General features: G+C 61.6%; 55 protein-coding genes, 1 tRNA gene and 1 pseudogene (2 of these 57 only partly in view). 26 read left to right on the top strand and 31 right to left on the bottom strand.

The genetic code is table 11. The features are described from left to right. The 3 genes from HX898_RS13750 to HX898_RS13740 form a co-directional block, all read left to right on the top strand. Window positions 1–40, top strand: partial view of an iron ABC transporter substrate-binding protein gene (locus tag HX898_RS13750; RefSeq protein WP_138331873.1) — the final stretch only. Its footprint begins 977 nt before the window's first position; the window shows 40 of its 1017 coding nt (coding positions 978–1017); its start codon lies off the left edge, out of view; it ends in the stop codon at window positions 38–40. Window positions 41–189: 149 nt separating this feature from the next. Next, window positions 190–1857: an iron ABC transporter permease gene (locus tag HX898_RS13745; RefSeq protein WP_138331872.1), complete on the top strand. Its 1668-nt coding sequence runs from the start codon at window positions 190–192 to the stop codon at window positions 1855–1857. Continuing rightward, complete coding sequence (locus HX898_RS13740) at window positions 1854–2891, top strand: ABC transporter ATP-binding protein (RefSeq protein WP_180194889.1); 1038 nt, start codon at window positions 1854–1856, stop codon at window positions 2889–2891. The genes HX898_RS13745 and HX898_RS13740 overlap by 4 nt, the downstream gene beginning before the upstream one ends. Window positions 2892–2912: 21 nt before the next feature. Here HX898_RS13740 and HX898_RS13735 read toward each other — a convergent pair whose 3' ends face one another. The 9 genes from HX898_RS13735 to HX898_RS13695 form a co-directional block, all read right to left on the bottom strand. Beyond that, window positions 2913–4247 carry a glucoamylase family protein gene (locus HX898_RS13735; protein WP_180194888.1) on the bottom strand — a complete coding sequence of 445 codons (1335 nt, stop codon included), beginning with the start codon at window positions 4245–4247 and terminating at the stop codon, window positions 2913–2915. Between the two features lie 255 nt (window positions 4248–4502). Then, window positions 4503–6341 carry an ABC transporter ATP-binding protein gene (locus HX898_RS13730; protein ID WP_180194887.1) on the bottom strand — a complete coding sequence of 613 codons (1839 nt, stop codon included), beginning with the start codon at window positions 6339–6341 and terminating at the stop codon, window positions 4503–4505. A 24-nt stretch (window positions 6342–6365) separates the two neighbouring features. Beyond that, the gene (locus tag HX898_RS13725) at window positions 6366–7121 is read right to left on the bottom strand and encodes a DUF1028 domain-containing protein (RefSeq protein ID WP_180194886.1); all 756 of its coding nucleotides are present in this window, start codon (window positions 7119–7121) and stop codon (window positions 6366–6368) included. Between the two features lie 2 nt (window positions 7122–7123). After that, window positions 7124–8908: a gamma-glutamyltransferase family protein gene (locus HX898_RS13720; RefSeq protein ID WP_180194885.1), complete on the bottom strand. Its 1785-nt coding sequence runs from the start codon at window positions 8906–8908 to the stop codon at window positions 7124–7126. A gap of 21 nt (window positions 8909–8929) precedes the next feature. Beyond that, complete coding sequence (locus HX898_RS13715; RefSeq protein ID WP_138389418.1) at window positions 8930–9805, bottom strand: ABC transporter permease; 876 nt, start codon at window positions 9803–9805, stop codon at window positions 8930–8932. Beyond that, on the bottom strand, window positions 9802–10749 hold the full coding sequence (locus tag HX898_RS13710; RefSeq protein WP_171600231.1) for an ABC transporter permease: 948 nt from the start codon (window positions 10747–10749) through the stop codon (window positions 9802–9804). The genes HX898_RS13715 and HX898_RS13710 overlap by 4 nt, the downstream gene beginning before the upstream one ends. 125 nt (window positions 10750–10874) lie before the next feature. After that, window positions 10875–12383 (bottom strand): ABC transporter substrate-binding protein, encoded by a 1509-nt coding sequence (locus tag HX898_RS13705; RefSeq protein ID WP_171600230.1) that lies wholly within the window; start codon window positions 12381–12383, stop codon window positions 10875–10877. Window positions 12384–12476: 93 nt separating this feature from the next. Then, the gene (locus HX898_RS13700) at window positions 12477–13208 is read right to left on the bottom strand and encodes a FadR/GntR family transcriptional regulator (protein ID WP_180194884.1); all 732 of its coding nucleotides are present in this window, start codon (window positions 13206–13208) and stop codon (window positions 12477–12479) included. Window positions 13209–13419: 211 nt separating this feature from the next. Further along, the gene (locus tag HX898_RS13695; RefSeq protein WP_180194883.1) at window positions 13420–14862 is read right to left on the bottom strand and encodes a M81 family metallopeptidase; all 1443 of its coding nucleotides are present in this window, start codon (window positions 14860–14862) and stop codon (window positions 13420–13422) included. A 473-nt stretch (window positions 14863–15335) separates the two neighbouring features. On the opposite strand from HX898_RS13695, the pseudogene HX898_RS13690 reads away from it, so the two are divergent. Beyond that, window positions 15336–15440: pseudogene (locus tag HX898_RS13690) on the top strand (LuxR C-terminal-related transcriptional regulator); the annotation flags it as partial. Here HX898_RS13690 and HX898_RS13685 read toward each other — a convergent pair. Beyond that, the gene (locus HX898_RS13685) at window positions 15439–16335 is read right to left on the bottom strand and encodes a LysR family transcriptional regulator (RefSeq protein WP_138389423.1); all 897 of its coding nucleotides are present in this window, start codon (window positions 16333–16335) and stop codon (window positions 15439–15441) included. The pseudogene HX898_RS13690 and the gene HX898_RS13685 sit on opposite strands and share 2 nt — an antisense overlap. A gap of 94 nt (window positions 16336–16429) precedes the next feature. Between HX898_RS13685 and HX898_RS13680 the strand changes: the two genes are divergently transcribed. After that, window positions 16430–17179, top strand: a complete 750-nt coding sequence (locus tag HX898_RS13680; protein ID WP_138389424.1) for a glucose 1-dehydrogenase — start codon at window positions 16430–16432, stop codon at window positions 17177–17179. Between the two features lie 404 nt (window positions 17180–17583). Here HX898_RS13680 and HX898_RS13675 read toward each other — a convergent pair. Then, a tRNA-Gly gene (locus tag HX898_RS13675) sits at window positions 17584–17658 on the bottom strand. Window positions 17659–17914: 256 nt separating this feature from the next. Here HX898_RS13675 and HX898_RS13670 point away from each other — a divergent pair. The 4 genes from HX898_RS13670 to HX898_RS13655 all read left to right on the top strand — a co-directional run bounded on the left by HX898_RS13670 (window position 17915) and on the right by HX898_RS13655 (window position 20706). Further along, entirely contained in the window at window positions 17915–18424 is a 510-nt protein-coding gene (locus HX898_RS13670) for a prolyl-tRNA synthetase associated domain-containing protein (RefSeq protein ID WP_138389425.1), read from the top strand. A 160-nt stretch (window positions 18425–18584) separates the two neighbouring features. Continuing rightward, window positions 18585–19559, top strand: a complete 975-nt coding sequence (trxA, locus tag HX898_RS13665) for a thioredoxin (RefSeq protein ID WP_138389426.1) — start codon at window positions 18585–18587, stop codon at window positions 19557–19559. A gap of 262 nt (window positions 19560–19821) precedes the next feature. After that, window positions 19822–20508, top strand: a complete 687-nt coding sequence (locus tag HX898_RS13660) for an LON peptidase substrate-binding domain-containing protein (RefSeq protein WP_171600225.1) — start codon at window positions 19822–19824, stop codon at window positions 20506–20508. A gap of 9 nt (window positions 20509–20517) precedes the next feature. Next, complete coding sequence (locus HX898_RS13655) at window positions 20518–20706, top strand: Trm112 family protein (RefSeq protein WP_017962471.1); 189 nt, start codon at window positions 20518–20520, stop codon at window positions 20704–20706. A 43-nt stretch (window positions 20707–20749) separates the two neighbouring features. On the opposite strand, the gene HX898_RS13650 is transcribed toward HX898_RS13655, so the two are convergent. Beyond that, a complete protein-coding gene (locus HX898_RS13650) occupies window positions 20750–21964 on the bottom strand; it encodes a ubiquinone biosynthesis hydroxylase (RefSeq protein WP_138389427.1) in 1215 nt (404 codons plus the stop codon). Window positions 21965–22047: 83 nt separating this feature from the next. On the opposite strand from HX898_RS13650, the gene tesB reads away from it, so the two are divergent. The 6 genes from tesB (at window position 22048) to HX898_RS13620 (ending at window position 29819) form a co-directional block, all read left to right on the top strand. Further along, on the top strand, window positions 22048–22932 hold the full coding sequence (gene tesB / locus HX898_RS13645; protein WP_138331857.1) for an acyl-CoA thioesterase II: 885 nt from the start codon (window positions 22048–22050) through the stop codon (window positions 22930–22932). Between the two features lie 211 nt (window positions 22933–23143). Further along, on the top strand, window positions 23144–23494 hold the full coding sequence (locus HX898_RS13640; protein ID WP_003543684.1) for a P-II family nitrogen regulator: 351 nt from the start codon (window positions 23144–23146) through the stop codon (window positions 23492–23494). Between the two features lie 27 nt (window positions 23495–23521). Then, window positions 23522–24952 (top strand): ammonium transporter, encoded by a 1431-nt coding sequence (locus HX898_RS13635; RefSeq protein WP_138331856.1) that lies wholly within the window; start codon window positions 23522–23524, stop codon window positions 24950–24952. Window positions 24953–25202: 250 nt separating this feature from the next. Then, window positions 25203–27890, top strand: coding sequence for a DNA translocase FtsK (locus HX898_RS13630; protein WP_171600223.1), 2688 nt, complete (start codon window positions 25203–25205; stop codon window positions 27888–27890). Between the two features lie 139 nt (window positions 27891–28029). Then, the gene (locus HX898_RS13625) at window positions 28030–28698 is read left to right on the top strand and encodes an outer membrane lipoprotein carrier protein LolA (RefSeq protein WP_138331854.1); all 669 of its coding nucleotides are present in this window, start codon (window positions 28030–28032) and stop codon (window positions 28696–28698) included. Window positions 28699–29015: 317 nt separating this feature from the next. Next, window positions 29016–29819 carry an exodeoxyribonuclease III gene (locus HX898_RS13620; RefSeq protein ID WP_180194882.1) on the top strand — a complete coding sequence of 268 codons (804 nt, stop codon included), beginning with the start codon at window positions 29016–29018 and terminating at the stop codon, window positions 29817–29819. A gap of 49 nt (window positions 29820–29868) precedes the next feature. Here HX898_RS13620 and HX898_RS13615 read toward each other — a convergent pair whose 3' ends face one another. Both HX898_RS13615 and HX898_RS13610 read right to left on the bottom strand, forming a co-directional pair. Beyond that, window positions 29869–30324: a cyclic nucleotide-binding domain-containing protein gene (locus HX898_RS13615; protein ID WP_029870886.1), complete on the bottom strand. Its 456-nt coding sequence runs from the start codon at window positions 30322–30324 to the stop codon at window positions 29869–29871. 137 nt (window positions 30325–30461) lie between these two features. Next, a complete protein-coding gene (locus HX898_RS13610) occupies window positions 30462–31145 on the bottom strand; it encodes a response regulator transcription factor (RefSeq protein ID WP_017995455.1) in 684 nt (227 codons plus the stop codon). A 167-nt stretch (window positions 31146–31312) separates the two neighbouring features. Between HX898_RS13610 and HX898_RS13605 the strand changes: the two genes are divergently transcribed. Together HX898_RS13605 and HX898_RS13600 are read left to right on the top strand one after the other, a co-directional pair. Next, complete coding sequence (locus tag HX898_RS13605) at window positions 31313–31834, top strand: L,D-transpeptidase family protein (protein WP_138331853.1); 522 nt, start codon at window positions 31313–31315, stop codon at window positions 31832–31834. 131 nt (window positions 31835–31965) lie between these two features. After that, on the top strand, window positions 31966–32796 hold the full coding sequence (locus HX898_RS13600; protein ID WP_180194881.1) for an aldo/keto reductase: 831 nt from the start codon (window positions 31966–31968) through the stop codon (window positions 32794–32796). 86 nt (window positions 32797–32882) lie between these two features. Here the strand turns inward: HX898_RS13600 and HX898_RS13595 are convergent, their stop codons facing one another. From HX898_RS13595 to ffh, 11 genes are all read right to left on the bottom strand, one after another. Next, entirely contained in the window at window positions 32883–33236 is a 354-nt protein-coding gene (locus tag HX898_RS13595; RefSeq protein ID WP_180194880.1) for a cell surface protein, read from the bottom strand. Between the two features lie 423 nt (window positions 33237–33659). Then, on the bottom strand, window positions 33660–35069 hold the full coding sequence (gene leuC, locus HX898_RS13590; protein ID WP_138331850.1) for a 3-isopropylmalate dehydratase large subunit: 1410 nt from the start codon (window positions 35067–35069) through the stop codon (window positions 33660–33662). Window positions 35070–35135: 66 nt separating this feature from the next. After that, window positions 35136–35372, bottom strand: a complete 237-nt coding sequence (locus tag HX898_RS13585) for a hypothetical protein (RefSeq protein WP_180194879.1) — start codon at window positions 35370–35372, stop codon at window positions 35136–35138. Then, the gene (locus tag HX898_RS13580) at window positions 35354–36166 is read right to left on the bottom strand and encodes an amino acid ABC transporter permease (protein ID WP_180194878.1); all 813 of its coding nucleotides are present in this window, start codon (window positions 36164–36166) and stop codon (window positions 35354–35356) included. The genes HX898_RS13585 and HX898_RS13580 overlap by 19 nt, the downstream gene beginning before the upstream one ends. A 16-nt stretch (window positions 36167–36182) precedes the next feature. Then, window positions 36183–36980 (bottom strand): transporter substrate-binding domain-containing protein, encoded by a 798-nt coding sequence (locus HX898_RS13575; protein ID WP_180194877.1) that lies wholly within the window; start codon window positions 36978–36980, stop codon window positions 36183–36185. Window positions 36981–37125: 145 nt separating this feature from the next. After that, window positions 37126–37680: a 50S ribosomal protein L19 gene (rplS, locus tag HX898_RS13570; RefSeq protein WP_180194876.1), complete on the bottom strand. Its 555-nt coding sequence runs from the start codon at window positions 37678–37680 to the stop codon at window positions 37126–37128. Window positions 37681–37966: 286 nt separating this feature from the next. Further along, the gene (trmD, locus tag HX898_RS13565; RefSeq protein ID WP_180194875.1) at window positions 37967–38698 is read right to left on the bottom strand and encodes a tRNA (guanosine(37)-N1)-methyltransferase TrmD; all 732 of its coding nucleotides are present in this window, start codon (window positions 38696–38698) and stop codon (window positions 37967–37969) included. Next, on the bottom strand, window positions 38698–39267 hold the full coding sequence (gene rimM, locus HX898_RS13560; RefSeq protein ID WP_012759372.1) for a ribosome maturation factor RimM: 570 nt from the start codon (window positions 39265–39267) through the stop codon (window positions 38698–38700). The genes trmD and rimM overlap by 1 nt, the downstream gene beginning before the upstream one ends. A 113-nt stretch (window positions 39268–39380) precedes the next feature. Further along, window positions 39381–39752: a 30S ribosomal protein S16 gene (gene rpsP / locus HX898_RS13555; protein ID WP_180194874.1), complete on the bottom strand. Its 372-nt coding sequence runs from the start codon at window positions 39750–39752 to the stop codon at window positions 39381–39383. Window positions 39753–39800: 48 nt separating this feature from the next. Beyond that, a complete protein-coding gene (locus tag HX898_RS13550; RefSeq protein ID WP_129422020.1) occupies window positions 39801–40121 on the bottom strand; it encodes a chorismate mutase in 321 nt (106 codons plus the stop codon). A gap of 16 nt (window positions 40122–40137) precedes the next feature. Continuing rightward, window positions 40138–41724, bottom strand: coding sequence for a signal recognition particle protein (ffh, locus tag HX898_RS13545; RefSeq protein ID WP_138331848.1), 1587 nt, complete (start codon window positions 41722–41724; stop codon window positions 40138–40140). Window positions 41725–42194: 470 nt separating this feature from the next. On the opposite strand from ffh, the gene HX898_RS13540 reads away from it, so the two are divergent. The 6 genes from HX898_RS13540 (at window position 42195) to HX898_RS13515 (ending at window position 47631) form a co-directional block, all read left to right on the top strand. Continuing rightward, entirely contained in the window at window positions 42195–42419 is a 225-nt protein-coding gene (locus HX898_RS13540) for a hypothetical protein (RefSeq protein ID WP_180194873.1), read from the top strand. Between the two features lie 118 nt (window positions 42420–42537). Beyond that, window positions 42538–43443 carry a diaminopimelate epimerase gene (gene dapF, locus HX898_RS13535; RefSeq protein WP_180194872.1) on the top strand — a complete coding sequence of 302 codons (906 nt, stop codon included), beginning with the start codon at window positions 42538–42540 and terminating at the stop codon, window positions 43441–43443. Then, a complete protein-coding gene (mtaB, locus tag HX898_RS13530; RefSeq protein WP_180194871.1) occupies window positions 43440–44714 on the top strand; it encodes a tRNA (N(6)-L-threonylcarbamoyladenosine(37)-C(2))-methylthiotransferase MtaB in 1275 nt (424 codons plus the stop codon). The genes dapF and mtaB overlap by 4 nt, the downstream gene beginning before the upstream one ends. A gap of 16 nt (window positions 44715–44730) precedes the next feature. Next, window positions 44731–46326: a signal recognition particle-docking protein FtsY gene (gene ftsY / locus HX898_RS13525; protein ID WP_180194870.1), complete on the top strand. Its 1596-nt coding sequence runs from the start codon at window positions 44731–44733 to the stop codon at window positions 46324–46326. Window positions 46327–46402: 76 nt separating this feature from the next. Then, window positions 46403–47047, top strand: coding sequence for a septation protein A (locus HX898_RS13520; protein ID WP_003543660.1), 645 nt, complete (start codon window positions 46403–46405; stop codon window positions 47045–47047). Then, entirely contained in the window at window positions 47044–47631 is a 588-nt protein-coding gene (locus HX898_RS13515) for a DUF2585 domain-containing protein (protein WP_180194869.1), read from the top strand. Before HX898_RS13520 ends, HX898_RS13515 begins: the two co-directional genes overlap by 4 nt. A gap of 146 nt (window positions 47632–47777) precedes the next feature. On the opposite strand, the gene HX898_RS13510 is transcribed toward HX898_RS13515, so the two are convergent. The 5 genes from HX898_RS13510 to ccmA all read right to left on the bottom strand — a co-directional run bounded on the left by HX898_RS13510 (window position 47778) and on the right by ccmA (window position 50905). Further along, window positions 47778–48386, bottom strand: coding sequence for a DsbE family thiol:disulfide interchange protein (locus HX898_RS13510; RefSeq protein WP_180194868.1), 609 nt, complete (start codon window positions 48384–48386; stop codon window positions 47778–47780). Beyond that, window positions 48383–48562 (bottom strand): heme exporter protein CcmD, encoded by a 180-nt coding sequence (gene ccmD, locus HX898_RS33200; RefSeq protein WP_012759361.1) that lies wholly within the window; start codon window positions 48560–48562, stop codon window positions 48383–48385. The genes HX898_RS13510 and ccmD overlap by 4 nt, the downstream gene beginning before the upstream one ends. Before the next feature lie 2 nt (window positions 48563–48564). Beyond that, window positions 48565–49326, bottom strand: a complete 762-nt coding sequence (locus tag HX898_RS13500; protein ID WP_138389440.1) for a heme ABC transporter permease — start codon at window positions 49324–49326, stop codon at window positions 48565–48567. Between the two features lie 48 nt (window positions 49327–49374). Continuing rightward, the gene (gene ccmB, locus HX898_RS13495; protein WP_171600215.1) at window positions 49375–50034 is read right to left on the bottom strand and encodes a heme exporter protein CcmB; all 660 of its coding nucleotides are present in this window, start codon (window positions 50032–50034) and stop codon (window positions 49375–49377) included. 226 nt (window positions 50035–50260) lie between these two features. Next, entirely contained in the window at window positions 50261–50905 is a 645-nt protein-coding gene (gene ccmA, locus HX898_RS13490; RefSeq protein WP_180194867.1) for a heme ABC exporter ATP-binding protein CcmA, read from the bottom strand. 262 nt (window positions 50906–51167) lie between these two features. On the opposite strand from ccmA, the gene acnA reads away from it, so the two are divergent. The 3 genes from acnA to HX898_RS13475 all read left to right on the top strand — a co-directional run bounded on the left by acnA (window position 51168) and on the right by HX898_RS13475 (window position 55607). After that, entirely contained in the window at window positions 51168–53858 is a 2691-nt protein-coding gene (gene acnA, locus HX898_RS13485) for an aconitate hydratase AcnA (protein WP_180194866.1), read from the top strand. Window positions 53859–54094: 236 nt separating this feature from the next. Further along, entirely contained in the window at window positions 54095–54835 is a 741-nt protein-coding gene (locus HX898_RS13480; protein ID WP_003543652.1) for a thioredoxin family protein, read from the top strand. 370 nt (window positions 54836–55205) lie between these two features. Further along, a complete protein-coding gene (locus tag HX898_RS13475; protein WP_129422205.1) occupies window positions 55206–55607 on the top strand; it encodes a DUF2794 domain-containing protein in 402 nt (133 codons plus the stop codon). A gap of 6 nt (window positions 55608–55613) precedes the next feature. Here the strand turns inward: HX898_RS13475 and HX898_RS13470 are convergent, their stop codons facing one another. Next, window positions 55614–55745, bottom strand: the end of a protein-coding gene (locus tag HX898_RS13470) for a GNAT family N-acetyltransferase (RefSeq protein WP_180194865.1). It continues 426 nt past the right edge of the window; only the last 132 of its 558 coding nucleotides appear in the window; the start codon falls outside the window, past its right edge; it ends in the stop codon at window positions 55614–55616.

The following is a 55745-nucleotide window of genomic DNA, read 5'->3' as shown; positions in this document are numbered from 1 at the left end:
GAAGGTCGTCGAGCTGATGACGGCCGCCGGCCTGATCTAAAGCGTGGCGCGCCACACTTTAGATCTTTGGTTTTCCGCATGTCGTCGTCGCAAAACCGCGGCACACTTTTGCGCGACATGCTTTGACCTTTCTGCCGCAGGCGTCTTCCGGCCAAAACTATTGCATTTGGCTCAAGAAAACCTTAGGGCATGACGACATCCGGCAACCGCCTTTCAAAGGCGGTTGCCTTCCTTTTTCAGCGTGTAAAGGCATCGGCCTTGCTGCAGGACAACAGATTGCTCGCATCCGGCAACCAGGCGCCGGTCGCGCCGAGGGCCACGCGAATGGTTTTGCCGCGCGGACGCATGCCGCACGCTTCGGTGATCCTGCTTGCAACCGTCGTCGCGATCTTCAGTCTCGTGCCGCTCGGCTTCATCGGCTGGGTAACCTACGATGTCGGCTGGGAAACGGTGAAGACCCTGGTCTTCCGGCCACGCGTCGGTGAACTTCTCGTCAATACGGTTCTGCTGGAATCGATCACCATCCCGGTGTCGATCGCACTCGCCGTGACGCTCGCCTGGCTGACCGAGCGGACGGACATTCCTTTCGGCCGGCTCTGGGCCTGGCTGGCGATCGCTCCGCTCGCCGTGCCTGCCTTCGTGCACAGCTATGCCTGGGTCAGCCTCGTTCCCGGCATGCGCGGCCTGCAGAGCGGCGTCTTCGTCTCGGTCATCGCCTACTATCCGTTCCTCTACCTGCCGGTCGCCGCAGCGCTGCGCCGTCTCGATCCGGCTATCGAGGATGCCGCGGCCTCGCTGGGCCTTAATCCCTGGCGCGTCTTCTTCCGCGCCGTGCTGCCGCAGCTCAGGCTCGCCATCTGCGGCGGTTCTCTGCTGATCGCGCTGCATCTGCTTTCGGAGTACGGCCTGTTCGTGATGATCCGGTTCGACACGTTCGCGACGGCGATCGTCGACCAGTTCCAGTCCTCCTACAACAGCCCGGCCTCCAACATGCTCGGCGGCGTGCTCGTCGCCTGCTGTCTTTTTCTGCTCGGCTTCGAGGTGCTGGTGCGCGGCAACGAACGTTATGCCCGCGTCGGCTCCGGCTCGCCACGCCCCACAGACCGCCGCCGGCTGGGCTGGTTCATGGTGCCCGCCGTTTTGCTGCCTGTCATCCTGGCGGTATTGACGCTCGGCGTGCCGCTGGTGACGCTTGGCCGCTGGCTCTATCTCGGCGGCATCGATATCTGGCGCATCGAAGTCGGCAGCGCCTTCCTGCAGACCATCGTGCTTGCCGTTGTCGGCGGCGTGCTGGCGACGATTGCCGCAGCACCGATGGCCTGGCTTTCCGTGCGTGCGCCCGGCCGTTTCCAGCGGGTGCTCGAAGCCTGCCATTATTATGTCGGCTCGCTGCCGGGCGTCGTCGTGGCGCTAGCGTTGGTGACGATCACCGTGCGTCTCGTGTTGCCGCTCTATCAGACCTTCGCAACGCTGCTCGTCGCCTATGTGATGCTTTTCCTGCCGCGCGCCATGGTCGGGCTGCGCGCCAGCATCGCCCAGGCGCCGGTGGAGCTGGAGCGCGCCGCGATGGGCCTCGGCCGCACTCCGGGTCAGGCAGTGCGGCAGATCACCATGCGGCTTGCAGCACCGGGAGCGGCTGCCAGCGTCGCGCTGGCCGCACTCGGCATCACCAATGAACTCACGGCGACACTGATGCTGTCGCCCAACGGCGTCGATACGCTGGCGACGAAATTCTGGTCGCTGACCAGCGAGATCGACTATGTCTCGGCCGCCCCCTACGCCTTCATGATGGTCGTGCTGTCGCTGCCGCTGACCCTGATGCTCTATACCCAATCGAAACGGACCGCCGGCCAATGACGCTGCTTACGATCGAGAACATCAGCAAGCGCTATGGCCCCGTCCAGGCGTTGAAGGATATTTCGCTCGACGTCGCGGCGGGCAGCCGCACGGCGGTCGTCGGCCCGTCCGGTTCGGGCAAGACGACGCTGCTGCGCATCATTGCCGGCTTCGAGCAACCCGATGTCGGCCGGGTGACGCTGGATGGCGACCTGCTCGCGGACGGTCCGGCGACAGTACCGGCACACAAGCGCGGCATCGGCATCGTCTCGCAGGACGGTGCGCTGTTTCCGCATCTGAGCGTTGCCGAGAATATCGGCTTCGGCTTTGAACGAGGCGCACCCGATCGCGAGAAGCGCATCGTCGAGTTGCTCGACATGGTCGAGCTCGACCGCGGCATGCTGGTCCGGCGTCCGCATCAGCTTTCCGGCGGGCAGCAGCAGCGTGTGGCGCTGGCCCGCGCGCTCGGCCGTAAGCCGCGGCTGATGCTGCTCGACGAACCTTTCTCGGCACTCGATACCGGCCTGCGTGAAAACATGCGCAAGGCGGTTGCGCGTGTGCTGCAGGCGGCCGGCATTACCACCATTCTCGTCACCCATGACCAGGAAGAGGCTCTGACCTTTGCGGATCAGGTGGCGGTGCTCAGGGAGGGACGGCTGATCCAGGCCGGGTCGCCGCAATCATTGTATCTGCATCCGCGCGATCGCGAGACGGCGCTGTTCCTCGGCGATGCCGTGCTGCTTCCCGCCATCATCCGAAACGGCCTCGCAGACTGTGCCCTCGGCCGTGTAGCCGTCGAGGGCAGTCGTCAGGGGAAAGCGGAAATCATGCTGCGGCCCGAGCAGATCCGTGTCGTCGCCGATGAAAGCGATCGCGACTATGGCGGGCGTGTCGTCGAGGTGGAATTCGGCGGCGCGGTCTGCACGGTCGCCGTCTCGCTCGACGGCGTGGCGCTGCCGCCGATCCTGATCAAGACCTCGAGCGTCGCGCTTCCAGCGCGGGGAGACCTCGTTCGCCTCGATATCGCCGGCAAGGCGCATGTCTTCGAGAACTGATACCGCGCGACAGCTCTAGACCTAGCCGACCTTGCGTACCAGTTCTTCCGGCTCGATGCCTTCGAGCCAGCCACCGGTAAAGCCGGCGCGCTCGAGCCCGAGGCGGATGACCGGCGATTGCCGCATCAGTTTCCAGATGAAATCCGAACGGTCGTTCTCGATGGTCATGACGACAAGCCCCTGGTCGATGCCGACGGTGCGGTCGTCCACCCAGCCTTCCGGCCGCTTGGTCTTGACCGTCGGGTTGAAGCCGCCGGGGAAGCCGCCTTCCAAGAGCAGGTTCGGATAGGTGGTCAGAAGCGCCTTGGTGCCGTCGAGAGCCGCCTGCCGGTCGTAGGGCAGGCAGGCAAGTGCAGCCCAGGGTGCGATCGTGCCGTCATCGGGGCCGAGCGGTGCGCCGCGGGCGGCATAACCCAGAACCTTCGGCTGGCGGCCGCCGCGCATGCGCCGTGTCGGCGGCGGGCCGTCACAGGCGGAGAAACCCCAGATATTCCTGTTATAGCCGACGAACTGGCCGGGATTGCGCTCGGCATAGTCACGCTGGACGTTGATCATCACCTGCGTATTGCGGAAATAGTCCCAGTTCCGCTCGGCCATCGGCTTGTCCTGAATGGTGCGGAAATCGATCCAGGCATGCGAGAAGAGGTGGATGAACAGCGGCCCCGCATAGAGATAGGACTGCTCGCCATGCAGCATCCAGGAATAGCTTGACGTAAAGGCGTCGTAGCTCGATTGCGGGATCGGGTGCGTCGGCGAGGCGAGCGCCAGCGTATAGAGGATGATCGCCTCGTCGAAGCCGTGATAGCGCCAGCGCAGGAAGCCGGAAGAGGGCTTCCAACCCATGGCAATAGTGTCGCCCTTGTTCAGCGCCCAGCGCCAGTCGACGCGTTCGTAGATGAAGGTGGCGAGTTCGCGGATTTCGGTTTCCGTCTCGTCGTCTTCGCGATTGAAATATTGCGCGGCCGTGAGGATGCCGGCGACAAGCAGCGCCGTGTCGATGGTCGAAAGCTCGCTGTTCCAGGCGCGATGGCCGGTATCCATGTGCAGGAAATGATAGAAGAAGCCGCGGTGGCCGGTGGCGTGGCGTTCCTCGCCCTGGCGCGCCTCGGCGAAGAACCGCAGCGTATTGACCGTGCGTTCGGCTGCCTCCTCGCGGCTGATCCATAAACGCTCGACACCAACAGGATAGGAGGAAAGCGCAAAGCCGACGGCTGCGATGCTGCACGGGACCCCGCCGATCGAGGTATCCGCCACAAGGCCGTTTTCGGGATTGGTATATTTCAGGAAGTACTTGAATGCCGAATGCTGCAGCCTGTCGACGAGCGCTGCATCAATGTCTTCAATCCGTTGCAGCATAGGCTCCTACCCAACTGTTGCATCGCCCCATGCTTCAACATGGGGGCCGTCCCCGGGCAAATCAAACCTTTTTGATTCGCAAGGATAAGAGAACACAAAAGGGTGGAATCGGTCGTTAATAATTATCGGTAAAATAATATCTAGCAGAAGTCATATAAGCGGTGCAGCAAAAAAGACGGTCCGCGCGCCACCGGCGCGGGTTATTTTCCCGCAATACTTGTTTTTCTGATGCTTTGGAGAGTGGTTTTTTCGCGTTCAGGCGGCTTCATCGACCCGCACCAGATGGCCTGCCGTCACTTCCCGGTATCGGCGTGGCGGCGCGACGTAGCCGACCGGGCGGACAGGGCTCTTGAGCTCGTCGGTTCCGAGGTTGCGCTTGATGCCGCGCCGTGAGGGGTCGGGAACCGGCACAGCTGCCATCAGCTTCTTCGTGTAGGCGTGCTGCGGGTTGCTGAACAGTTCCGCGCGCGGGCCGATCTCGACGACTTCGCCGAGATACATCACCGCGACACGGTGGCTGACGCGCTCGACCACCGCCATATCGTGAGAAATGAATAGGAAGGCGAGGTTGAGGCTTTGCTGCAGGTCCATCAGCAGATTGCAGACCTGCGCCTTGATCGAGACATCGAGGGCCGAAACGCTTTCGTCGGCGACGATCACCTTCGGATCGAGTGCGAGCGCGCGGGCGATGCAGATGCGCTGGCGCTGACCGCCGGAGAATTCGTGCGGATAGCGTTTCATCATGTCGGATTTCAGCCCGACGCGTTCGAGAAGATCGGCCGCCTTGTCGCGAGCCTGGGCGCCAGTGCCGAGGCCGTGCTCCGTAATCGGTTCGGCGACGGCGGCGCCGACGGTCATGCGCGGGTTGAGGCTGGCGAAGGGATCCTGAAAGATCATCTGGATGCTGCGGCGCATCCGTCTGAGACTGACTGCGTCAAGGCTCAGCACGTCATAACCGTCGAGGCTGACACTGCCGCCGTTCGGCTGGACGAGGCGGGTGATCGAGCGGCCGGTGGTCGATTTGCCGCAGCCGGATTCGCCGACGAGCGACAGCGTCTCGCCCTGGAAGAGATCGAAGGAGACGTCCTCGACCGCATGGATCGCGCCCGTCTTGCGGCCAAGCAGCCCGCCGCGGATATCGAAACGGGTAACGAGGTTCTTGACTTCGAGGATCGGCGTCCGGCGGCGGTCGACGGTATCGGCCACCTCGACCGGCTCGCGCCGTTCACCAGTCGTGGTATCGACGACGGGGAAACGCAGCGGCCATTTCCGGTCGGCCATCGAGCCGAGGCGTGGCACGGCCGAGAGCAAAGCGCGGGTATAGGGATGCCTGCCGCGATGGAAGATGTCGTCGGTCGTGCCGGTTTCCACCGCTTCGCCGCGATACATGACGATGGTGCGGTCGGCGATTTCGGCGACGACGCCCATGTCGTGAGTGATGAAGAGCACGGACATGCCCTCTTCTTCCTGCAGCATCTTGATCAGGTCGAGGATCTGGCCCTGGATCGTCACGTCGAGCGCCGTCGTCGGCTCATCGGCGATCAGCAATTTCGGCCGGCTGGCGAGCGCCATGGCGATCATCACGCGCTGACGCATGCCGCCTGAGAACTGGTGCGGATATTCGTCGAAGCGCGAGGCGGCGTTGGGAATGCGGACCTTTTCCAGCAGGCGCACGGTCTCGGCCCGCGCCTCGGCCTTGCCGATCTCGCCGTGGCAGGTGAGCGCTTCGGAGATCTGGCGGCCGATGGTGAAGATCGGGTTGAGGGATGTCATCGGCTCCTGGAAGATCATGGCGGCGTCGTTGCCGCGCACCCGGCGCATCTCCCTTTCCGAAAGGCTGAGAACATCCTTGCCGTTCAAGGTGATGGCGCCATCGATGCGGCTCGATCCCTTGGCGAGCAATCGCATGATCGAGAGGGAGGTGACGCTCTTGCCCGAGCCGCTTTCGCCGACGATTGCAACCGTCTCGCCAGGCAGGACGTCGAAGGAGACGTCACGCACCACCCGCTTCCAGTCGCCATCGACGAGGAAGGAGGTCGTCAGGTTCCGGACGGAGAGAACCGGAGAGGCGGGGGCCGAAGAAACATCACTCATGCCATTCCCTTAGTTTTATCTGCTTCACGTCTTCAAAGGCGTGGTGAAGGAGGCGGAAGGCCTGCCTTCAGCGATGCGGGCCGCTTCCAGCGCCGCGATCTTTTCATCGATCTCGCGCCTGTCGGTCATGCCGTTCGGATTTTGCCGCGTCGCCATCGTCTCGGCGACATGCAGGTAGCGTTCACCCGCCACCGCATGGAGGCGGACAAGTTCGGCGAGCGGATCGGGATGATCGTCGGCGCGGATACTCAGCCAGGGATAATCCTGATCGCGGTGGATGACGAGGGCGGCGGACTGCCTGCCGCGCTTGTCACCACCGGCATCTTCGCCTGCCTGCATCGCCAACAGCAGGCGTTCGGCCAGCGGCTTGTCCATTGCCTTGTTGTAGGTGGCAAGCGTCTCAGTGATGACGTCGGGACCAGCGAGCATGTTGCCGGCGACCGAGACGTTTTCGTCGATCAGGTGCCCTGCCCAGTCGATGCATGCTGCGCCGGTGAAGGTGGCGTTGCGCCCCTTCGCGTCAATGAGGTGCAACTGCCGCTGATTGCGGCCGGCGTCACGCGCGGTCAGCTCGGCGATGATCTCCTCCGGTGCCCTGCCGGCGGCAAGCAGCGACAGGCCGTCGACGCCGTAAAGCGGGCTGACGAAGGCCTGGGTGGCGACGGCGCCGATGCCGCCGCGAATATGCGGCACAAGGGCGCCGACGGCGAAGAAGCGGCTGGCGACGGCGATGCCGAGATGACCGGTCAAGGGATCACGGGCGACGATGGACCAGGTCATGACTATCTCCCGATCGCGTAGGCCTGCATCAGGCGCGGGGTGGCTGCGGCGCGCAACAGCCCGTCGGCATCGCGTCTCGCGGCGGTCAGCCGGCCGATCGTCCAGGGATCGGCGACCGTCAGCTTGTGGCCCTTGCGGCGCAGGGCATCAAGGACATCGGGGCCGAAATTCGCTTCCGCCATCAGGCTGCCGGGCTCGCGGGTGCGCGGATAGAAGGAGCCCGGAAAATGCGAGGTATGGAACAGCGGCTGGTCGATCGCCGCCTGCAGGTTCAGCTTGTGATTGATATAACGCAGGAAGAAGGAGAGCTGCCATTGTTCCTGCTGGTCGCCGCCCGGTGTGCCGAAGGCAAGCGTCGGGCGGCCCTCATAGAGGCCGAGCGAAGGCGTCAGTGTCGTGCGCGGCCGTTTGCCCGGCGCAAGCGACGTCGGCAGGCCTGGTTTCAGCCAGAACATCTGCGCGCGGGAATTGAGGCAGAAGCCGAGGCCGGGCACCGTGGGCGAGGATTGCAGCCAGCCGCCTGATGGGGTGACGGAGACCATGTTGCCGTCGCGGTCGATGACGTCGATATGCACGGTGTCGCCGCGCTTTTCGGAAAGATGCGCCATGGTCGGCTCGTAGACGGCGCCGGTCTTCGAATCCGCGCCGAGCATCTTCATCGTCAGATCATGCTGCGCTTCGAAGCCAGGCACGATGCCGGGGCGAAGATCAAAGGAGGCGTCCGCGCCGACCAGCTTTCGGCGCTCGGCGGCATAGGTCTCCGACAGCAGATGCGCGATGGGAATCTCCGAAAAATTCGGATCGCCGTAATAGATTTCGCGGTCGGCGAAGGCGAGCTTCATCGCTTCGACGACGGTATGGACGAAATCGGCGCCAGCGGGATCCATCGCGGCGAGATCGAAGCCTTTGAGGATCGACAGGGTCTGCAGGAAGACCGGGCCCTGGCCCCAGGGGCCGATCTTGGCGATCGTCCAGCCATGATAATCATAGGTCAGCGGCTCCTCGATCGTCGCCGCCCAGTTGGCCATGTCGTTGGCGGTCAAAACGCCCTTGTGGCGGTTGCCGCTTGCATCCATCACCTCTGCGGTCTTGAGATAATCGTCGATCTTCTCGGCGACGAAGCCGCGATAGAAGGCGTCGCGGGCCGCCTGCACCTGCGCTTCTCGGCCGCTTTTCACTTCCGCCTCGGCGATGACGCGCTTCCAGGTTTCGGCAAGCACCGGATTGCTGAAATTCGCATGCGCTTGGGGGGCGCTGCCGCCTGGCAGCCATGTCTCGTAGGAGGTCGGCCATTCCTTCTCGAAGAAGGCGGCGAGCCCCTTAATGGTGGCGGAGACGCGCGGCAGCATCGGATGGCCGTGCTCGGCGTAATAGATCGCCGGTTCCAGCACATCGCGCACGCTCATCGAGCCATAGTCGCGCAGCATCAGCATCCAGCCATCGAAGGAGCCGGGGATGACGGTCGCAAGCAGCCCGTCGCCGGGGATCAGGCTCAGGCCTTCCGACGTATAGTGTTCGATCGTCGCGCCGGCGGGGGCGGGGCCCTGCGCGCAGATGACCTCGACCTTGTCCTTTTTCTTCGAATAGATCACCGCCGGCATATCGCCGCCCGGACCGCAAAGATGCGGCTCGACGATCTGCAGCACGAAGCCCGTCGCCACTGCCGCGTCGAAGGCATTGCCGCCCTTTTCGAGAATGCTCATGCCGACGGCCGAGGCGATCCAGTGCGTCGAGGTGACGACACCGAAGGTGCCGAGGATCTCGGGACGGGTCGTGAATGCGGTCATGTCAAATGTCCTTTCGAGAAATCATGCTTCGCGCGGATCAAGTGCATCGCGCAGGCCGTCGCCTAGGAGATTGAAACCGATGACGACGAGGAAGATTGCGGCACCCGGCCACATCGCCATCCATGGCGCCTGGGAGAGGAAATTCTTGGCGACGTTCAGCATCGAGCCCCAGCTCGGCGCCGGCGGCTGCTGGCCGAGGCCGAGAAAGGAGAGGCTCGCCTCGGCGATGATCGCAGTGGCGATCGTCAGCGTCGCCTGGACGAGGATCGGTGCAAAGACGTTCGGCAGGATATACCGGGTGATGATGCTTGAGGACCGGAGGCCGATCGAGCGGGCGCCCTCGACATATTCCTCGGTCTTGACCGAGAGCACCTGGCCGCGCGTCAGCCGCACGAAGACCGGCATGGCCGAAAGACCGATCGCGATCATCGCATTGGTCAGGCTCGGGCCGAGAAAGGCTGCAAGCGCGATGGCGGTGATCAGGAAAGGCATGGCCAGAAAGGCTTCGGTGATGCGGGAGATCACCATGTCGATCCAGCCGCCGAAATAACCGGAGATCAGGCCGAAGGGCACGCCGATGACGACGGCGATCGCGACCGAAAAGACGCCGGCCATCAGCGAGGCCTGCGCACCCCAGATCATCCGGGAAAGAATGTCGCGGCCGATGTCGTCGGTGCCGAGCCAATGGGCGGCGGAGGGCGCCTTGCGGATCGCCGACCAGCTTGTGGCGTTCGGATCGGGAATCGGAAGGAGGGGGGCGGCAATGGCGAGAATGGCGAAGAAGGCGATGATCGCAAGGCCGACGAGGGCGCCCTTGTTGGCCTTCAGCTTGCGCCAGGCGCGGCTCGGCGTGCGGTCGATCGCAGAGGGAATGACGGTCTCTCCGATCGCGGTCATAGGGCGGCCCTCATGCGTGGATTAAGCAGGACATAGAGAATATCGGCCAAGAGGTTCATCAGGATGAAGCCGATCGCCGTGCAAATCACCACACCCTGGACGACGGCGTAGTCACGGTTGAAGACGGCGTCGACGATGAGCTTTCCGAAACCCGGAATGGTGAAGATCTGCTCGGTTAGCACGGCACCGGCAAGCAGTTCGCCGAAGAGCAAGGCAGTCAGCGTCACGATCGGCAGCATCGCGTTGCGGAAGCCGTGTTCGAGCACGACCGAGCTTTCAGCAAGCCCCTTGGCGCGGGCGGTGCGGATGTAATCGGTGCTGAGGACGCTCAGCATCGCCGAGCGTGTATGCCGCATCAGGGTCGCTGCCAGCGCATTGCCGAGCACGAAGGAGGGCATCAGCATGGTCTCCAGCGAACGCAACGGGTTGCTGAAGAATGGTTCGTAGCCGGATGCCGGCAGCCAGCCGAGATTGACCGAAACCAGTAGGATCAGCATGATGCCGAGCCAGAAATTCGGGATCGACAGGCCGGTCAGCGCGATGATGTTGGCGAGATAGTCGATCATCGTGTTCTTCTTGACGGCCGCCAGGATGCCCATCGGCACGCCGATGACAAAGGCGAAGATCATCGACATGATGGCAAGCTGGATGGTGACCGGCAGCTTTTCGCCGATGAGATGCAGAACCGGCTGGTTGGTGCGCAGCGAGATGCCGAGGTCGCCCTGCAGTGCCGCACCCAGCCAGCGGACATATTGATAAGGCACGGGATCGTTCAACCGGTATTTCTCGCGCAGGAATTCGAGAACCTGCGGGTCGCGTTCCTCACCTGCCATGGCAAGGATCGGGTCGCCGGGCAGCAGCTTCTGCAGCGAGAAGACGAAGACCGAAATGATCAAAAGCGTCGGTATGGCGACCAAGAGCCGTTTGGCGATGTAGGTGTACATGGGCGATCCTGACACGACTGGGATCATGCGGCGGAGGATTTCCGCCGCGTGATTTGCTGGATCAAAAAGTAGAGCATGATGCCGTCCGAAAACCGCTCACACTTTTCGGCATCATGCTCTAGGGATCAGCCGGCTTTCTTGACGCCGACGAGGCGGATCATGCCATCCGGCGAGGGAACGAAGCCGGTGATGTTCTTGTGCAGCGCCCAGATCCAGGACTGATGGCCGAGATAGATGATCGGCAGATCATCGTTGAGGATGACGGCGGCGGCATCGTATTTCTGCTTGCGCACGGCGTCGTCGGTCGACGCACGGGCTTCGTTCAGCAGCTTGTCCACCTCGGGATTGCAGTATTTCGTGTCGTTGATGCCGCCCTTACAGGTGATGAACTGATGGATGTTGCCATCGGGATCGACGCGGCCGGACCAGTCGGAACGGCTGAGCTGATAGTTGCCAGCCGTCTGTTCGCTCAGCAGCGTGGCGAACTCCGTCGATTTCAGGCTGACGTCAAAGCCGGCTTCGCCGACCATCGACTGGATGATCTGCATCATCTGCATGGCAACGGGATTGTTCGGGATCTGCAGCTCGATCGGCACGCGGTCGAAACCGGCTTCCTTGATCAGCGCCTTGGCCTTGTCGAGATCGCGGGCGGGCACGGGAATATCCTTGTCGAACCACGGGCTGCTCGGCGGGAAGGGCTGGTTGCCGGCAACCGCCGTACCCTCATAGACGATCTGGTTGACGGCATCGCGGTCGATCGCCAGCGAGAAGGCCTGGCGCAGGCGCTTGTCCTTGCCGAACGGATTGTCGGCGCGCGCACCATTGCCGATATTGGTGTAGAGCGCCATGTAGCCGGTGCCGACGGCGTCGGCATAGACGAGGCTCGAATCGGACTTCACGGCTTCAGCATCGGTCGCGGCCAGACGCTCGATCATGTCGAGATCGCCGGAACGCAGATTGGCGAGGCGCACCGTCGTATCCGGGATCGGCAGATAGGTGAGCTTGTCGATGAAGATCTTGTCCTTGTTCCAGTAGTCCTGGAACTTTTCGAGCACGATGCGGTCCTGCTGGACACGCTCGACGAACTTGAACGGACCGGCGCAGACCGGGTGATCGCCGAACTTGGCGCCGAGTTCCTTGGCGGCCTTCGGCGAGACGATCATGCCGGCGCGGTCGGAAAGCTGGGCAAGAAGGGTGACGTCGGGCGCCTTTAGAGTGAACTTGACCTCGTATTCGCTTGTCGCCTCGACTTTTGCGACCGAGGTCAGTTCGCTCTTACGGCGTGATTCCGGCAGGGTGATGTTGCGCTCGATGGTGGCGACGACGGCTTCGGCGTTGAACGGAGTCTCGTCATGGAACTTGACGCCCTGGCGCAGTTTCATGGTGAGCTCTTTGCCATCGGCCGACCAGCTCCATTCGGTGGCAAGCTGCGGCACAATCTTCAGATCCGGTGAGACGTCGACCAGCTTGTCGCACATCGCGGTATAGACGATGCGGCCGACGAAGGTGCGCGACTGCGCGGGATCGAGCACGTCGGCATCGTCCTGCAGGCCGATCTTCAGGTCGACGGCGAAGGCAGGAAGTGCAAACAGTGCGCCGGCAACGGCGGTGGTCAGCAATTTGGCGATCTTCATTCCATTCTCCTCTGTCTATTTTTGTTTGGTTTTTGCTTCCATTCCGGCGGTTATGGCCCGCCTGTGTTTTTTCTCCCGGCTCACCTGCCCTGTTCAGGCGAGGGTCTTGTCGGCCTCCGTTTCGCTGTGATCGAGCGAGGTGATGCGGACGAGGCTTTCCAGTAGCGTCAGCAGATGCTGGCGCATCGCTTCGCCCGCCCTGGCCGGATCGCGGGCGGCGATCGCATCGACGATCGCCGTGTGCTGGTTAAAGGTGACGGGCCGCGTCCGGCTGGCGCTGCGGGCGCGCTCGCGGATCGTCTGCCAGGCCTCGTCCTGGCGCACGCGGTTGATCACGTCGAAGATGGTGAGGAAGAAACCGTTGCCGGCACATTGGGCGATCTGGCGGTGCAGCGCCCCGTCCCAGAGCTCTCGCCCGTCGGCATCGGTGCTTTCGTAGATCTTCTTCACCAGATCATACATGCGCTCGATATCGGCGGCTTTGGCGCGCATGGCGGCAAGCTGGGCGAGCTGCGGCTCGATGCGCAGGCGCACTTCCATGACTTCCATGAGATCGGTGCCGGCAACGATCGAGCCGACATGATCGCTCCAGCCGTCGGGGCGCGGCCCGGCATAGGTGCCGGAGCCTTGGCGGCGCCAGATGCGGCCCTCGGCCTCCAGCACTTCGAGGGCGCGACGGACGGCACGGCGGCCGACGCCAAGCATTTCCGAAAGGGTGCGCTCGGTCGGCAGCTTACCGTCGGTGTCGAGACTGTCGGACCGCAGGAGAGCTCTCAGCCTCTCCAGCGCATAATTCGAATTGCCCTGCGTCTCATCTATCGGCATTCGCTTAAATGGTCCGTACCAATTTTCTATTGGTTCAGTGCAAACCAAATCGCGCCGACCGTCAAGCGCTTTTTTGTGCAAATGGAAATCTGCCCGTTTTTTGCCCAATTGCTGCTATTGTCGCGATACGGGAAAGCAGTCGATCGCGGCGACAGGGCGGCGGCGCGATCGACAATGTCATCCAGAAAAACGCAATTGGTTCAGGTGAAACTCAGGCCGGCGTCCAGCGTGCGGAGAGAAAGACCTGCGGCTCGAAGGCAAAATCCTTGTCGAAGGGGTAGGTCGGATGCTGCTTGCGCAGTCGCGGCAAGCGCTCGACGAACTGATCGACGACACCTGTCGACAGCGCCATCAGGTTCGGATTGGCGATCGGTGCCAGTTCCGGCGAGAGATAGCCGGATTTGACGACGATGATTTTCGCCTGGTGCGGGTCGAGGCCGAGCCGTGTGAAATCGGCGATATTGTGATAGGGCCGGCGCTTGGCGGAGAGCACCAGATCGATACCACTGACCGAAACCACCGCCTGGCGGTCAGAGGGATCTGATGTGTCATGCAGGAACTTGACCGCGAAGCGGGCGATGACCGGCTTGCTGCCCTTGGTGTCGAGCGAGGCGCCGACGCTGAGCTCCAGTTCCGCGCCGATGCCGGCAGCATAACAGGCCTCGGTCGCCGCCTTGTCGGCCATGCCGGCAAAGACCACGCCGGTGGCATCCCTGGCGATCAGTTCCGCCAGCACGTCGGCCCGATCCCCGACGCCGCCGCCGGTCGGATTGTCGCCGGATTCGGCGAGCACAACAGGGGCGGTCGGGCTTGCGATCGCCCTTTCGACGCATTCCTCGAGCGAGCCGGTCTCGCAGCCGAAGACAAAGTCTTCGCGCGCATCCCAATAAGCCCTCGCGAGACGTTTGGCCTCGCGCTCCAGCACGGCGCGGTCGGTGCCGGTCATGATGGCGGCGGCCGTGGCGCGCGGCTCGTCGGCCCAGACGTAGCCGACCATCAGCGATGCATCCCAGACGCCATCGATCGCATCGATCCCAGGCAGCAGGTCATAGAGGCTCTTTGCCGGCTCATCGACGGTGCTGGTGCGCTCGCCGGGCAGCACGACGGGGATCGGCGCCCAGAGAACGACCGGCCGCTCGCCGGTTTTGAGGCTCTTCACCAGCATGGAGACGGAGCGGCGCATCGTCTCCTCGACATCGATATGCGGCGCAGTGCGATAGGTGGAATAGATGTCGAGCGCATCAATGATGCGCTGGGTGACGTTGCCGTGCAGGTCATAGCTGGCCGAAACCGTGCAATCTTCGCCGACCAGCGCACGGGCCGCACTGATCCAGTCGCCTTCGGCATCCTCCATGCCCTCGACATACATGGCGCCGTGCATGGCGAGATAGAGACCGTCGAGCGGCAGCATCGGCTTCAACCGCTCGAGGAATTCACCCTTGAAGGCTTCGTAGGTGGCGCGCGAAACCGGACCGCCGGCAATGGCCCGGGCATGGATCGTCGGCAGGAACTCGGCATCATAATCCCTGAGGAAAGCGAAATACGGCGCGTCCAGCAGCGCCTCGCCGCGCAGCACGCGAAAATCCTTCTCCTCGTTCAGGACGGGATTGTATGTGCTGCACTCGATATGAATGCCACCGACGGCGATGCGCATGGAAAACCTCAGTTGATATTGGGAGCAATCAGGACGTTATGAGCGGCGATGCGTTGGATACGGACCGGTATCGCCCGAAGGAGTTCGTGCTGCGATAAACTGAACATTCAGGGTCCGATCCGAAGACGCGTCCTTTTGCCTCGACAATAAGTTTACAAACGAACCAATCAACCAAAATAAATTACAAACTTGATCTTCTAAGCCGGTGTGGACGTGGACGTGCCATAATCAGTAAGCCTCCGACCTGCTCAGTTTCTTCCGTCGGATGCCGCGGGCCGATTGCTGCCGACAAACATCAGCGTCGCCATAAAGAAAAAATCCCACTTCGGGATCCCGAAATCCCCCCGCTTCGGGATTCCGAAATTCGTCGCGTTTTGGGCGGTGTCGCCACGGGGAAACATCCAATGATTTCAACACCGCAACCAATTTCGGGATTCCGAAGTGCTATATAGATTATGGTGGGGGTCTGGCTGCTGACGCATCGCGAGCGCGAGATCCTACGCGAGGTGGTGACGCGCGGACGCCTCAACAAACAGATCGCTTTCGACCTCCGCATCAGCGACGTCACGGTCAAGCTCAGATGGCTTCGAGGGCTTTTGCTTCCCCGGCGATGAAATCGCAGACCAGTTTTACGCGCAACGGCACAGTGCGACCAAAGGCGTGCAGTGCATTAAAGGGAGCGCTCGGGAACGCAAACCCCGCCGCGAGTGTAACAAGCGTGCCGCCTGCCAGGTCTTTCGCGACCAGACATCGCAGAAGATAGGCTGCTCCCAGCCCACTGAGGGCAGCCTGAATGAGTGCGGCCCCTGAGTCGCAATCGACGCGCCCGAAGGGAATGAAGCTCGTCCCGTCCGGCAGGCGCAGAGGCTGCGTGATACCACCCAGTGCATAGCGGGCAAAGGGCAGAGCGGCCAGCGCTTCGGCAGTTGCGGGATTGCCCCAGGTCTTCAGAAAGGTCGGAGACCCGACGATCGCCATCGGCAGGTCGGCCAGGTGACGAACCATGAGGTCCCCCGGTGCGGGATTTCCAACGCGCAGCACAACGTCGTAGTCCTCCCTGATCAGATCGACGAACCGATCCGTAAGCCCGACTTCGAGATGCAGGTTCGGATAGTCGGCTGCAAAGCTTCCGAAGAGGCGCGGCAGCAATAGAGGCGCCATTTCGCTAGGCATGCTGATGCGCAAGCGACCCGAGGGCGCAACGTCGGACCTGATAGCCTCTTCACTTGCATCCAGGTCCCGCAACAGCGGCGCAACGCGGTCGAAGAAAAGTTGCCCGTCCTGGGTAAGCATCAGGGCGCGCGTGGAGCGCAGGAACAGCCGGGCGCCAATCTTCTTTTCCAGCCGCGCCACGCTCTTCGACACCGCTGACGGTGTCGTCGCCAGATCGCGGGCCGCGGCGCTGAACGATCCGGCCTCTACCGTCCGCACAAAAGCCATCAATCCGGGCATCTCGTTGAGCAGATTCGGCATTTGCACCTCCGCGGCACAGATCATGTGCCCGCCCAGGATCTAATGACGAAGGGTGGCAGCGTTTATCTAATTTCTCGTTGAAAGGAGATAAACAATGCAACACCTCAAAGACAAGGTCGCCGTCATCACCGGCGGCAATAGCGGCATCGGCAAGGCGACCGCTCGGCTGTTCGCGGAAGAAGGAGCGCAGGTCATCATTTCCGGGCGCCGGCAGGATGCTGTCGACCGCGCCGTGCAAGAAATCGGTCCGTCGGCTATCGGCTTCGTGGGTGATGCCGCCGACCTGGAAGATCATCGCAGGCTGGCGGACACCGTGAGGAGCCGCTTCGGCGGGATCGACATCTACATGGCCAATGCTGGGATCATCAATCTCACCACCTCCGCCGAGGTGACTCCGGCAGACTATGACCGGCATTTCGCAATCAATACGCGCGGCGTGTTCTTCGGCGTGCAGACGATCGCCCCTCTGATCCGCGACGGCGGAAACATCATCGTTACGAGCTCGCTTGCGGCCACGAAGGTCCTCCCGGACCATGCCGTCTATGCCGGTTCAAAGGCAGCAACCGCCGCCTTTGCGAAAAACTGGGCGATCGAATTCAAGTCGCGGCGGATCCGCGTCAACATCCTGAGCCCGGGACCGGTCGAGACGGAAATCCTCGCCAAGCTGGGCGTATCGGAGGCCGAGCGGCCGGCATTCGAAGATTACATGGCTTCCCTGATCCCCGCCGGCCGTCTCGGCCGACCGGAAGAGTTGGCGCGCGCCGCACTCTTCCTCGCCTCCGATGCAGGAAGCTTTGTCAACGGGGTCGAGCTTCATGTCGATGGCGGTATGACCCTGGCTTAAAAGGCCTGCCCTTTGCCAGCCCCAACGGCTCTACAACCTGCGAAGCTGTCGGTCCAGTGGCCGAGGCTCGGCAGGTATCGAACGTATCAAGCCCGGCCATCGGCAGCAGAACGGTCCCCACTGGCCGAGATCGACTATCCCTTCCATGATCGCGAGGTGCTGTGACTAATTGCGGACGCATCTGCGTGCATCGCAAGAAGATCAAAATCTGGCCGGACAAAAACTGGGAATCAAGGAGGTCGATGATGATATTTGGCTTGTCAGCTTCATGCACTATGATCTGGGATACATCGATCTGGAGCAGAGGGCTTGCAAACCATAGAAAACCCGTTCGGCACGAGGTTGTCACCCATGTCTTAGGAACAATCCGTTACCTATGTCTTCGGTATGGGAAATTGGAAAACTGGAGCGGGCGAAGGGATTCGAACCCTCGACCCCAACCTTGGCAAGGTTGTGCTCTACCCCTGAGCTACACCCGCTCAATCCGCATCGGTCCGGGGTAGTTGTTGGACCGTGGGCGCCGCCTCGCGGCGACCGGCGCTATATGGCCTAACGGGTTTTCAAATGCAACAGGGAAATGACGGAGAGGCGAAGAAAAATTCTGGTGTTCGCAGACGCCCGGCGGAAAGGCCGCAAATGCGGGGCAAAGCGTCGGTCGCAAAGATTGCCAAACGATGTGGACCGACTTAATCAGGACGCCTCGCTTTTTTCCCTTCCTGCCCAATGGATTGCCCCATGTCAGAAAATGCCCCGAAGACAAGAGAAGAATTGTTTGCCTTTCTCGATGGGCTCGGCATTGCCCATAAGACGATCGACCATGCGCCGGTCTTCACCGTGGCGGAATCGGTCGCCTTGCGCGACGAGATCCCCGGCGGCCACACCAAGAACCTCTTCATCAAGGACAAGAAGGACAGGTATTTTCTGCTGACCGTGGAGGAAAATGCCGAAGTCGATCTCAAGCAGGTGCATAATTTGATCGGCGGGTCCGGCCGGGTCTCCTTCGGCAGGGCGGAAAAGCTGATGGAATATCTCGGCGTCATCCCTGGGGCGGTCACCGCTTTCGGCGCGATCAACGATACCGCGGAGAATGTCACCTTCGTGCTCGACGCGGAGCTGATGGCGCACGAGATCGTCAACTGCCATCCGCTATCCAATGATGCGACGACCTCGATTGCGAGCAGCGACCTTATCCGCTTCATGGAAGCGACGGGACATAAGCCGCTTGTCTTGAAAGTGACGTCCTGACATACGATTTTAGCGCTAAAGCGCGTCGCGATCTTTTAGATTCGCTTGCCGCGCTTTAGTCTTTGGTTTTGCGCATGTCTTTATCGCAAAACCGCCACACAGTTTTGCGCGACATGCTTTAGCAAAGACGCCGGCAGGATCGGCGCGGCGGGAGATACCTATGAGCGGCAGCGACAACCCCTATAACGGTTCCTTCGGAAATCAGATGACGGCGACGACAAGCTTTAGTGCTGCGCCGGAACCCGCGGCTGCGGCCGGCAGCTATATCACGGATACGACGACCGCGAGTTTCGCCAAGGACGTCATCGAGGAATCGCGCAAGCAGCCGGTGCTGGTCGATTTCTGGGCGCCCTGGTGCGGTCCGTGCAAGCAGCTGACGCCGGTCTTGGAAAAGGTAGTCAACGAAGCCAAGGGCCGCGTTCGGCTCGTCAAGATGAATATCGACGATCATCCCTCGATCGCCGGCCAGCTCGGCATCCAGTCGATCCCCGCTGTCATCGCCTTCGTCAACGGCCGTCCTGCCGACGGTTTCATGGGCGCGGTGCCGGAAAGCCAGATCCAGCAGTTCATCGACCGGATCGCCGGTCCGGCCGGCGCCGACGAGGCGGCCGAAATCGAAGCGGTGCTTGCGGAAGCGGCGGAACTGCTTGCCGCCGGCAATATCAACGAGGCCGCTCAGCTCTACGGCGCCGTCATGCAGGCCGATCCCGAGAACGCCAAGGCGCTTGCCGGCATGGCCGAATGCATGATCGCCGCCAACCAGCATCAGCGGGCACGCGAAATCCTGACGGAATTGCCGGAAGAGCTGGCGAAAGACGCCGGCATCCAGGCTGTGCTGATGAAGCTTGAGCAGATCGAGGAGGCCCGCAAGCTCGGCGATCCTGTTGCGCTCGAGCGCGAACTGGCCGCCAATCCCGACGATCACGAGGCACGGATCAAGCTTGCCAAGATTCGCAATGTCGAAGGCCGGCGCGACGAGGCGGCCGACCATCTGCTGCTGATCATGCGCAAGGACCGCGCTTTCGACGATGATGGCGCCCGCCGCCAGCTGCTGCAGTTCTTCGAGGTCTGGGGCTTCAAGGATCCGGCGACGGTTGCAGCGCGTCGCAAGCTTTCGGCGATGCTGTTCTCGTAGGGCGCACCACGGACGGTCTATCGCATTGAATCCGTGCATGATCTTTTCCGAAAGTCGATTCCGATTTTCGGGGTATTCGCAACTGCATAATTCCTTAAATCGGAATCGATTTAAGGTTTAAATTATGCAGTGATTCAAAGTGTTACAGCGTCCTTTGCGCGTCTAAAAAGACGCGCGGCGCTGTAAGTTCGAGCATCTGCCCTTGCGTTTTCGGGCGAGGGCACCACATTCTCGTCAAGACGGGCATGCCCGTTTTACAAGAATGCGGGACGGTTTCATGCAAGTCGGGAATGCCAGATACCTGAAGCCGGGCGATCTGCCTGATGCGATCGCTGTCTTCCCCCTGACCGGCGCCCTTCTCCTGCCGGCCGGGCAGCTTCCTCTCAACATTTTCGAGCCGCGCTATCTGGCGATGCTGGATGCCGCACTGACCGGAAACCGACTGATCGGCATGGTGCAGCCGGCACTCGGCGAACACGAGGACAAGGGCAGCGAGCCCAACCTTGCCGCTGTCGGCTGCCTCGGTCGGATCACCTCCTTCGCAGAGACCGGCGACGGGCGCTACATCGTATCGCTGACCGGCGTCTGCCGCTTCCGGCTGCTGGAGGAAAAAGCGACCAGTGATCCCTTCCGCATCTTCCGTATCGCCCCGTTCATCGCCGATCTCTCGGCCGCAAACGAGGAGGAGGCGGTCGACCGCGCAGCGCTTCTGACCGCCTTCAAGGCCTATCTTGATGCCAACAAGCTGGAGGCAGACTGGGAGAGCGTCGAGCGGGCGAGCAATCTGACGCTCGTCAATTCGCTGGCGATGATGTCGCCCTTCGGGCCGGCGGAAAAGCAAGCGCTGCTAGAGGCGCCCGACCTGAAGACGCGGGCCGAGACGCTGATCGCCATTACCGAAATCGTGCTGGCGCGCGTCTTCGGTGACTCCGACACGGTTCTGCAGTAGACTTCAGCCATGGACGAAAAACTCAGCCGCGTCGATCCAAAGTTGCTCGATCTCCTGGTCTGCCCGCTCTCCAAGGGCCGGCTTTCCTATGATCGCGAACACAATGAGCTTGTCTCGGAAAAGGCACGACTTGCCTATCCGATCCGCGACGGCATTCCGATCATGCTGGTGTCCGAGGCCCGCCGCCTCGACGACTAAAACGCGTCGCGGTTTTCCGTCCGGAATTTCGTAAGAACAAAGGTTAAATCGTCTGGCCGGCAAGCAGCCGCGGATTGTCCTTTGCCGTCGTTCCGGCCGCCTGGCCGATGAAGAAGGATTTGAGACGCGGCAGCCGGTCGACGATGCCGAGGCCGACATCGCGGGCGATGCGGATCGGCGTCGCGTCGTTGGAGAAGAGCCGGTTCAGGACGTCGGTCGTCACCCCCATGCGGAAAGTGTCGAAGCGCCGCCAGGTCTGGTAGCGCTCGAGAATATTGATCGAGCCGATATCGAGGCCGAGGCGGTCGGCCTCCACCACGGTTTCGGCGAGTGCCGCCACATCCTTGAAGCCGAGATTGAGGCCCTGACCCGAAATCGGGTGGATGCCGTGGGCGGCGTCGCCGGCAAGCGCGAAACGCGGCGCGACGAAGGAGCGGGCGAGCGTCAGGCCGAGCGGGAAGGCGCGCTTGTCGCCGATCACTTTCAGGCTCCCAAGCTTGTGGCCGAAGCGGCGTTCGAGTTCTTCCTCGAAGATCAGGTCGTCGGCGGCGACCAGCCGGTTGGCATCCTGCGTGCGCTCCGTCCAGACGAGCGAGGAGCGGTTGTTCTTGAGCGGCAGGATGGCGAAGGGGCCGGCCGGCAGAAAATGTTCCTCGGCGCAGCCGTCATGCGGCCGCTCGTGTTCGACGGTTGCAACGATGCCGGACTGGCCGTAGTCCCAGGTGACGGTCCTGATGCCGGCGAGATCGCGCAGCGTCGAGCGCACGCCGTCGCAGGCAACCAGCAGCCGGGTTTCCAGCGCGCTGCCGTCCGAAAGCGTGACGGTGACATGGGTGTCATGGGTCTTCAGCTCCGTGGCGCCGAGCCCGTGGCGGATGTCGATGCCGAGCCGGTCGCAGGCGCCGCGCAGGGCGGCGACCATCGCGACATTCGGTATCATGTGGGCGAAAGGCCGGCCGTCGGCCACTTCTCCGTCGAAGGTCAGAAAAACCGGACGCACCGGATCGGAGGTCTTGGAATCGGTGACGATCATTTTGGTGATCGGCTGGGCTTCCGGTTCGATTTCGTTCCAGATGCCGAAGATCTCGAGCATCTTCGCCGCCGCCGCGATGATGGCGGAAGCGCGCGTATCGTTTTTCCAGACATGTTCGGGCGCCGCCTCGACGACGGCGACATTCAGATGCGGCGCGGCCTGTTTGACCGCGACAGCGGCGGAAAGGCCGACATAACCCCCGCCCACAACCAGCATGTCCAGCATCGCGCCGCTCCCGTACCTTATGCCTCAGATGTGCTCTATATAGATCATCGCAACCTCACTTCCTACCGCTGGGAGACATAGAAATGACGGGCGAGACATCATGGCCTTCGGCGATGGAGACGCTGCTTTCGACGCTCGACCTCGAGCCGATCGAGGTCGATATCTTCCGCGGCCGCAGCCCCAAGGTCGGCTGGCAGCGGGTCTTCGGCGGCCAGGTGATCGGCCAGGCGCTGATGGCGGCGCAGCGCACCATCGAGGGCGAGCGTTTCGTCCATTCGCTGCATGCTTATTTCATGCGTCCCGGCGATCCCACGGTGCCGATCATCTATCAGGCGGAGCGCATCCGCGACGGATCGAGCTTCAACACGCGGCGTGTCGTCGCCATCCAGCACGGCAAGGCGATCTTCGCGCTGTCGGCCTCCTTCCAGGTGGAGGAGCCGGGCTTCGAGCACCAGATCGCGATGCCCGAGGTCGAGATGCCGGAGGCGCTGCTCGGCGAGCAGCAGATCAAGGAACAGTATCTGGCCCACGCGCCGGAAGCGATCCGAAAATACTGGCAGCGTGAGCGGCCGATCGAGATCCGTCCGGTCTCGCTGACGCATTATTTTTCCGACAGGAAACTCGATCCGAAGCAGGATGTCTGGGTGCGCGCCACCGGTCCGGTTCCCGACGACCGGCTCTATCAGGCGGCGGTGCTTGCCTATCTTTCGGACATGACGCTGCTCGATACGTCGCTCTATGCGCACGGAACGTCCATCTTCGACCAGAGCCTGCAGGTGGCGAGCCTCGATCACTCCATGTGGTTCCACAGGCCCTGCAAGCTCGACGACTGGCTGCTTTATACGCAGGACAGTCCGTCGGCTTCAGGCGCCAGGGGATTAACCCGGGGTAGCCTGTTTACACGATCCGGTAGCCTGATCGCATCGGTCGCGCAGGAAGGCCTGATTCGGAAAAAGGCAAATGAATAAAAATTGTGCAACTTTATAAATTTGCGCGTTATTTGTGCGCTTATTGGCCAATCATTTGCCTGTTTATTGGCACTATTTATTATAACCTTTACTTTTCAATAACTTACCACCCGCCTCGAATCTGGCACGTCCCTTGAATGTGTATTGGCCGGTCGCTGTTCAGGAACGTCAGCGGCAAGGAGAGTCGGCTCCGCGCCGAGGATAACGAAGGATGGGAAACCAGATGAAAATTGTGATGGCCATTATCAAGCCGTTCAAGCTCGATGAGGTCCGCGAAGCCCTTACGGCGATCGGTATTCAGGGGCTGACAGTAACCGAGGTGAAGGGCTACGGGCGCCAGAAGGGGCACACCGAAATCTATCGCGGCACCGAATATGCAGTCAGCTTCCTGCCGAAGCTCAAGATCGAAATCGCGGTTGCATCAGAACTCGTCGACAGGGCGGTCGAGGCCATTGCGGCATCGGCCAAGACCGGCCAGATCGGCGACGGCAAGATCTTCGTCTATTCGATCGACCATGCCGTGCGCATCCGTACGGGCGAAACCGATTCAGAAGCGCTGTAAGAACGGCAGATCAAGGAGCTTTTTCCAATGTCAATTTCGAAGTTTTCTTCCACCTTTGCGCGGCTTTGCGCAGCAACGGCTGCCCTTCTGGCGCCGGCCGTTGCTTTCGCGCAGGAGGCTGCACCAGCTGCCGCCACCGCTGCTGCTGCTCCTGCTTTCACCATGGACAAGGGTGACAATGCCTGGATGCTCGTCTCCTCGGCGCTCGTCCTTTTGATGACCATTCCCGGCCTTGCGCTTTTCTACGGCGGTCTCGTCCGCGCCAAGAACATGCTCTCGGTGCTGATGCAGGTTTTCATGATCACGGCCGTCGTGGCGCTGCTCTGGGTGACCTACGGTTATTCGCTCGCCTTCACCGACGGTGGCTCGCTGAACAGCTTCGTCGGCGGCTTCTCCAAGGCGTTCCTCGCCGGCGTCAATACCTCGTCGCTCGCTGAAACCTTCTCGAAGGGCGTCGCAATTCCGGAATACACCTTCATCGTGTTCCAGATGACGTTTGCCTGCATCACCCCCGGCCTGATCGTCGGCGCGTTCGCCGAACGCATCAAGTTCTCGGCCGTCATGCTCTTCGTCGTGCTCTGGGTCACCTTCATCTACTTCCCGATGGCACACATGGTCTGGTTCTGGGGCGGTCCGAGCTCCTACACCTCGCCGGCCGGCCTGATCTTCTCCTATGGCGCAATCGACTTTGCCGGCGGCACGGTCGTTCATATCAATGCCGGTATCGCGGGGCTCGTCGGCGCCATCATGCTCGGCAAGCGCACGGGCTATAAGAAGGAAATCATGGCTCCGCACTCGATGACGCTGACCATGGTCGGTGCCTCGCTGCTCTGGGTCGGCTGGTTCGGCTTCAATGCCGGGTCCAACCTCGAAGCCAATTCCTATGCCTCGCTTGCCTTCATCAACACCTTCGTCGCCACGGCTGCCGCCGCTGTGTCCTGGTGCATCGTCGAAACCCTCACCCGCGGCAAGGCTTCCATGCTGGGTGGCGCTTCCGGCGCCGTCGCCGGTCTCGTCGCCATTACCCCGGCGGCAGGCTTTGCCGGCCCGATGGGCTCGATCGTTCTCGGCTTGATCGTTTCGCCGGCCTGCTACTTCTTCGTTGACGTCGTGAAGAACAAGTTCAACTACGACGACAGTCTCGACGTCTTCGGCGTCCATTGCGTCGGCGGCATCATCGGCGCTCTCGGCACCGGTATCCTCGTCAACCCGGCACTCGGCGGTGCAGGCATCGTCGATTATTCCACCGCGGATTTCGCAGCCTCCTATGCCGGCACGGCAACCCAGGTCTGGGCTCAGGCCAAGGGCGTGCTGACGACGCTGCTGTGGTCGGGCATCGGCTCGGCGATCCTCTACAAGATCGTCGACGTCGTCATCGGCCTGCGTGTGACCGTCGAAGCCGAACGCGAAGGTCTCGACCTTTCGACCCACGGCGAAGCCGCCTACCACTCTTCCTGATCACAGGGTTTGCGGCGCCCGGCAGAAGGGCGCCGCTTCACGGCCCGTCGCGGCCTATCTAACCATAGACCGCATTTGGCCCGGACCTTTCAAGGTTCGGGCTTTTTTCATTTCCCGGTTCGGAATGCACGTCCAGGCATGCATGGTTAACATCGCTTTAACCCGGCTCTGATTAGGTAGAGCGGACGCATTTTGGCACGGCGAAGCTTCAGCGATTCGCGTGTCCTCAGGCATTGGACGGGTTAGACACATGGCAAGAAGCACGTCGCCGGCAATGGATGGCCGTCCGGATCGGTTCTCCTTCTCGGCATTCATGCTACGGCAGATCCAGGCGCTCATCGGCTTTGCGATCTTTCTGCTGCTGGCGTTCTGCGTCGCGGCGCTGGCGACATGGAATGTTGCGGATCCGAGCTATTCCTATGCGACCGCCAACTCGCCGACGAATATTCTCGGTTACACCGGTGCTGCTTTTGCCGATATCGTCATGCAGTTCCTCGGGCTTGCCAGCGTCGTTTCGATGTTGCCGATCGTCGCCTGGGCGCTGACGCTGATCTCGGGCCGCCGCTTCAGCCGTATTCCCGCCCGTGCCGGCGCCTGGTTCGGCGGTTCGGTGCTTTCCTGCGCCGTACTCGGCTGCTTTCCGCCGCCGCTCACCTGGCCGATCCCGAACGGCATCGGCGGTGTGATCGGAGATATGATCCTGCGTTTTCCCGCACTCTTCGTCGGCGCTTATCCCACCGGCACCTTCGCCATGGTGGTCGGCTGCATCTTTGCCGCGCCGACCGCCTGGATGATGCTCTTTGCCTCAGGCCTCGTCGGCCGCAGCGACGCAGACGACGAGATCGAGGAGGACTACGTTGATACCCGTAGCAAGGCTCGCGTCGTCGGAGACGAGGACGAGGAGGAGGACGAGTCCCGCTGGGTCGCTTTCAGCGGTGCCGTGACGCATGCCTGGTACATGAGCCAGGGTCGGCTGCGCCGGCTCTTCGGCATGGGACCGCGCAAGCGCCGTCAGGGCGATTACGAATCACCTTATGATTTCAACGATGACGAATTCGGCACGCTGAACGAACCCGTTCGTGCCAAGGCGCCGACCGTCCGCGGCGAGCGCATGGAACCGTCGATGGAGCCATCGATGGGAGCAAGGGCGGCATCACCGCGGCGCATCGTCTCGGCGCCGTCGATGTCCATCGATGACGATGACGATAATGACGACGACCTGCCCTTCGATAACGACATGCCGCCGCGCCCGGCCGATATCCTGCCCGACGACGATGATGACGACTGGATGATCCGCGCGCCGGCAAAGGCCGCCGGCAAGCCGGAACCACGCGTCGTCCCGGTGGTCGCGCGTCCGAAGCCCAGCGCCCGCATCGAGCGGGAAGCGCAGGGCTCGTTCATTCGTCCCGAGGGTTTCCAGCTTCCGTCGATGCATCTGCTCGCCGAACCGAAGAATGTCGTGCGCGACTCCACGCTTTCGGCCGATGCGCTGGAACAGAATGCCCGGATGCTCGAGGGCGTGCTCGAAGATTTCGGCGTCAAGGGCGAGATCATCCATGTCCGCCCCGGCCCTGTCGTCACGCTCTACGAACTGGAGCCGGCGCCCGGCATCAAGTCGTCGCGCGTCATCGGCCTTGCCGACGATATTGCCCGCTCGATGAGCGCCATTGCCGCCCGCGTCGCCGTCGTGCCCGGCCGCAACGCGATCGGCATCGAATTGCCGAACCAGACGCGTGAGACCGTCTATCTGCGCGAACTCGTCGCCTCCCGGGATTTCGAAGGCAGCAAGGCGAAGCTCGCCATGGCGCTCGGCAAGACGATCGGCGGCGAAGCCGTGATCGCCGATCTCGCCAAGATGCCGCATCTGCTCGTCGCCGGCACCACCGGTTCCGGCAAGTCGGTCGCCATCAACACGATGATCCTGTCGCTGCTCTATCGTATGACGCCGGAACAGTGCCGGCTGATCATGATCGACCCGAAGATGCTCGAGCTCTCCGTCTATGACGGCATCCCGCATTTGCTTTCGCCTGTCGTCACCGATCCGAAAAAGGCCGTCGTCGCGCTCAAATGGACGGTGCGCGAGATGGAAGAGCGCTACAAGAAGATGTCGAAGATCGGCGTGCGCAACATTGACGGCTTCAACACCCGCGTCGAGCAGGCGCTGTCGAAGGGCGAGGCGATCTCGCGCACGGTGCAGACCGGCTTCGACCGCCATACCGGCGAGGCGATGTACGAGACCGAAGAATTCGATCTGCGGCCGATGCCCTATATCGTCGTGATCATCGACGAGATGGCCGACCTGATGATGGTCGCCGGCAAGGATATCGAAGGCGCCGTCCAGCGTCTGGCGCAGATGGCGCGTGCGGCCGGCATTCATGTGATCATGGCGACACAGCGTCCGTCGGTCGACGTCATCACCGGCACGATCAAGGCGAACTTCCCGACCCGCATCTCCTTCCAGGTGACCTCGAAGATCGACAGCCGCACCATTCTCGGCGAACAGGGCGCCGAACAGCTGCTCGGCATGGGCGACATGCTCTACATGGCGGGCGGCGGGCGTATCCAGCGCGTGCACGGCCCGTTCGTTTCGGATGTCGAGGTGGAAGAGATCGTCTCCTACCTGAAGACCCAGGGCTCGCCGCAATATCTCGACGCGATCACCGCCGATGACGATGAAGACGGCGATTACGGCGGCGGTGGCCCGGCCGGCACGTCCAATCTTTCCGAATCGGAAGATCCCTACGACCAGGCGGTCGCCATCGTGCTGCGCGACGGCAAGGCGTCGACCTCCTACGTCCAGCGCCGGCTGGGCATCGGCTACAACCGTGCCGCCTCGCTCGTCGAGCGCATGGAGAAGGAGGGCATCATCGGACCGGCCAACCATGCCGGCAAACGCGAGATCCTTGTTCCGACCGAAGGCGACATCCTCGACCGCTGACAGAACAGGCATATATTTCCAATACAGCCGCTTTTGCGGAAACCTGATAGCGTCGAAGCCGTTACCTCTCGCAGGCCGATCGCAACGCCTTGAAGACGCCGCCTTTCGGCAGCATGCAGATCGCATAAAGGAGATTTAGATGAGTCACTCCGATACCTTCCTCTCCGGCCTGACGGTAACGCGCCGCGACCTTCTCGGCGCCTTCGCCGTCGCTGCGATAACGAGCGCTATTCCCTTCGGCGCTTACGCGCAGGCGGCGGCTCCCGCCTCCGGCAAAGCGCAGGCGATCGCCGATCATTTTTCCGGTGTCACGACAATGCAGGGCGAATTCGTGCAGTTCGGCCCGCGCGGCGAACAGACCGGCGGCAAGTTCTTCATTCAGCGCCCCGGCAAGCTGCGCTTCAACTATGACGATCCGTCGCCGATGCGGGTAATTGCCGACGGCAAGAACGTCGCCATCGGCAATACGAAGCTCAAGACCTGGGATCTCTATCCGCTCTCCAAGACCCCGCTCAGCCTGCTCCTGGCGCAGCGTATCGACCTGTCGGCCGGCATGGTGAAGGGCGTGAAGGAAGAGTCCGACCTGACGACGATCGCGCTCGGCAACAATACGGTGTTTGGAAACTCGACCATCACCATGATGTTCGACCCGAAGACCTACGACCTGCGCCAGTGGACGATCACCGACAATCAGGGCAAGGATACCTCGGTGATGATCTTCAACGTCAAAACCGGCATGCAGTTCGACGATCGCGTCTTCCGCGTGCCCTATGAGACCATTCCCGGCACGCCTCAGTCGCGCGACTGAGAGCTTTTCGGTTGATCGCCGGCCGCTTTTACCAGATCCAGATGTTTTCAGGCCGGATTAGGTTGAAAACATCCGGATCTGAATCAAAGATTTGAGCATGATGTCGTCCGAAAACCGCTCACACTTTTCGGCATCATGCTCTGTCTCTTTGTTTCCACGCAATTCCGGACGCAAAGCCGCTGCGCACTTTTGCTGGAATTGCGCTAGCGGCCGGTTCCCTCGCGTCCACCTTTGTTTTAAAGCCCTTTCATAAAGCGCATCGCGTCGAGCCGGGGTTCGGCCGGCATGCGGGCATTGGACGCGAGAGGGTATGGGGCATGGGCTTTTCGATCACCACCTGGAACATCAATTCGGTGCGGCTGCGCATGCCCATCGTCGAGCAGCTCGTTCTCAAGCACAGGCCCGATATCCTCTGCCTGCAGGAAACCAAGGTGACGAACGACCTGTTTCCCGCGGCACCGCTCAGGGCGATGGGCTATAATCACATCATCATCCATGGCCAGAAGGGCTATCACGGCGTGGCGATCGCCTCGCGCATTCCGTTGACCGAGGATCACCGGCAGGATTATTGCGGCGTCGGCGATGCGCGCCACATCTCGGCGATCTTCGAGCACGGCAATCGCCGCGTTCGGCTGCACAATTTCTATGTCCCGGCCGGCGGCGACGAGCCGGATCGCACGATCAATCCGAAATTCGGCCACAAGCTCGATTTCATCGAGGAGATGAAGCTGCTGAAAGCCAATGGCGAGGCCAACACCTCAGCCATCCTCGTCGGTGACCTCAACATCGCGCCGCTGGAGCATGATGTCTGGTCGCACAAGCAGCTTCTGAAGATCGTCAGCCATACGCCCGTCGAAACCGAGGGGCTGCTCGAGATGATGAAGCGCGGCGCCTGGCTCGATCTGATGCGCCAGCATGTGCCTGCCAGCGAGAAACTCTACACCTGGTGGAGCTACCGCGCCAAGGATTGGGAGGCCGCCGATCGCGGCCGTCGTCTCGACCATATCTGGTCGTCGTCGGATCTCGGGCCGCATCTGAAGCGGATAGAAATCCTGAAGGAGGCGCGCGGCTGGGACCGGCCCTCCGACCACGTACCGGTGACGGCGCATTTCGATTTCTAGGGCGATGCGGTTCAGCTTTTCGTAAAGCGGAGAACTGCTCTAACCGGGATCAGTTGAAGCGGTAGAACTGGCTTGCGGCCTTTGCCGCGAGTTCGGCAAGATTGTCGCGGATCCGGTTCTCGATCAGTCGGGCTGCGTCCGGATATTCCTCGATCAGCCGGTGAAAGAGGGCGCGGGTGATGCGGATGATGCTGGTGTCCTCGCGCGCTACCGCGGTGAACTTACGCTCTACCAAGGTCACCAGCGCCAGTTCGGAAACCAGGGTTCCGGGGCCGGCGATCCCCCCTGTCCTCTGCATGCCGTCGCTGCTCGTTGCGCTCAGCTCCAGGCTGCCGCTGAGGATGACATAGGCGCTCTCGGCGGGCGAGCCCTGGCGAAACAGCATCTGGCCGGCAGCGATCATGCGCCGGTCGGCGCCAAAGGCGATCAACCGCAGCTGATCCTCGTTCATGTCTTTGAACAGAGGAAGCTGCGCGAGCATGTGGATGTCGTCGGTCAGCGCCATGCGGGCTTTTCGCCTTAGAGCAATTCCAGCAGAAGTGTCTAGCGGTTTTGCCAGGCAAAGCGTGAAACGCTTTTGCCGGGAATTGCGTGAAAACAAAGAGATAGAGCACTTCCGTGATTTGGAAAAACGGAAATGCTCTAGGGTATGATCTTGTAGCCGCCGTTTTCCGTGACGAGGATTTCAGCATTGGAGGGATCGCGCTCGATCTTCTGGCGCAGGCGATAGACGTGGGTTTCCAGCGTATGCGTCGTCACCCCGGAATTATAGCCCCAGACCTCTTCGAGCAGCACGTCGCGGGTGACGACCTTCTGTTCGGCGCGGTAGAGATAGCGGATGATTGCCGCTTCCTTTTCCGTCAGCCGGATCTTCTGGCCGTTATCGGTGGTCAGGAGCTTCTGGCTCGGCTTGAAGAGGTAGGGGCCGACGGTGAAGGTCGCGTCCTCGCTCTGCTCATGCTGGCGCAGCTGCACGCGGATGCGGGCGAGCAGCACGGCGAAGCGGAAAGGCTTGGTGACATAATCGTTGGCGCCGGCTTCGAGACCGAGGATCGTGTCCGAATCGGTATCGTGGCCAGTCAGCATGATGATCGGCGCCTTGAAACCGCCCTTGCGCAGCAGCTTCACTGCCTCGCGGCCGTCCATATCGGGCAGGCCGACATCCATAATCAGCAGGTCGATCGGCGTCGCGCGGGCGGTCGCGACACCCTTGCCGGCGTTGGCTTCCTGCAGAACCGTGAATTCCTCATACAGCGACAATTGCTCCGTCAGCGTCTGCCGAAGGTCATCGTCGTCATCCACCAGAAGAATGGTGCGTGCGGTCATGCCGTTTGCGTCCTCATGTTAAGTCCCCTAGTCCTACGCCAAATTCCTGGTTTGGCAAGGATCGGGCAGCGGGCTGTTGCCGGGTCGGTTTCGATATGATTTCAATCGAAGCCCCAGACAAGGCACGACATGCGAGAAAAATGGAAAAAGCAAGGCAGAGGCGAGGTATGACGCCGTCGACGATCGTGGTGCGTCCTGCGCCGGGGCGCAAGAGCCGGGCGATCGTCCGGTTCGGCGCCATCACCGTGCCCGCTGCGATCGGCCGCTCCGGCCGCACCGTGATGAAACGCGAGGGCGACGGCGCCACGCCGATCGCCTCGATGAGGCTGATATCGGGCTTCCGGCGTGGCGAGCGGAACGGCCGGCTCGTCACTCCGCTTTCCATCCGCCGCATCCGGCCCGACATGCTCTGGTGCGATCAATCTGACAATGCCAGCTACAACCGCCTCGTCCGGGCGCCGTTCAGCGCAAGTCACGAGGAGATGCGGCGCAGCGACTGGCTCTACGATATCTGCCTGGTGATGGACTGGAACATCTCCTCGCGTGCGCGCAATCGCGGCTCGGCGATCTTCTTTCATCTCATCCGGCCGGGCTACGAGCCGACGGCGGGCTGCGTGGCGGTGAGCCTGCGCGACATGCGCCGCCTGCTGCCACACATTCGAAAGGGAACGATTGTCCGCGTCGTCTGATTGTCTTCCGGATGCGGTCACCTATATGTTTCCGGTGACCGAACGCTCCGGCTGAAATGCGTTCAGGGACGTCCGCAAGCGCGGGCGCAATTCATGCCTCGTCCAATTCTTCAAACTCCCGGAGATATATTGTGACCGCTCAACCTATCATCACTTTCCATGACGGACATTCCATTCCACAAATCGGCCTCGGCGTCTGGCAGACGCCGCAGGATATTGCCGCTCCCACCGTGCGCACGGCGATCGCCGCCGGCTATCGTCACATCGATACGGCTTCCGGCTACGACAACGAAGAGGGCGTCGGCGAAGGCATCCGCTCTTCCGGCCTCAACCGCAAAGACATCTTCGTCACCACCAAGCTCAGGAATACCGATCAGGGCTATGACAATACACTGCGCGCCTTCGACGGCAGCCTGAAGAAGCTCGGTTCCGAATATGTCGACCTCTATCTCATTCACTGGCCGTCGCCGCATCGCGGCCTTTATACCGAGACCTGGAAGGCTTTCGCGCGGATCCGGGAAGAGGGCCGCGCCCGCTCGATCGGCGTGTCGAATTTCTATCCTGAACATCTCGAGCGTATCATCGGCGAAACCGGCGTCGTTCCCGTCATCAACCAGATCGAGCTGCATCCCGACTTCCAGCAGAAAGTGGCGCAGGAAGCTCACAAAAAGCTGAACATCGCCACCGAATCCTGGAGCCCGCTCGGCCAGGGCAAGTTCATCTCAAACGCGGATATCGGCAAGATCGCCAAGAAGCATCAGAAGACGCCGGCCCAGGTCATCATTCGCTGGCACATCGACACCGGCCTCGTCGTCATCCCGAAATCGGTGACGCCGTCGCGTATCGAGGAGAATTTCCAGGTATTCGACTTCAAGCTCGATGCCGACGATATGGCCGCGATCGCCAAGCTCGACAGCGCCGGTGCCCGCATGGGACCTGACCCGCACACAGCGACCTTCTAAGCGTCGTCCCAATCATTGCCAAGCCAATCAGCGGCGGCCTCGGGAGAGATCACCCGCGGCGGCCTTTCTATGATGGGCCTGCCGCTTCAATAATTACATTTGGACGAGCCGTTGGTCGGGGTAAAACCGTAGTTGCAGGCATTGTTCAGGCGCTGCGGCCGTCCGATCGAGCCGGTATATTCGTCCGAAGCAAAGGCGCGCGAGGGATACCAATAGCCGTTCGAGCTCTTGATATAGCCGGGCCGCGCGCTGCTATAACCGCGATATCCGTTGAGAGTTGGTGCCTTGCCTTGCGCAACCTGTTGCCACAAGCCGGAAGAGACCGTCATCGGCGGTGCCGGCGGATGGATCGGCGCAGCCGCAGCGGCATCGATTGATGCCAGCGACGCGAACACGCCCAGGATGGTTTGCGGCAGGCGTCCTGCCATTTTCTGTCTCATGGCTATTCTCCCAGATCACACAACGCGGAACTTTGCTCCTGCATAATTCCTTAAATCGGAATCGATTTAAGGATGAAATTATGCAGCAATTCAAAATGTTACAGCGTCCTTTGCGCGTCTGAAAAGACGCGCGGCGCTGTAGCGCAGCCAGGCCAGTGATCGCCGAAACCGGCAATGGACGCGCGAAAGCGTGCCTGTCGAAAGTCGCGCGAGATGCGTCTGAAAGCGCCATCTGGATGAAGCCACAGGCATTCCCCGATGTCGATTGCCCGAACGGGTGAAATCGAGAATGCGGGTCATTCACTGACGAGCCCAAGAAAGCAATACCCACCAGGCGCCGAAGACAGGGGGGTGCCACAAATGCGAAGCCCACCGATGCGCAGGGGCATCGGTGGGCTTTTGATTGTCATCCGTTTTGATGGATCAGTTCCACTCGCGGATATCGACGAAGTGGCCGGCGATTGCGGCTGCGGCCGCCATTGCCGGCGAGACGAGGTGCGTGCGGCCCTTGAAGCCCTGACGGCCTTCGAAGTTGCGGTTCGAGGTCGAGGCGCAGCGTTCGCCCGGCTTCAGGCGGTCGTCGTTCATGGCAAGACACATGGAGCAGCCCGGCTCGCGCCAGTCGAAACCGGCGGCCTTGAAGATCTTGTCGAGGCCTTCGGCTTCCGCCTGTTCCTTGACGAGGCCGGAGCCCGGCACGATCATCGCGTCGACGGTTGGGGCAACCGTCTTGCCTTCGACGACCTTGGCGACTTCGCGCAGATCCTCGATGCGGCCGTTGGTGCAGGAGCCGATGAAGACGCGGTCGAGCGTGATGTCGGTCATCTTCGTGCCCGGCTTCAGACCCATATAATCGAGCGCGCGCCACTTGGAGGTGCGCTTGGTCTCGTCCGGAATGTCGTCCGGGTTCGGAACGATGCCCTGGACGGAGATGACATCCTCGGGCGAGGAGCCCCAGGAAACGATCGGCGGCAGGCTGGCGGCATCGAGCACGACGACGCGGTCATAATGAGCGCCCTCGTCGGTCTGCAGCGTCTTCCAGTAGGCGATGGCCTGTTCCAGCGCCTCGCCCTTCGGCGCGCGCGGCTTGCCCTTGATATATTCGAAGGTCTTTTCATCCGGGGCGATCAGGCCGGCGCGGGCGCCGCCTTCGATCGTCATGTTGCAGATGGTCATGCGGCCTTCCATCGACAGCGCGCGGATCGCTTCGCCGGCAAATTCGATGACGTGGCCGGTGCCGCCGGCCGTGCCGATCTCGCCGATGATGGCAAGGATGATGTCCTTGGCGGTGACGTGCGGCGGAAGCACGCCATCGACCCGCACCAGCATGTTCTTTGCCTTCTTCTGGATCAGCGTCTGGGTCGCCAGCACATGCTCGACCTCGGAGGTGCCGATGCCGTGCGCCAGCGCGCCGAAGGCGCCGTGCGTCGAGGTGTGGCTGTCGCCGCAGACGATGGTCATGCCCGGCAGGGTGAAGCCCTGTTCCGGACCGACGATGTGAACGATGCCCTGGCGCTTGTCGCTTGCCGAATAATATTCGACGCCGAATTCGGCGGCGTTGGTGGCCAGCGCTTCCACCTGGATGCGGCTTTCCTCGTTCTTGATGCCGAGGTGGCGGTCGGGCGAGGTCGGAACGTTATGGTCGACGACGGCGAGCGTCTTTTCCGGCGCGCGAACCTTGCGGCCGGTCATGCGCAGGCCTTCGAAAGCCTGCGGCGAGGTGACTTCGTGGACCAGATGGCGGTCGATGTACAGAAGACAGGTGCCGTCTGCCTGTTCGTCGACCAGATGATCGTCCCAGATCTTGTCGTAGATGGTACGCGGTGCGCTCATGGCGTTAAGTCCGTTTTTCTAAGCTTTTGGAAAATCGAGAAATGGCAGATCAGGCTCCGCCGGCCGTCATTCGATCAACGAAGTCGGCTGTTGAGCGCACCGGACACGCACGCAAAAAACCGTGCCGGCAGGCGATAGTGATCCTGCAGCACGAAAATATGCGCACCAATGCATCTGAACTTGGATTCCATGGCCCTGCATATAGCGATTTTTCGCGGCGGCTTCAATTTGAATCATCAGCAGGCGCTCTGCGGCCTCTCGGCGGCGCGGCGGGGATTGATCGCTTACCGCGACTTCATCCATTTCTCCGTCCGCCGCAGCGCCAGCGACAGGCCGATCGTCAGGATCAGATAGATATAGGTGACGATCGAATAGGTCTCGAAGAAGCGGAAGGAGCCGGCGGCATAGACCTTGCCCATCTGGGTGATGTCGGCGACGCCGAGCACCGAGACGAGCGAGCTGTCCTTCACCATCGAGACGAAATCGTTGGAGAGCGGCGGGAAGATCACCCGGATCGCCTGCGGGAAGACGACGGAGCGAAAGCGCCGGTAGCGCGACAGGCCAAGCGCCTTGGCCGCCTCGATCTGGCCGAGATCGACCGACTGGAAACCGGCCCGGAAGATTTCGGCGATGAAGGAGGAATAGCCGACCGTCAGCGCGATGATCGCTCGCCACATCAGCGAGAGATCACGCACCAGGACGGGCTCGGCCACGCCTGATGTCACCAGCGGTGAAATCAGGAAATTATAGGCTGCAACCAGAGCCGGCGCGCCGACGAAGGCGACGTAGAACAGCAGCACGAGGATCGGTATGCCGCGGATGATCTCGATGTAGAAGCGCGCAATCTGCCGCAACACCTGGCTATCGGCCATGCCAAGCAGGCAGATGCCGAGGCCGAGCACGGTGGCGAGCACGAAGGCGACCAGCGTGACGAAGACGGTGATGCCGACACCGTTGACGACGGTGCGGAAGACCTGGGCATAGATATCGTTGGCGACGATGACGACGGCAAGCACGATGCCGATCGTGACGAGGGCGACCAGCCACCAGGGATAGTCGTCCTTGACGTGTCTGTCGGGAGATGGTCGCACTGCCATCAATAGTTGCTCGGCGTCATTCGCCCATCTTGTAGTCGAGGAACCACTTCTTGTTCAGCCCATCCAGCGTGCCGTCGGTCTTGAGTGCGGCGATGGCGGCATTAACAGGGGCGACGAGGTCGGACCCTTTCGGGAAGATGAAGCCGAAATCTTCGGTGCCGAGCGGCTCGCCGATCAGCTTCAAGGCGCCGTTCGAGGCGTCGACATAACCCTTGCCGGCGGTGCCGTCGGTCAGCACGACGTCGACGTCGCCGGCCTTCAGGGCCTGGACGGTGGCGCCGAAGGTTTCGAAGAGCTTGATGCGCGGGTTCTGCTCGTTGCCATCAAGCACTTCGTAGACGGCGGTGTAGAAGGGCGTGGTGCCGGGTTGTGCGCCGACCAGGCCATCCTTGAATTCGCCGAAGGACTTGGCGTCGGTGAAGCGCTTCTCATCGCCGCGCACCAGCATGAACTGCTGCGAGCGCATATAGGGATCGGAGAAATCCACTTTCTGCTTGCGGTCTTCCTTGATGGTGATGCCGGTCATGCCGATGTTGTACTGGCCGTCGGACACCGCCTGGATCATCGCGTCCCAGCTGGTGTTCTGGTATTCGACCTTGAAATTCAGCCGCTTGGCGATCTCGTTCATCGCATCATATTCCCAGCCGATCGCCTTGCCGGATTTCGGATCGACGAACTGCAGCGGCGGATAGGCATTCTCGGTGACGACGACGACGCTCTTGCCGCCGAGATCGGGCAGTTCGGCGGCCGATGCGGCGTGGGGTAGAAGAGCAAGGGCGGCGAAGCTCGCAAGAACGGTACGACGAAACAACATTGAACGGTTCCCCAAAATTGAACGGCAAAAACTGTCACGGAAGATAGGCCCGAGGCAAGGCCGCCGGCTGCGCACCGAAGCAAAAAATAGAAAAGGCGACCCGAAGGTCGCCTTTCCAAGCAAAGAATTTTGCGTGGCGCAGGTCTTATTCTGCTGCCGGTTCCGCTGCAGCGGCGGCTGCTTCAGCGGCGGCCTTTTCAGCGGCGGCCTTGGCTTCCGCAGCTTCTGCTGCTGCCCTCTCGGCGGCGAGCGCCTGAGCTGCTGCAACCTTTTCAGCTTCGATGCGTGCCTTTTCCTCGGCAATGGCGGCGCGCTCGGCGTCGTTGAGCTTGCGGGCGCGGACGCCGGTGTCTTCAACGATACGGGCAGACTTGCCGCGACGGTCGCGCAGGTAATAGAGCTTGGCGCGACGGACCTTACCGCGGCGAACGACGTCGACGCTTTCGATCATCGGCGAGTAGATCGGGAATACGCGCTCGACGCCTTCGCCGTAGGAGATCTTGCGGACCGTGAAGTTTTCCTGCAGGCCGCCGCCGGAGCGGGCGATGCAGACGCCTTCATAGGCCTGAACGCGGGTACGGGTGCCTTCCGTGACCTTGACGTTGACGCGGACGGTGTCGCCCGGGGAAAATTCGGGAAGCGTGCGCTTGGCTTCGATCTTGGCGACCTGTTCGGCCTCAAGCTGCTGAATGATGTTCATCGTCTTAACCTTTGGTTCTTCTGAAACAGCCAGAGCGCTCGACACTGATCCTTCGGAACTGGCCTCAGGACTTTGCCCGTCAGGGCGGGAGCGGATTCGCCATTCTTTGTTTGCTGGCAGACGGGGATAAACCCCATTTCCGCGTGCGCCAATACACGAAAGGCCAGGGCTTGTCATCCCTTGGACGGCATTTTTGTGAAAAGGGCTGCGAAATCAGCCGTTTTTCTCACTTTATAGCGCCGCGCGTGTTTTCAGACGGCGCAAAGGACGCTGTAACATTTTGAATCTACGCATCGTGCTTTCCGAAATTCGATCCCGATTTCGGGGTCAATGCGTCAGCCTTTTCCAGCAAATCCGGCCGCCGCTCCCGCGTCAGCCGCACCGCTTCCTGATGCCGCCACTTCTCGATGGCGCCATGGTTGCCCGAGGTGAGGATCGCGGGGATTTCCCGGCCTTCCCATCCCTGCGGCCGGGTATAATGCGGATGTTCCAGCAGTCCGCCTTCGAAGCTTTCGTGCAGGCCGGAAAGATCGTTGCCCATGACGCCAGGCAGGATGCGGATGATGGCATCGAGCACGATCAGCGCCGCCGGCTCGCCGCCTGATAGGACGTAGTCGCCGATCGAGACCTCTTCCAGTCCGCGCGCCTCGATCACCCGCTGGTCGACACCCTCGAAGCGGCCGCAGACGATGATGACGCCGTCGCCCGCGGCGAGTTCGCGCACACGCTCCTGCGTCAGCGGCCGTCCGCGCGGGCTCATCAGCAGCCGTGGGCGGGTATCGTTTTCTGAGGCGCTGTCGATCGCACGCGCAAGAACGTCGGCCTTCAGCACCATGCCGGCGCCGCCGCCGGCCGGGGTGTCGTCAACGGTGCGGTGCCTGTCGGTGGCGAAGTCGCGGATCTGCACCGTGTCCAGCGACCATTGCCCCCGCTCCATCGCCTTGCCGGCGAGCGAGAAGCCCAGATGCCCCGGAAACATTTCCGGATAAAGTGTCAGCACGCTCGCCCGGAAAGCCATTACTTCTTCTTTTTCGGCTTGTCGGGAGTGAATTTCGAAAGCTCTTCGGGATCCTCGACCAGCCCCGCCGCCAGCGGATCGATCAGCAGCGTGCCGGCCTCGAGGTCGATCTCCAGCACCGAGGCTTCGGAGAAGGGGATCAGCACCGGGCGCTTGCCCGGACCTTTGAGTTCCAGCAGGTCGCCGGCGCCGAAATCGAAGACGCCGGTGACGGTGCCATAGCTGACGCCCTTGTCGTCGCGTGCCTCGAGCCCTTCGAGATCGGCATAATAGAACTCGTCGTCCTCCAGCTCCTCGTCCGGCAGGTTGTCCCGCTCGATATAGAGTTCAAGCCCGTTCAGAGCCTCGGCGGCATTGCGGTCGTTGACGCCGCGGAAACGGACGACGACGACATTCTTCATCTCGCGGATTTCGAGGACTTCGAAGCTGCGGCCGTCCATGCTGTGCAGATGGCCGTAGTCGCCAAGCGCACCGGGATCGGCCGTATAGGCCTTGGCGCGCACCTCGCCCCGGAGGCCCTGCGCGCCACCGATCGTCGCCATCAGAACGGGGTTTTCAAGCTTGGTCATGGGTTCCTTCATGTGAAGCCGAAAGACAGGTTTCTCATAAACGAAGTGCGTGCGATTGGAAACGAAAACGGGCGGCATGTCGCCATGCCGCCCGATCGAAGGGGGTGTCGCGATTATTCCGCGGCGTCTGCAGCAGCAGCGGCGGCGTCGGTGGCCTTCTGAGCCTTTTCGGCGGCGCGTTCCTGGGCGCGCTTGCCGGGCTTTGCCTTGACCGGGTTGTTCTTGACTTCGCGCTTGGCAACGCCTGCCTCATCGAGGAAGCGCAGAACGCGGTCGGTCGGCTGGGCGCCGTGTTCGATCCAGTGCTTGATGCGCTCGGCGTTCAGCTGAACGCGCTTCTCATCGTCCTTGGCAAGCATCGGGTTCCAGGAACCGAGGTTTTCGAGGAAGCGGCCGTCACGCGGGCTGCGCGCATCGGCGAGAACGACGTGGTAATACGGGCGCTTCTTGGAACCACCGCGGGCGAGACGAATTTTCAGTGCCATGTTCTTTACTCCTTGGGCTTTTCTTGACCGCTTTCTTGAGCGGTACGGTTATCGGGCTGCAGCGCTCTGTTCAGCGTGATCCGCAGCGATCTGCTCATGATGCCGGATGACTTCCTTGATGACGAAGTTCAGGAACTTCTCGGCGAAATCCGGGTCCAGATTGGCGTCTTTCGCCAGCTGGCGAAGGCGTTCGATCTGGTATTCCTCGCGCGCCGGGTCGGCCGGCGGCAAATTGTATTTGGCCTTCAGCACGCCGACCTCTTTGGTGCAGCGGAAGCGTTCGGCCAGCATGTGCACGAGAGCGGCGTCGATATTGTCGATCGACTGACGATAGCTCGCGAGCTGGGCTTTGACGTTTGGATCAATCATGGGGCAAGCGATCCTTTCACTTCTTCTTCGGCAATCCGGGCAATCCCGGGAAACCACCGCCAAGGCCCGGCAGCTTGGCGCCGCCGAGGCCCGACAAACCACCCGGCATACCGCCGAGACCGGGCATGCCCCCACCCGGTTTTCCAAGCCCCGCCGCTTCCGCCTGCTTCTGCAAGGCCTCGAGCTGTCGGGGATCGATATTCGAGAGATCGGGCATGCCGCCACCCATGCCGCCCATGCCGCCGCCGAGGCCCATCTTGCCGGCAAGGCCGCCCATCATCTGCTTCATCATGCCGCCTTTGCCCTTGCCGCCCATCATCTTCATCATGTCCGCCATCTGGCGGTGCATCTTCAGAAGCTTGTTGATGGCGGCGGCATCGGTGCCGGAACCGGCGGCGATGCGCTTCTTGCGCGAATGCTTGAGCAGGTCGGGATTGGTGCGCTCGGCCTTGGTCATCGACTGGATGATGGCGATCTGGCGGCCGAAAAGCTTGTCGTCGAGGCCGGCTGCGGCCATCTTGTCCTTCATGCCGGCCATGCCGGGCATCATCCCCATGATGCCGCCCATACCGCCCATCTTCTGCATCTGGCGCAGCTGGTCGGCGAGGTCGTCGAGATCGAACTTGCCCTTGGCCATCTTGGCGGCCATGGCGGCCGCCTTCTCGGCGTCGATGTTTTCCGCCGCGCGCTCGACGAGCGAGACGATGTCGCCCATGCCGAGAATACGGTCGGCGATGCGGCGGGGATGGAATTCCTCCAGCTCGCTCATCTTCTCGCCGACGCCGATCAGCTTGATCGGCTTGCCGGTGACGGCGCGCATCGAAAGGGCGGCACCGCCGCGGCCATCGCCGTCCATGCGGGTCAGCACCAGACCGGTGATGCCGACGCGTTCGTCGAAACTGCGGGCGAGGTTGACGGCGTCCTGACCTGTCAAACTATCGGCGACCAGCAGGATTTCATGCGGGTTCGAGCGCTTCTTGATGTCGGCCATCTCGACCATCAGGGGCTCGTCGATATGCGTACGGCCGGCGGTATCGAGGATGACGACGTCATGGCCGCCAAGCTTTGCGGCTTGAACGGCACGAGCAGCGATATCGGTCGGCGACTGGCCTGATATAATAGGCAGTGTGTCGATATTGGCCTGGGCGCCGAGCTGGCGAAGCTGCTCCTGGGCTGCCGGACGACGCGTGTCGAGCGATGCCATCAGCACCTTCTTCTTCTCGCGCGTCGACAGGCGATGGGCGATCTTCGCCGACGTCGTCGTCTTGCCGGAGCCCTGCAGGCCGACCATCATGATGACGACAGGGGCAGCGGCATGAAGGTCGACGCCAACGCCTTCGCCGCCCAGCATCTCGATCAGTTCGTCATGCACGATCTTGACGACCATCTGGCCGGGCTTGATCGACTTCAGGATCTCGGCGCCGACGGCCTTTTCACGCACGCGGTCGGTGAAGGAACGCACGACGTCGAGCGCAACGTCGGCCTCCAGCAACGCACGGCGAACCTCGCGCAGCGCTGCGGAAACATCGGCTTCCGAAAGCGCGCCACGGCCTGTCAGTCCATTCAGAATGGATCCAAGACGGTCCTGGAGGTTTTCAAACATCGGCTCTTCCTTGATACGTTTCGGGCGGGTTCTTACCTGCCCGGAAACGTCGTGCTTTTCCTTGACGAAAACAAGACGCAAAGCCAAAAAGCACCCGAGGGCGCATCGCGCTGTCGGGTGTTGACCTCCGGGATCTTAAGGTCCCGGTCGGCGGCTCGGAGTCATGCGGCTCGTCGCGGATTGGGCGCGATAAACAGGAAAGCCGCGCGAAAGTCAAGGCAATGCGGACAAATGACCGCATGGCGGACTTCTCGGAAGCCGTTTCACCCAGCGGTTGCAGCGAAGGTACATATTCAAGCAAATCGATGTAATGGCTCGCGCAATCCCCCAGGGTTTCAGGTTTTGACGATAAATATTCCAGTCGAGGCCTGAATTCGCTAGCAACGCCGGTTGCAAATTATTCGGCGTGTGATTCTACTTTCTACTTAAGTGCGTCCTGTAAAATGATTCGTGAATATCCTTGATGCCGAATGAATCGGCGGAGATATCGAATGTTAAATCCTGATATTGAGAGCTGGGCGCTGGCGCGGGCCCATCACATTGTCCTGAACGAAGGCCTGAATCTTGCCAAGGCGGCACAGGATCTGGATCGCAAGCGGTCCCGCTCGCTGGTCTACGAGCTGAGAAAGGTCATCACCGCAGCGATTGTCGAAGCCCATGCTGCATCCTTCGATCCCGACAGTGCGCAGCGGTAAAAGCCGAACTGCTGCCTCGAAGGGATCGGCGGGCCGCAACACCTGCCCGGCACTCACCCACTGGTAATTCCTTCGCATTTCCGCCATATACACCGGAAAGACAGACGGAATGATACCCATGAGCGCAACGGTCGAATTTGCGAGGATGAACGGGCTTGGCAACAAGATCCTGGTCGTCGACATGCGCGGCCGGCCGGACAAGGTGACGCCGGCGGCGGCGGTCGCGCTCAATGCCGATCCGCAGACTGAGTTCGATCAGATCATGGCGATCCATGATCCGAAGGCCGAAGGCACCGATGCCTTCATCGATATCCTGAATTCCGATGGCTCGAAGGCGCAGGCCTGCGGCAACGGCACGCGCTGCGTCGTGCAGGCGCTTGCCGCCGAGACCGGCAGGAAGGTCTTTACCTTCCAGACGGTCGCCGGCATCCTCAATGCCGTCGAGCACGAGGACGGGACGATCTCGGTCGATATGGGCCGGCCGGTGTTCGATTGGGACAGGATCCCGCTGGCGGAAGAATTCCACGACACCAGCCGCATCGAGTTGCAGATCGGCCCGATCGACAAGCCGGTGCTGCATTCGCCGTCGGCGATGTCGATGGGCAATCCGCATGCGATCTTCTGGGTGGACAGGGACGTGATGTCCTATGATCTCGCCCGCTTCGGACCGTTGCTCGAAAACCATCCGATGTTTCCCGAGCGCGCCAATATCACGCTGGCGCAAGTGACGTCGCCGACATCGGTGACGACGCGCACTTGGGAGCGTGGCGCGGGACTGACGCTTGCCTGCGGTTCGGCTGCCTGTTCTGCTGCCGTCAGTGCTGCGCGCACCGGCCGCACCGGCCGCAAGGTGACGATTAATGTGGCAAGCGCCAAACCGCCGGCCACGCTTTCCATCGAATGGCGCGAGCGCGACGATCATGTCATCATGACCGGCCCGGCCGAATGGGAATGGTCGGGCAGGGTCGATCCTTCGACCGGTCTCTGGTCGCGCGATGGTACCCGAGAGGCGGAGGCGCAGTGAGCGGCGTCGAGGTCATTACCTTCGGCTGCCGCCTCAACACATATGAATCCGAAGTGATGAAGGCGCAGGCTGAAAAGGCCGGGCTCAACAACGCCATCCTGGTCAACACCTGTGCGGTGACCGGTGAGGCCGTGCGCCAGGCCCGCCAAGCGATCCGCCGGGCGCGGCGCGACAATCCGCATGCCCGCATCATCGTCACCGGCTGCGCCGCGCAGACGGAAAAGCAGACCTTCGCCGCGATGGCGGAGGTCGATGCCGTGCTCGGCAACGAGGAGAAGCTGACCAGCGCCTCCTATCGTAGCCTGCCGGATTTCGGCGTTTCGGCCGAACAGAAGCTCCGGGTCAACGACATCATGAGTGTCAAGGCGACGGCGCCGCAGATGGTCAGGCATATCGACGGCCATGTGCGTGCCTTCATCCAGGTACAGAACGGCTGCGATCATCGCTGCACCTTCTGCATCATTCCCTATGGCCGCGGCAATTCCCGCTCCGTACCGATGGGAGCCGTCGTCGATCAGGCCCGCAATCTCGTCGACGGCGGTTATCGCGAGATCGTGTTGACCGGCGTCGATGCAACCAGCTATGGCGGCGATCTTCCCGGCGCCCCGACGCTCGGGCTTCTGGCGAAGACGCTGCTGAAGCAGATCCCCGATATCCGCCGCCTGCGGCTTTCCTCGATCGACAGCATCGAGGCCGACGCCCATCTGATGGATCTCATTGCCGACGAACCCCGCTTCATGCCGCATCTGCATCTGTCGCTGCAGCATGGCGACGATATGATCCTGAAGCGCATGAAACGTCGGCATCTACGTGCCGATGCGTTGCGTTTCATCGAGGATGCGCGCCGGCTTCGCCCCGAGATGAGCTTCGGCGCCGATATGATTGCGGGCTTTCCCACCGAAACCGAAGAGATGTTCGAGAATGCCGTGAGGCTGGCGGAAGAGGCTGGCATCGCCCATCTGCATGTCTTCCCCTACAGTCCGCGTCCCGGCACACCGGCCGCCCGCATGCCGCAGCTCGACCGGTCGCTGGTCAAGGATCGCGCCGCAAGGCTGCGCGCCGCTGGACATAGGCTGCATCAATCCCATCTCGATCAGATGATCGGAACCCGGCAATGGCTGCTTGTTGAAAACAACGGCCTGGCGCACACGGAGAACTTCACGCTGGTCGCGGCCCCTAGCCTTCGTCCCGGCGAACTTGTGCCGGTCACGATCACCGGCCACAATGGCAAGCATCTCGACATGCAATTGACGGCCGCAGCCGCGGCCTGACTTTCACGGAATCCTCATGGCGCTCAGTTTCATCAAAAAGGTCTTCACCTTCGGCAAGCCGGCTGAAGAACCTGTGCCTGCGGCCGTGGAAAGGGAGCTGGAACCACGTTCGCGCGACGAAGATCTGCCAATCGCGGATGATCCTGTTCTTCCGGAGGAAATGGATACGGCCGGCGGACCGGCTGCCGATATCGGCGAGGGCGGGGTCGAAGCACCGGTTGCTGAAGATGATGTCGAACCCTCAATCCTGCCCGCCGCCGACCAGCTGAGCGATATGGGTGTCGTGCCGCTTTCATTGCTGGAAGCCGAGGCAGCAGCGGAGGCGGAGGCTGAAAGCCAGACGGTCGCCGAAACCGTTACGGAAATACCCGCTTCTGTCCCTCTGGAACATCTCCCGCACGAGGCGGCAGATCCTGTGGAGACCGGAGCGCTAGAACAGCCGGCTGACCTCGAAGAGATCGTCGAAAAGCGTCCGGAAGAGGTTCCGACCGAGCCGGAAGAGATTCCGACTGAGGATGACGCAGAGCTGGATTCGCCCTCCCAGCCAATCTCCCCAGCTGCGGGGGAGATGCCCGGCAGGGCGGAGGGGGTTAACCCCATGGCAGAACCGGAGATTGGTTCTCCCATCCTCCCCAGAGGCTTTGCCACCGGCCCGAAGGTCGTCGAGCCGGAGCCCGTTGTCCTGCAGCCAAAACTCAGCTGGTTCCAGCGCCTGCGTAATGGCCTTGCACGCACCTCTTCGCAGCTGACCGGCCAGATCACCGCGCTCTTCACCAAGCGCAAGCTCGATGACGAGACGCTGCAGGATCTCGAGGACCTGCTGATCCAGGCCGATCTCGGCGTCGAGACAGCCATGCGCGTCACCGACACGCTTGCTTCCGAGCGTTATGGCAAGGATGTCACCGGCGAGGATGTCAGCCGGATCATGGCGTCGGAAATCGCCAAGGTCCTGAAGCCGGTCGCCAAGCCGCTGCAGCTCGACCTCTCGCACAAGCCGCATGTCATCCTCGTCGTCGGCGTCAACGGCACCGGCAAGACCACGACGATCGGCAAGCTTGCGGCAAAGCTTTCCGGCGCCGGGCTGAAGGTGATGCTGGCTGCCGGCGATACGTTCCGGGCGGCGGCGATCGAGCAGCTGAAGATCTGGGCCGACCGGACGAAATCCGAATTCATCGGCACCAAGCTCGGCGCCGATGCCGCCGGCCTTGCCTATGATGCCTTCGAACAGGCAAAGACGAAAAAATGCGACGTGCTGATCGTCGATACCGCCGGCCGCCTGCAGAACAAGGCCGAGCTGATGGCCGAGCTCGAGAAGATCGTCCGCGTGCTCGGCAAACTCGATCCCGATGCGCCGCATACCGTGCTGCAGACCCTCGACGCCACAACGGGGCAGAACGCGCTCAGCCAGGTCGAGATCTTCCGCAACGTCGCCGGTGTCAACGGGCTGATCATGACCAAGCTCGACGGCACGGCGCGCGGCGGCATTCTCGTCGCCATCTCCGCCAAGCACAAGCTGCCGGTCTATTTCATCGGTGTCGGCGAGGGCGTCGAGGATCTGGAGCCGTTCGAGGCCGAGGATTTTGCCCATGCCATTGCCGGACTTGGGCAATGATGCCACAGATATGCCGCCGAAAGCCTGCAAGGCACGGCCGGAAACAGGTTTCCAGGAAAACAGGTTTGAAGAACGCATGAGCACCGAAAGCGATATCACCCCGTCTGCTGCCGACCGGCATCACCCGCTGCTGAAACTGGCGCTGGAACTCGGGCCGCTGATGATCTTCTTCTTCGCCAATCTGCGCGGCCAGTGGCTGGTGGAGACCTTTCCGGCTCTTTCCGAATTGGGCGGACCGCTGTTCGTCGCGACCGGGCTCTTCATGGCGGCGACGATCATCTCGTTGATCGTTTCGAAGATCGTGCTCGGCCATCTGCCGATCATGCCTTTTGTATCGGGCATCGTCGTCGTCATCTTCGGCTCGCTGTCGATCTGGCTGCAGAACGAGACCTTCATCAAGATGAAGCCGACCATCGTCAACGCGCTCTTCGGCGTGGCGCTGCTCGGCGGGCTGGCCTTCGGCAAGTCGCTGCTCGGCTATGTCTTCAACGCCGCCTTCCAGCTCGATGCCGAGGGTTGGCGCAAGCTCACTATCCGCTGGGGCATCTTCTTTCTCTTCCTTGCCGTGCTGAATGAAGTCGTCTGGCGCAATTTTTCCGACGGTACCTGGGTCGCCTTCAAGGTCTGGGGCACGATGCCGATCACCATCATCTTCACGCTAGCGCAGATGCCGCTGGTGCTGAAGCATAGCGTCAACCTGGAAACGGAAGGCGAGAAGTGAGCGCTGTCGACTTAGAATCTCGCGTAAGACACCAGAACTTCTGGTTCGTCGCCTGCCTTGTGGTCCTGGTCATTCAGATCGCTGCCGAATTTATGATGGGCCGCGTGCCGATCTGCGCCTGCGGTTATGTCAAGCTGTGGGAGGGCGGGGTCAATACCAGTGGCAATTCGCAGCATCTGTCGGATTGGTATACGCCGTCGCACATCATCCACGGCTTCCTGTTCTACGGGCTCGCCCATCTCATCCTGCGCGGCAAGCCGTTGGCGGCAAAGCTGCTGCTGGCGCTCGTCATCGAATCCGGCTGGGAGCTGCTCGAGAATTCACCTCTCATCATCGACCGCTACCGCACGGCGACCATCGCGCTCGATTATTACGGCGACAGCATCCTGAATTCGGCGATGGACACCATCTTCATGTGCGTCGGCTTCTTCTTCGCGCGGCGCGCGCCGGTGGCGCTGACGGTGGCGATTGCCATCTTCTTCGAGATTTTTACCGGCTACATAATCCGCGACAACCTGACGCTCAACGTTGTGATGCTGATCTGGCCGGTGGAGGCGATCAAGGTCTGGCAGGGTGGGGGTTAAGACCCCTCCCCACAAGGGGGAGGGACTAACACGTGGCACCGCCTCGCAAACCAGACCAACTCACTGGATGTTCGATAGGACGCACGGAAGAGCCGCACGTTAAGTCCCTCGCCCTTGTGAGGAGGGGTCTTTTGTGGATCACTCACTCAGGAAGTCGGCTTGCCGAGCGCCTTTTCCATCGCTGGAAACAACCCTTCCTTCAGGCTGATATCGTCGAAGGGGCCGACGCGCTTGTAAAGGATCGTGCCGTCAGGCCCGACCAGATAGCTTTCCGGAATGCCGTAGACGCCCCAGTCGATTGCCGCCTTGCCGTTCGGATCGATGCCGATCGCCTGATAGGGATTGCCGAGCTCGCCGAGGAAACGCAGGGCGTTGTCGCTCTGGTCCTTGTAATTGATGGCGACGATATTCAGCCGTCCGTCCTTTGCCAGTTCTTTCAAGACCGGATGTTCATCGCGGCAGGGGAGACACCATGAGGCGAAGACGTTGACGAGGGTCAGCTTGCCCTTGATTGCCGCATCGGTCAGCGCCGGCAGGTTGGCGCCGTCGAGCGGCGGCAGGTTGAGCGCCGGCGCCTTGGTGCCGATCAGGGCGGAGGGAATTTCGGCGATGTTCTTGCCATGGAAATCCTGGTCGTAGAGCATCTTTGCGGCCGTTGCCGCAATGCCGCCGAAGACGACGAGCGGCAGCAGCGCCAGTGCGTAACGGCTCAGCCCGCGCGGCTTGGCGGCGGTGTTTTCCGGCGTGTCGTTCATTCGCCATCCCCCACACTGTCCTTGGGGCGCGCCGAACGGCGGCGGATGCCGGCAGCCTCAAGGGCTGCAAGTTCCCTGCGGCGGGCGCGGCCATCGGCCCAGGTCCATGCCGTGACGGCGATCGTCACCAGGGCTGCAAAGCCATAGGAAGCGTAGACGTAGAAGGCATGCGTCACTATTAATCCTCCCGGCTCGCCATGCGGGCGGCAAGACGGCGCTGGGCGGCAATGCGGCGGCGCCAGATCTCGTTCCTCATCGCCATGATGTGCAGCGTGAAGAAGAGCAGGGTGAAGGCGATCGCCATGACGAAGAGCGGCCGCAGGAATTCCGGATCGATCGCCGGGCCGTCGAGGCGCAGCACGCTTGCCGATTGGTGCAGCGTGTTCCACCACTCGACCGAGAATTTGATGATCGGGATGTTGACGAAGCCGACGAGGATGAGCACGGCGCTGACGCGCGCGGCCTTCGACGGATCATCGATGGCGCGGCCGAGCGCAATCAGCCCGAGATACATCAGGAAGAGGACGAAGACGGAGGTCAGCCGCGCATCCCACACCCACCAGGTGCCCCACATCGGCTTGCCCCAGAGCGAACCGGTGACGAGCGCGAGCAGGGTGAAGGCGGCGCCGAGCGGGGCAGCGGCCTTGGCGGAGACATCGGCCAGCGGATGGCGCCAGACCAGCGTACCGATCGCCGAGAGGCTCATGATCGTATAGCACATCATCGAAAGCCAGGCCGAGGGCACATGCACATACATGATGCGCACGGTCTCGCCCTGCTGGTAATCGCCTTCGGTGGCGAAGCTCAGATAGAGACCGACGATAAAACAGAGGGCGGTGATGCCGGTCAGCCACGGAATGGCGCGCGCCGCCAGCGCCAGAAACCGCGTCGGGTTGGCGAGATCACTGAATTTGCTGATGGCAAGGCTCGTTTCGCTCATGTCCGCTTCCTTACCTTGATCCGGCTTTTCCCGCAATCGAACGCCCCATCAATCCGCTGTGTTTCGCAGCGCCAGGGCGGCGGCTGCCGGGCCGATGACCGCGAAGAAGAGTGTCAGCGCAATAAGAATCAGGAAGGGCGGCAGGAAGGGGGCGGGATCCTCGACTGCGGCATAGGTGGCGCTGACGCCGAAGATCAGCACCGGGATGGTCAATGGCAACACGAGGATCGAGACCAGCAGGCCGCCGCGGGGCAGCGCCACGGCAACGGCAGCACCCACGGCGCCGATGAAGGTGATGGCGGGCGAGCCGACTAGCAGCGTCAGTATGGTCGCGCCGATCGCGGTCTCGTCCATGTTCATGAAGAGGCCGAGCAGCGGCGAGGCGATGACCAGCGGCAGGCTGGTGGCCGTCCAATGGGCGAAGCATTTGACCAGCACGGTGAGGACGAGCGGTGTTTCCTGCATCAGCATCAAGTCGAGCGATCCGTCATCGCGCTCGGCCTGGAACAGGCGGTCGAGGCCGAGAAGGGCGGCGAGCAACGCGCCGATCCAGACAATGGCGGGGCCGATGCGCGACAGCAGTTTGAGATCGGGACCGACGCCGAAGGGAATGACGGCGACGATGGTCAGGAAGAACAGCACGCCGATCAGCGCACCGCCGCCAGCGCGAATCGAGAGTTTCAGGTCGCGGAAGAAGAGGGCGGTCATGCGGGGCAGCTCTCTAGATGTGCGGTGGACGGGGCACCCCCCTCTGCCCTGCCGGGCATCCCCCCCACAAGGGGGGAGATCGGCTGGATGCTCTTGCTTCCCCAAACAATCGGCCATCCAAATCGGCAATCCGGTTGCGAGGCGGGAAAGCTGAGCAGCTTGTGATCTCTCCCCCTGTGGGGGAGATGCCCGGCAGGGCAGAGGGGGGTAGCCACACCGAGATACATCAACCCCATATCCCCGCATCCACGCCGGCAAAGCCCGTCATCTTCAATTCCTGCGCATTCCTCAGCCCCAAGGGCTGATGCGTTGCCGCCAGCACGATGCCGCCCTTTTCCAGATGCGTCATGATCAAATCGGCAAACAGCCGGTCGGCGCTGGCGTCGAGTGCGGCGGTCGGTTCGTCGAGGATCCAGACGGGGCGGTGGGCGACGAGCAGCTTGGCGAAGGCTATCCGGCGCTGCTGGCCGGCGGAGAGATAACCGAAGGGAAGGTGGGTGATGCCGGAAAGACCGACGGCGTCAGTGGCGTCCTCGACGGAAAGGGCGGCGGAGCCTGTATTGCCGAGAAAGGTGCGCCAGAAATCGAGGTTTTCTGCAACCGTAAGTTCACTCTTCATCGCATTTCGATGGCCAAGGTAGTGGCTGACCTCGCCGGGATCCCTGCCTCCTAGGCTCTTTTCGCAGTGAAATATGACAGTGCCTTTTTCCGGCCTGAGGAGGCCGGCGACGACACGCAGCAAAGTGGACTTTCCCGATCCATTTTTTCCGGTCAGGACAAGCGCCTCGCCGGCCGCCAAGTGAAAGGAAATGTTAACGAAAATGAGATCCTCACCGCGCCTTGCAGCCAGATTTTCGGCGGTGAGATGCATGCGTCGGCTCTTTCCTGGTTTCGGCTTGCAGCGGGGTCAAAAAATGTCCGATTTTGACTGTGCTCGGGTATGGCAAGTTTTTAGGAAATTATCTATAAGACCTGCAACCACGCCAGCGGTCGGCGTGAATTTCATCCTTGCGCCGAACTTGGAGCGTCTGTTCCACGTGCGGACAGCGGAAATGGCCGTACCCGCATCCTGATGTGCATTAAGTGCATAGGCGTTCGCACGACTGTGTTGGCTATCAGAAACGGGGTATCTCGTGTCTAAATCTCTTGACAGTTTCAATTGTCGTTCCACGCTTTCCGTCAACGGGAAGGACTATGTCTATTACAGCCTGCCCAAGGCTGAGGCAAACGGTCTGGCCGGCGTGTCGAAGCTTCCCTATTCGATGAAGGTGCTGCTCGAAAACCTGCTGCGCTTCGAAGACGGCCAGTCGGTCACCAAGGAACACATCCTGGCTGTCGCCGAATGGCTGAACAACAAGGGTGCGGTCGAAAACGAAATCGCCTATCGCCCGGCGCGCGTGCTGATGCAGGACTTCACCGGCGTTCCCGCCGTCGTCGATCTTGCCGCGATGCGCGACGCGATGGTGTCGCTCGGCGGCGATCCCGAGAAGATCAATCCGCTTGTTCCCGTCGATCTCGTCATCGACCACTCCGTCATCGTCGACGAATTCGGCACGCCGCAGGCTTTCGCCAGGAATGTGGAGCTGGAATACCAGCGCAACGGCGAGCGCTACCGCTTCCTGAAGTGGGGCCAGCAGGCTTTCAAGAATTTCCGCGTCGTGCCTCCCGGCACCGGCATCTGTCATCAGGTCAATCTCGAATATCTCGGCCAGACCGTCTGGACCAAGGAAGAGGACGGCGAGACGATCGCCTATCCCGATACCTGCGTCGGTACAGACAGCCACACGACGATGATCAACGGTCTCGGCGTTCTCGGCTGGGGTGTGGGCGGTATCGAAGCGGAAGCTGCGATGCTCGGCCAGCCGGTCTCGATGCTGCTGCCCGAAGTCATCGGCTTCAAGCTGACCGGTAAGCTCAAGGAAGGCGTCACGGCGACCGACCTCGTTCTCACCGTCGTGCAGATGCTGCGCAAGAAGGGCGTCGTTTCGAAGTTCGTCGAATTCTTCGGCCCCGGTATGGACAACATGCCGCTCGCCGACCGCGCGACGATCGGCAACATGGGTCCGGAATATGGCGCGACCTGCGGTTTCTTCCCGGTCGACGTCGAAACCATCAATTACCTTACCATGTCCGGCCGCACGCATGACCGGATCGCGCTCGTCGAAGCCTATTCGAAGGCGCAAGGCATGTGGCGCGAGGGCGATGGTTCCGAGCTCGTCTTCACCGACACGCTGGAACTCGATCTTAACGACGTCGTGCCGTCGATGGCCGGCCCGAAGCGTCCGGAAGGCCGCATTTCGCTTGAGAATATCGCGACCGGTTTTGCCGGCTCCATGGATGCCGACTACAAGAAGCCCGGCCAGTTGAACAACCGCTATGCGGTTGAAGGCACCGACTTCGATCTCGGCCACGGTGACGTGGCGATCGCTGCCATCACGTCGTGCACCAACACCTCCAATCCGTCAGTGTTGATCGCCGCCGGCCTTCTCGCCCGCAACGCCGTTGCCAAGGGCCTAAAGACGAAGCCGTGGGTGAAGACCTCGCTGGCACCTGGAAGCCAAGTCGTCGGTGAATATCTCGCCAAGTCGGGCCTGCAGGCCGACCTCGACAAGCTCGGCTTCAACCTCGTCGGCTTCGGCTGCACCACCTGCATCGGCAATTCCGGCCCGCTGCCGGCACCGATCTCGAAGACGATCAACGACAAGGGCCTCATCGTTTCCGGCGTTCTCTCCGGCAACCGCAACTTCGAAGGCCGCATCTCGCCCGACGTGCAGGCGAACTATCTCGCATCCCCGCCGCTGGTCGTCGCTTATGCGCTTGCCGGTACGGTGCAAACGGATCTGACCAAGGAGCCGATCGGCGAGGACCATAGCGGCAACCCGGTTTATCTCAAGGACATCTGGCCGACCTCGAAGGAAGTTCAGGAATTCATCCTGAAATACGTGACCCGCGAGCTTTACGAAAGCAAGTACGCCGACGTCTTCAAGGGCGACGTCAACTGGCAGGCCGTTCAGATCCCGCCGGGCCAGACCTATGCCTGGGACGACAATTCGACCTATGTGCAGAACCCGCCCTACTTCGTCGGCATGGGCAAGAAGGGCAGCGGCGTTTCCGACATCAAGGGCGCCCGCGTCCTCGGCCTGTTCGGCGACAAGATCACCACCGACCACATCTCGCCGGCCGGTTCGATCAAGGCGGCATCGCCGGCCGGCGCCTACCTGATCGACCACGACGTCGCCGTTGCCGATTTCAACCAGTACGGCACGCGCCGCGGCAACCATGAAGTGATGATGCGCGGCACCTTCGCCAATATCCGCATCCGCAACCACATGCTCGGCCCGAACGGCAAGGAAGGTGGCTACACCATCCATTACCCGTCGAAGGAAGAGACCTCGATCTACGACGCCGCGATGCAGTACAAGCAGGAAGGTGTGCCGCTCGTCATCTTCGCCGGTGTCGAATACGGCAACGGCTCCTCGCGCGACTGGGCTGCCAAGGGCACCAACTTGCTCGGCGTCAAGGCGGTGGTCGCCCAGTCCTTCGAGCGCATTCATCGTTCGAACCTGGTCGGCATGGGCATCATCCCCTTCGTCTTCGAAGAGGGCACGACCTGGCAGAGCCTCGGCCTCAAGGGCGACGAACTCGTCACCATCGAAGGTCTGGAAAAGATCAAGCCGCGCGAGAAGAAGATCGCCAGGATCACCTATGGCGACGGCACCGTGAAGGAGGTTCCGCTGCTGTCGCGCGTCGATACGCTCGACGAGGTGATCTACCTCAACAATGGCGGCATCCTGCAGACGGTTCTGCGCGATCTCGCTGCCTGATTTTTAAGAGACTTATTTGATAATAGCCGCCGGAAAGCAATCTCCGGCGGCTTTTCTTTGGTGCGACGACAGTATTTGGACGGGCTCACGATGATTTGTTTTATGCAAGTTCCCGTCGAGCTACGTCTCACCCGTTCGTGACTTTTCGTTTGGACCCGGAAGGATTATTCGTACGTTCATATGTCAGGGCCCCCGGTTCAAACATGCCGTCGGCGCTGAAAAAGAGGTGCAGGTGAATGTCCCCCCGTTTTTTGATTCCGCTGATTGCCGGCGTTGTTCTCTCAGGCCCGCTACAGGCCGAAGACGGCACGCCGAAAGGTGTCGTCGAACTCTTCACGTCGCAGGGCTGCTCCTCCTGTCCTCCCGCTGATGCCGCTTTCCGCAAGCTGGTGAACCAGGGCGATGTCATTGCGCTCGCCTATCATGTCGATTACTGGAACTATCTCGGCTGGGCCGATACGCTGAGCTCCAAGGAAAACACCGAGCGGCAGTATGGCTATGCCAAAACGATGGGCCGCAGCAACGTCTACACGCCGCAGGCCATCGTCAATGGACGCGACCATCTGGCCGGCGCCGATCTGAATGGCATCAACAGCAAGATCGACACCTATAGCAGCGAAGGCAACGGGCTGACCGTTCCGATCAGTGCCGCGATGCGCGGCGACGAGCTGGAGATCAAGATCGGCGCGGGACAGGGCAAAGCCAATGTCGTCATGGTCTATTTCGATAAGGAAAAGACGATCGACGTCGAAAAAGGCGAGAACAGCGGCCAGAAGATCTCCTATCTGCACAGCGTCACCAATGTCGAAACCGTCGGCATGTGGGACGGCAAGGCGACCAGTCTGACGCTGCCGGCCAGCGTCCTGCAGCGGCCGCAGCTCGAGGGCTGCGCCATCCTGCTGCAATCGGCGACCGCAGACGGCGATCCGGCGGCGATCCTTGGCGCGACCGTGGTGATGGCTGGCAAAAATATCTGAGATTCATCCGGTTGCGGATGAAGTGCTGGGGCGGCCCGGCCGAGCGTATTCGGGGCTGGGGTTAAGGTCGATACGCTCCGCCGGGCCCTTTGGCGCGCTGGCGCCAAACTGGAATTCATAAATCTCCTGCAAATGAGGCGCTGTTTTGACTGAAATGCGGCGCTGCGGAGAAAGCGTTGACCTGTCCAGCGCATCATGCTTTCCGAAAATCGAACCCAACTTTCGCAAGACATGATGCGCTGACTCAAAGTGCTACAGCGTCCTTGCGCGAGAGACGTGCGGCGGAATGTGACGGCTGGCACTCTTGCAATTTGCGGCGGCTCGGGCAAACTGTCACCCTCCTGTCACATGTGGAGGCCTTGTGAGACTGATGACAGATCAGCCGGATTTGCGACACGGCGAAAGCCGTTCCGTCGACCACAGTTCCTCAGTCGTCGTCGATCTCAGGGAATACAAACAAAGCAAGGACCCGCTTCCGGTGACCTTCCACCGGCGCGAACTGGACGCGATCCTCTGGATCTACGGCCGGATGGTCGGTGATGGTGAATGGCGCGACTACGCCATCGATCACCTGAAGGACAGGGCGGTCTTTTCCGTTTTCAAGCGTTCCGGCGAAATGCCGCTCTTCCGCATCGAGAAAAACCCGAAGCTCGCCGCCAAGCAGGGCGCCTATTCCGTGATCAGCGTCAATGGCACGATCCTGAAGCGTGGTCACGAGCTGAACCAGGTGCTGAAGGTCTTCGACAAGGCCCTGAAGCTCGTCGACAAGTAAGCCATATCAGCCGTTAAACAGCGTGCCGGGATAGACGGACGGGTCCGGATCGGTGCTCATGCCTTCGCCGAGCGCGCGCTGCATGAACATCGTATCCAGCCAGCGGCCGTGCTTGTAGCCGGTGCCCTTCATCAGACC

It is taken from the genome of Rhizobium sp. WYCCWR 11128 (genome assembly GCF_013416305.1).
Lineage (GTDB): Bacteria > Pseudomonadota > Alphaproteobacteria > Rhizobiales > Rhizobiaceae > Rhizobium > Rhizobium indicum.
The sequence above is the reverse complement of the archived record's forward strand: the minus strand, read 5'-3'. Positions and strand labels throughout refer to the sequence as shown.

Excerpts from the sequence above, each read along its gene's own strand:
- HX898_RS13745 (WP_138331872.1), top strand. The coding sequence starts at position 190 with ATGACGACATCCGGCAACCGCCTTTCAAAGGCGGTTGCCTTCCTTTTT.
- HX898_RS13740 (WP_180194889.1), top strand. The coding sequence starts at position 1,854 with ATGACGCTGCTTACGATCGAGAACATCAGCAAGCGCTATGGCCCCGTC.
- HX898_RS13735 (WP_180194888.1), bottom strand. The coding sequence starts at position 4,247 with ATGCTGCAACGGATTGAAGACATTGATGCAGCGCTCGTCGACAGGCTG.
- HX898_RS13730 (WP_180194887.1), bottom strand. The coding sequence starts at position 6,341 with ATGAGTGATGTTTCTTCGGCCCCCGCCTCTCCGGTTCTCTCCGTCCGG.
- HX898_RS13725 (WP_180194886.1), bottom strand. The coding sequence starts at position 7,121 with ATGACCTGGTCCATCGTCGCCCGTGATCCCTTGACCGGTCATCTCGGC.
- HX898_RS13720 (WP_180194885.1), bottom strand. The coding sequence starts at position 8,908 with ATGACCGCATTCACGACCCGTCCCGAGATCCTCGGCACCTTCGGTGTC.
- HX898_RS13715 (WP_138389418.1), bottom strand. The coding sequence starts at position 9,805 with ATGACCGCGATCGGAGAGACCGTCATTCCCTCTGCGATCGACCGCACG.
- HX898_RS13710 (WP_171600231.1), bottom strand. The coding sequence starts at position 10,749 with ATGTACACCTACATCGCCAAACGGCTCTTGGTCGCCATACCGACGCTT.
- HX898_RS13705 (WP_171600230.1), bottom strand. The coding sequence starts at position 12,383 with ATGAAGATCGCCAAATTGCTGACCACCGCCGTTGCCGGCGCACTGTTT.
- HX898_RS13700 (WP_180194884.1), bottom strand. The coding sequence starts at position 13,208 with ATGCCGATAGATGAGACGCAGGGCAATTCGAATTATGCGCTGGAGAGG.
- HX898_RS13695 (WP_180194883.1), bottom strand. The coding sequence starts at position 14,862 with ATGCGCATCGCCGTCGGTGGCATTCATATCGAGTGCAGCACATACAAT.
- HX898_RS13685 (WP_138389423.1), bottom strand. The coding sequence starts at position 16,335 with ATGCCGAATCTGCTCAACGAGATGCCCGGATTGATGGCTTTTGTGCGG.
- HX898_RS13680 (WP_138389424.1), top strand. The coding sequence starts at position 16,430 with ATGCAACACCTCAAAGACAAGGTCGCCGTCATCACCGGCGGCAATAGC.
- HX898_RS13670 (WP_138389425.1), top strand. The coding sequence starts at position 17,915 with ATGTCAGAAAATGCCCCGAAGACAAGAGAAGAATTGTTTGCCTTTCTC.
- trxA (WP_138389426.1), top strand. The coding sequence starts at position 18,585 with ATGAGCGGCAGCGACAACCCCTATAACGGTTCCTTCGGAAATCAGATG.
- HX898_RS13660 (WP_171600225.1), top strand. The coding sequence starts at position 19,822 with ATGCGGGACGGTTTCATGCAAGTCGGGAATGCCAGATACCTGAAGCCG.
- HX898_RS13655 (WP_017962471.1), top strand. The coding sequence starts at position 20,518 with ATGGACGAAAAACTCAGCCGCGTCGATCCAAAGTTGCTCGATCTCCTG.
- HX898_RS13650 (WP_138389427.1), bottom strand. The coding sequence starts at position 21,964 with ATGCTGGACATGCTGGTTGTGGGCGGGGGTTATGTCGGCCTTTCCGCC.
- tesB (WP_138331857.1), top strand. The coding sequence starts at position 22,048 with ATGACGGGCGAGACATCATGGCCTTCGGCGATGGAGACGCTGCTTTCG.
- HX898_RS13640 (WP_003543684.1), top strand. The coding sequence starts at position 23,144 with ATGGGAAACCAGATGAAAATTGTGATGGCCATTATCAAGCCGTTCAAG.
- HX898_RS13635 (WP_138331856.1), top strand. The coding sequence starts at position 23,522 with ATGTCAATTTCGAAGTTTTCTTCCACCTTTGCGCGGCTTTGCGCAGCA.
- HX898_RS13630 (WP_171600223.1), top strand. The coding sequence starts at position 25,203 with ATGGCAAGAAGCACGTCGCCGGCAATGGATGGCCGTCCGGATCGGTTC.
- HX898_RS13625 (WP_138331854.1), top strand. The coding sequence starts at position 28,030 with ATGAGTCACTCCGATACCTTCCTCTCCGGCCTGACGGTAACGCGCCGC.
- HX898_RS13620 (WP_180194882.1), top strand. The coding sequence starts at position 29,016 with ATGGGCTTTTCGATCACCACCTGGAACATCAATTCGGTGCGGCTGCGC.
- HX898_RS13615 (WP_029870886.1), bottom strand. The coding sequence starts at position 30,324 with ATGGCGCTGACCGACGACATCCACATGCTCGCGCAGCTTCCTCTGTTC.
- HX898_RS13610 (WP_017995455.1), bottom strand. The coding sequence starts at position 31,145 with ATGACCGCACGCACCATTCTTCTGGTGGATGACGACGATGACCTTCGG.
- HX898_RS13605 (WP_138331853.1), top strand. The coding sequence starts at position 31,313 with ATGACGCCGTCGACGATCGTGGTGCGTCCTGCGCCGGGGCGCAAGAGC.
- HX898_RS13595 (WP_180194880.1), bottom strand. The coding sequence starts at position 33,236 with ATGAGACAGAAAATGGCAGGACGCCTGCCGCAAACCATCCTGGGCGTG.
- leuC (WP_138331850.1), bottom strand. The coding sequence starts at position 35,069 with ATGAGCGCACCGCGTACCATCTACGACAAGATCTGGGACGATCATCTG.
- HX898_RS13585 (WP_180194879.1), bottom strand. The coding sequence starts at position 35,372 with ATGGATGAAGTCGCGGTAAGCGATCAATCCCCGCCGCGCCGCCGAGAG.
- HX898_RS13580 (WP_180194878.1), bottom strand. The coding sequence starts at position 36,166 with ATGGCAGTGCGACCATCTCCCGACAGACACGTCAAGGACGACTATCCC.
- HX898_RS13575 (WP_180194877.1), bottom strand. The coding sequence starts at position 36,980 with ATGTTGTTTCGTCGTACCGTTCTTGCGAGCTTCGCCGCCCTTGCTCTT.
- rplS (WP_180194876.1), bottom strand. The coding sequence starts at position 37,680 with ATGAACATCATTCAGCAGCTTGAGGCCGAACAGGTCGCCAAGATCGAA.
- trmD (WP_180194875.1), bottom strand. The coding sequence starts at position 38,698 with ATGGCTTTCCGGGCGAGCGTGCTGACACTTTATCCGGAAATGTTTCCG.
- rimM (WP_012759372.1), bottom strand. The coding sequence starts at position 39,267 with ATGACCAAGCTTGAAAACCCCGTTCTGATGGCGACGATCGGTGGCGCG.
- rpsP (WP_180194874.1), bottom strand. The coding sequence starts at position 39,752 with ATGGCACTGAAAATTCGTCTCGCCCGCGGTGGTTCCAAGAAGCGCCCG.
- HX898_RS13550 (WP_129422020.1), bottom strand. The coding sequence starts at position 40,121 with ATGATTGATCCAAACGTCAAAGCCCAGCTCGCGAGCTATCGTCAGTCG.
- ffh (WP_138331848.1), bottom strand. The coding sequence starts at position 41,724 with ATGTTTGAAAACCTCCAGGACCGTCTTGGATCCATTCTGAATGGACTG.
- HX898_RS13540 (WP_180194873.1), top strand. The coding sequence starts at position 42,195 with ATGAATCGGCGGAGATATCGAATGTTAAATCCTGATATTGAGAGCTGG.
- dapF (WP_180194872.1), top strand. The coding sequence starts at position 42,538 with ATGAGCGCAACGGTCGAATTTGCGAGGATGAACGGGCTTGGCAACAAG.
- ftsY (WP_180194870.1), top strand. The coding sequence starts at position 44,731 with ATGGCGCTCAGTTTCATCAAAAAGGTCTTCACCTTCGGCAAGCCGGCT.
- HX898_RS13520 (WP_003543660.1), top strand. The coding sequence starts at position 46,403 with ATGAGCACCGAAAGCGATATCACCCCGTCTGCTGCCGACCGGCATCAC.
- HX898_RS13510 (WP_180194868.1), bottom strand. The coding sequence starts at position 48,386 with ATGAACGACACGCCGGAAAACACCGCCGCCAAGCCGCGCGGGCTGAGC.
- HX898_RS13500 (WP_138389440.1), bottom strand. The coding sequence starts at position 49,326 with ATGAGCGAAACGAGCCTTGCCATCAGCAAATTCAGTGATCTCGCCAAC.
- ccmB (WP_171600215.1), bottom strand. The coding sequence starts at position 50,034 with ATGACCGCCCTCTTCTTCCGCGACCTGAAACTCTCGATTCGCGCTGGC.
- ccmA (WP_180194867.1), bottom strand. The coding sequence starts at position 50,905 with ATGCATCTCACCGCCGAAAATCTGGCTGCAAGGCGCGGTGAGGATCTC.
- HX898_RS13480 (WP_003543652.1), top strand. The coding sequence starts at position 54,095 with ATGTCCCCCCGTTTTTTGATTCCGCTGATTGCCGGCGTTGTTCTCTCA.
- HX898_RS13475 (WP_129422205.1), top strand. The coding sequence starts at position 55,206 with ATGACAGATCAGCCGGATTTGCGACACGGCGAAAGCCGTTCCGTCGAC.